The 54696-nt window shown below is 50.7% G+C and carries 67 protein-coding genes (2 of these 67 cut by a window edge); 60 read left to right on the forward strand and 7 right to left on the reverse strand.

Annotation, left to right across the window (positions count from 1 at the left end):
- The 33 genes from R7F07_RS19305 to R7F07_RS19470 form a co-directional block, all read left to right on the forward strand.
- Positions 1-133, forward strand: the final stretch of a protein-coding gene (locus tag R7F07_RS19305) for a hypothetical protein (RefSeq protein ID WP_000018872.1). It extends 407 nt beyond the left edge of the window; only the last 133 of its 540 coding nucleotides appear in the window; the start codon falls outside the window, past its left edge; its stop codon occupies positions 131-133.
- 90 nt (positions 134-223) lie between these two features.
- Positions 224-724, forward strand: coding sequence for a hypothetical protein (locus R7F07_RS19310; RefSeq protein ID WP_000793769.1), 501 nt, complete (start codon positions 224-226; stop codon positions 722-724).
- A gap of 73 nt (positions 725-797) precedes the next feature.
- Complete coding sequence (locus R7F07_RS19315) at positions 798-1682, forward strand: hypothetical protein (RefSeq protein ID WP_000477209.1); 885 nt, start codon at positions 798-800, stop codon at positions 1680-1682.
- 65 nt (positions 1683-1747) lie between these two features.
- Positions 1748-1972, forward strand: a complete 225-nt coding sequence (yfaE, locus tag R7F07_RS19320) for a class I ribonucleotide reductase maintenance protein YfaE (protein WP_001102700.1) — start codon at positions 1748-1750, stop codon at positions 1970-1972.
- A gap of 61 nt (positions 1973-2033) precedes the next feature.
- Positions 2034-2423, forward strand: a complete 390-nt coding sequence (locus R7F07_RS19325) for a hypothetical protein (RefSeq protein WP_000026577.1) — start codon at positions 2034-2036, stop codon at positions 2421-2423.
- Positions 2413-2865 (forward strand): hypothetical protein, encoded by a 453-nt coding sequence (locus R7F07_RS19330; protein ID WP_001176699.1) that lies wholly within the window; start codon positions 2413-2415, stop codon positions 2863-2865. The genes R7F07_RS19325 and R7F07_RS19330 overlap by 11 nt, the downstream gene beginning before the upstream one ends.
- A gap of 4 nt (positions 2866-2869) precedes the next feature.
- On the forward strand, positions 2870-3145 hold the full coding sequence (locus R7F07_RS19335) for a hypothetical protein (protein WP_000340223.1): 276 nt from the start codon (positions 2870-2872) through the stop codon (positions 3143-3145).
- A gap of 57 nt (positions 3146-3202) precedes the next feature.
- Positions 3203-3394: a hypothetical protein gene (locus R7F07_RS19340; protein ID WP_000651508.1), complete on the forward strand. Its 192-nt coding sequence runs from the start codon at positions 3203-3205 to the stop codon at positions 3392-3394.
- A 68-nt stretch (positions 3395-3462) separates the two neighbouring features.
- Positions 3463-3816: a hypothetical protein gene (locus tag R7F07_RS19345; RefSeq protein WP_000994741.1), complete on the forward strand. Its 354-nt coding sequence runs from the start codon at positions 3463-3465 to the stop codon at positions 3814-3816.
- A 191-nt stretch (positions 3817-4007) separates the two neighbouring features.
- Positions 4008-4352 carry a hypothetical protein gene (locus tag R7F07_RS19350; protein WP_000209093.1) on the forward strand — a complete coding sequence of 115 codons (345 nt, stop codon included), beginning with the start codon at positions 4008-4010 and terminating at the stop codon, positions 4350-4352.
- 77 nt (positions 4353-4429) lie between these two features.
- Positions 4430-4732: a hypothetical protein gene (locus tag R7F07_RS19355; protein ID WP_000410925.1), complete on the forward strand. Its 303-nt coding sequence runs from the start codon at positions 4430-4432 to the stop codon at positions 4730-4732.
- 77 nt (positions 4733-4809) lie between these two features.
- Positions 4810-6435 (forward strand): DNA cytosine methyltransferase, encoded by a 1626-nt coding sequence (locus R7F07_RS19360; RefSeq protein ID WP_000201432.1) that lies wholly within the window; start codon positions 4810-4812, stop codon positions 6433-6435.
- Between the two features lie 60 nt (positions 6436-6495).
- Positions 6496-6927 carry a hypothetical protein gene (locus R7F07_RS19365; RefSeq protein WP_000687894.1) on the forward strand — a complete coding sequence of 144 codons (432 nt, stop codon included), beginning with the start codon at positions 6496-6498 and terminating at the stop codon, positions 6925-6927.
- A 73-nt stretch (positions 6928-7000) separates the two neighbouring features.
- Entirely contained in the window at positions 7001-7555 is a 555-nt protein-coding gene (locus R7F07_RS19370; protein WP_001093868.1) for a hypothetical protein, read from the forward strand.
- Positions 7556-7786: 231 nt separating this feature from the next.
- Positions 7787-8173 carry a hypothetical protein gene (locus R7F07_RS19375; RefSeq protein ID WP_000042274.1) on the forward strand — a complete coding sequence of 129 codons (387 nt, stop codon included), beginning with the start codon at positions 7787-7789 and terminating at the stop codon, positions 8171-8173.
- Between the two features lie 87 nt (positions 8174-8260).
- Positions 8261-10714, forward strand: a complete 2454-nt coding sequence (locus R7F07_RS19380; RefSeq protein WP_001187970.1) for a phosphoadenosine phosphosulfate reductase — start codon at positions 8261-8263, stop codon at positions 10712-10714.
- 201 nt (positions 10715-10915) lie between these two features.
- Positions 10916-11119: a hypothetical protein gene (locus tag R7F07_RS19385; RefSeq protein WP_000050848.1), complete on the forward strand. Its 204-nt coding sequence runs from the start codon at positions 10916-10918 to the stop codon at positions 11117-11119.
- Positions 11120-11190: 71 nt separating this feature from the next.
- On the forward strand, positions 11191-11796 hold the full coding sequence (gene yfbR / locus R7F07_RS19390; protein ID WP_000071870.1) for a 5'-deoxynucleotidase: 606 nt from the start codon (positions 11191-11193) through the stop codon (positions 11794-11796).
- Positions 11789-12058, forward strand: a complete 270-nt coding sequence (locus tag R7F07_RS19395; RefSeq protein WP_000184110.1) for a hypothetical protein — start codon at positions 11789-11791, stop codon at positions 12056-12058. Before yfbR ends, R7F07_RS19395 begins: the two co-directional genes overlap by 8 nt.
- Entirely contained in the window at positions 12048-12290 is a 243-nt protein-coding gene (locus R7F07_RS19400) for a hypothetical protein (RefSeq protein WP_405532174.1), read from the forward strand. Before R7F07_RS19395 ends, R7F07_RS19400 begins: the two co-directional genes overlap by 11 nt.
- Before the next feature lie 73 nt (positions 12291-12363).
- Positions 12364-12921, forward strand: coding sequence for a pyruvate dehydrogenase (locus R7F07_RS19405; RefSeq protein ID WP_000064431.1), 558 nt, complete (start codon positions 12364-12366; stop codon positions 12919-12921).
- A 74-nt stretch (positions 12922-12995) separates the two neighbouring features.
- Positions 12996-13847, forward strand: a complete 852-nt coding sequence (locus R7F07_RS19410; protein WP_000595210.1) for a hypothetical protein — start codon at positions 12996-12998, stop codon at positions 13845-13847.
- Between the two features lie 204 nt (positions 13848-14051).
- Entirely contained in the window at positions 14052-14198 is a 147-nt protein-coding gene (locus R7F07_RS19415; RefSeq protein WP_001032042.1) for a hypothetical protein, read from the forward strand.
- A 106-nt stretch (positions 14199-14304) separates the two neighbouring features.
- Entirely contained in the window at positions 14305-14691 is a 387-nt protein-coding gene (locus R7F07_RS19420) for a hypothetical protein (RefSeq protein WP_001077335.1), read from the forward strand.
- 177 nt (positions 14692-14868) lie between these two features.
- Complete coding sequence (locus R7F07_RS19425; protein WP_000122923.1) at positions 14869-16596, forward strand: toprim domain-containing protein; 1728 nt, start codon at positions 14869-14871, stop codon at positions 16594-16596.
- The gene (locus tag R7F07_RS19430) at positions 16538-16861 is read left to right on the forward strand and encodes a hypothetical protein (RefSeq protein WP_015058952.1); all 324 of its coding nucleotides are present in this window, start codon (positions 16538-16540) and stop codon (positions 16859-16861) included. Before R7F07_RS19425 ends, R7F07_RS19430 begins: the two co-directional genes overlap by 59 nt.
- Before the next feature lie 72 nt (positions 16862-16933).
- Positions 16934-17173, forward strand: coding sequence for a permease (locus tag R7F07_RS19435; RefSeq protein ID WP_000714162.1), 240 nt, complete (start codon positions 16934-16936; stop codon positions 17171-17173).
- 246 nt (positions 17174-17419) lie between these two features.
- Positions 17420-17794: a hypothetical protein gene (locus R7F07_RS19445; protein ID WP_000868821.1), complete on the forward strand. Its 375-nt coding sequence runs from the start codon at positions 17420-17422 to the stop codon at positions 17792-17794.
- A gap of 113 nt (positions 17795-17907) precedes the next feature.
- Positions 17908-18633, forward strand: a complete 726-nt coding sequence (locus tag R7F07_RS19450; RefSeq protein ID WP_000988732.1) for a hypothetical protein — start codon at positions 17908-17910, stop codon at positions 18631-18633.
- A gap of 132 nt (positions 18634-18765) precedes the next feature.
- The gene (locus tag R7F07_RS19455) at positions 18766-23028 is read left to right on the forward strand and encodes an RHS repeat-associated core domain-containing protein (RefSeq protein WP_001257734.1); all 4263 of its coding nucleotides are present in this window, start codon (positions 18766-18768) and stop codon (positions 23026-23028) included.
- Complete coding sequence (locus R7F07_RS19460) at positions 23025-23297, forward strand: MafI family immunity protein (RefSeq protein ID WP_000787563.1); 273 nt, start codon at positions 23025-23027, stop codon at positions 23295-23297. The genes R7F07_RS19455 and R7F07_RS19460 overlap by 4 nt, the downstream gene beginning before the upstream one ends.
- 294 nt (positions 23298-23591) lie before the next feature.
- Positions 23592-23891: a hypothetical protein gene (locus R7F07_RS19465; RefSeq protein ID WP_011872911.1), complete on the forward strand. Its 300-nt coding sequence runs from the start codon at positions 23592-23594 to the stop codon at positions 23889-23891.
- Between the two features lie 196 nt (positions 23892-24087).
- Positions 24088-24510 (forward strand): hypothetical protein, encoded by a 423-nt coding sequence (locus R7F07_RS19470; protein ID WP_002210564.1) that lies wholly within the window; start codon positions 24088-24090, stop codon positions 24508-24510.
- A 15-nt stretch (positions 24511-24525) separates the two neighbouring features.
- On the opposite strand, the gene R7F07_RS19475 is transcribed toward R7F07_RS19470, so the two are convergent.
- Entirely contained in the window at positions 24526-25188 is a 663-nt protein-coding gene (locus tag R7F07_RS19475) for a hypothetical protein (protein WP_015063586.1), read from the reverse strand.
- A 201-nt stretch (positions 25189-25389) separates the two neighbouring features.
- On the opposite strand from R7F07_RS19475, the gene R7F07_RS19480 reads away from it, so the two are divergent.
- The 12 genes from R7F07_RS19480 to R7F07_RS19535 all read left to right on the forward strand — a co-directional run bounded on the left by R7F07_RS19480 (position 25390) and on the right by R7F07_RS19535 (position 39314).
- On the forward strand, positions 25390-25671 hold the full coding sequence (locus tag R7F07_RS19480; protein ID WP_000575657.1) for a hypothetical protein: 282 nt from the start codon (positions 25390-25392) through the stop codon (positions 25669-25671).
- A gap of 298 nt (positions 25672-25969) precedes the next feature.
- Positions 25970-26506: a hypothetical protein gene (locus tag R7F07_RS19485; RefSeq protein ID WP_000949433.1), complete on the forward strand. Its 537-nt coding sequence runs from the start codon at positions 25970-25972 to the stop codon at positions 26504-26506.
- 2 nt (positions 26507-26508) lie between these two features.
- Complete coding sequence (locus R7F07_RS19490) at positions 26509-27519, forward strand: tyrosine-type recombinase/integrase (protein WP_000543934.1); 1011 nt, start codon at positions 26509-26511, stop codon at positions 27517-27519.
- A 4-nt stretch (positions 27520-27523) separates the two neighbouring features.
- On the forward strand, positions 27524-28393 hold the full coding sequence (locus R7F07_RS19495; RefSeq protein ID WP_000997323.1) for a 3'-5' exonuclease: 870 nt from the start codon (positions 27524-27526) through the stop codon (positions 28391-28393).
- Positions 28390-28881 (forward strand): hypothetical protein, encoded by a 492-nt coding sequence (locus tag R7F07_RS19500; RefSeq protein WP_000139717.1) that lies wholly within the window; start codon positions 28390-28392, stop codon positions 28879-28881. Before R7F07_RS19495 ends, R7F07_RS19500 begins: the two co-directional genes overlap by 4 nt.
- Positions 28882-29207: 326 nt before the next feature.
- Complete coding sequence (locus tag R7F07_RS19505; protein ID WP_001097010.1) at positions 29208-30083, forward strand: DNA replication terminus site-binding protein; 876 nt, start codon at positions 29208-29210, stop codon at positions 30081-30083.
- A gap of 179 nt (positions 30084-30262) precedes the next feature.
- The gene (locus tag R7F07_RS19510; protein WP_000101568.1) at positions 30263-31303 is read left to right on the forward strand and encodes a DNA-binding protein; all 1041 of its coding nucleotides are present in this window, start codon (positions 30263-30265) and stop codon (positions 31301-31303) included.
- Positions 31303-31581, forward strand: a complete 279-nt coding sequence (locus R7F07_RS19515; RefSeq protein ID WP_000101263.1) for a hypothetical protein — start codon at positions 31303-31305, stop codon at positions 31579-31581. The genes R7F07_RS19510 and R7F07_RS19515 overlap by 1 nt, the downstream gene beginning before the upstream one ends.
- Before the next feature lie 8 nt (positions 31582-31589).
- Positions 31590-33101, forward strand: a complete 1512-nt coding sequence (locus R7F07_RS19520) for a UvrD-helicase domain-containing protein (RefSeq protein WP_000811656.1) — start codon at positions 31590-31592, stop codon at positions 33099-33101.
- 134 nt (positions 33102-33235) lie between these two features.
- The gene (gene traF / locus R7F07_RS19525) at positions 33236-34252 is read left to right on the forward strand and encodes a conjugal transfer protein TraF (protein WP_000749520.1); all 1017 of its coding nucleotides are present in this window, start codon (positions 33236-33238) and stop codon (positions 34250-34252) included.
- A gap of 1 nt (position 34253) precedes the next feature.
- Complete coding sequence (locus tag R7F07_RS19530) at positions 34254-35687, forward strand: conjugal transfer protein TraH (RefSeq protein ID WP_000256129.1); 1434 nt, start codon at positions 34254-34256, stop codon at positions 35685-35687.
- Between the two features lie 12 nt (positions 35688-35699).
- On the forward strand, positions 35700-39314 hold the full coding sequence (locus R7F07_RS19535) for a conjugal transfer protein TraG N-terminal domain-containing protein (protein WP_000534551.1): 3615 nt from the start codon (positions 35700-35702) through the stop codon (positions 39312-39314).
- A gap of 37 nt (positions 39315-39351) precedes the next feature.
- Here the strand turns inward: R7F07_RS19535 and R7F07_RS19540 are convergent, their stop codons facing one another.
- Positions 39352-39714, reverse strand: a complete 363-nt coding sequence (locus R7F07_RS19540) for a hypothetical protein (protein ID WP_000683483.1) — start codon at positions 39712-39714, stop codon at positions 39352-39354.
- Between the two features lie 715 nt (positions 39715-40429).
- Between R7F07_RS19540 and R7F07_RS19545 the strand changes: the two genes are divergently transcribed.
- Genes R7F07_RS19545 through R7F07_RS19560 form a run of 4 tightly spaced genes read left to right on the forward strand, consistent with a single transcriptional unit; the run spans position 40430 to position 42402 of the window.
- On the forward strand, positions 40430-40702 hold the full coding sequence (locus R7F07_RS19545; protein ID WP_000356489.1) for a helix-turn-helix domain-containing protein: 273 nt from the start codon (positions 40430-40432) through the stop codon (positions 40700-40702).
- Entirely contained in the window at positions 40702-41235 is a 534-nt protein-coding gene (locus R7F07_RS19550; protein ID WP_000790610.1) for a transglycosylase SLT domain-containing protein, read from the forward strand. Before R7F07_RS19545 ends, R7F07_RS19550 begins: the two co-directional genes overlap by 1 nt.
- A 10-nt stretch (positions 41236-41245) precedes the next feature.
- Entirely contained in the window at positions 41246-41854 is a 609-nt protein-coding gene (locus R7F07_RS19555) for a hypothetical protein (protein ID WP_000891157.1), read from the forward strand.
- Positions 41851-42402, forward strand: coding sequence for a FlhC family transcriptional regulator (locus R7F07_RS19560; RefSeq protein ID WP_001020646.1), 552 nt, complete (start codon positions 41851-41853; stop codon positions 42400-42402). The genes R7F07_RS19555 and R7F07_RS19560 overlap by 4 nt, the downstream gene beginning before the upstream one ends.
- Positions 42403-42461: 59 nt before the next feature.
- On the opposite strand, the gene R7F07_RS19565 is transcribed toward R7F07_RS19560, so the two are convergent.
- The 3 genes from R7F07_RS19565 to R7F07_RS19575 are packed head-to-tail and all read right to left on the reverse strand — an operon-like array spanning position 42462 to position 44176.
- Complete coding sequence (locus R7F07_RS19565; protein ID WP_000651490.1) at positions 42462-42881, reverse strand: H-NS family nucleoid-associated regulatory protein; 420 nt, start codon at positions 42879-42881, stop codon at positions 42462-42464.
- 1 nt (position 42882) lies between these two features.
- On the reverse strand, positions 42883-43176 hold the full coding sequence (locus R7F07_RS19570) for a hypothetical protein (RefSeq protein ID WP_000919078.1): 294 nt from the start codon (positions 43174-43176) through the stop codon (positions 42883-42885).
- 16 nt (positions 43177-43192) lie between these two features.
- On the reverse strand, positions 43193-44176 hold the full coding sequence (locus R7F07_RS19575; protein ID WP_000077458.1) for a ParM/StbA family protein: 984 nt from the start codon (positions 44174-44176) through the stop codon (positions 43193-43195).
- Positions 44177-44647: 471 nt separating this feature from the next.
- On the opposite strand from R7F07_RS19575, the gene mobI reads away from it, so the two are divergent.
- Genes mobI through R7F07_RS19590 form a run of 3 tightly spaced genes read left to right on the forward strand, consistent with a single transcriptional unit; the run spans position 44648 to position 46591 of the window.
- Entirely contained in the window at positions 44648-45214 is a 567-nt protein-coding gene (mobI, locus tag R7F07_RS19580; RefSeq protein WP_000375812.1) for a conjugative transfer protein MobI(A/C), read from the forward strand.
- Positions 45215-45218: 4 nt separating this feature from the next.
- Positions 45219-45506, forward strand: a complete 288-nt coding sequence (locus R7F07_RS19585; protein WP_000127321.1) for a hypothetical protein — start codon at positions 45219-45221, stop codon at positions 45504-45506.
- A 20-nt stretch (positions 45507-45526) separates the two neighbouring features.
- The gene (locus tag R7F07_RS19590; protein WP_000044787.1) at positions 45527-46591 is read left to right on the forward strand and encodes a RepB family plasmid replication initiator protein; all 1065 of its coding nucleotides are present in this window, start codon (positions 45527-45529) and stop codon (positions 46589-46591) included.
- Positions 46592-47627: 1036 nt separating this feature from the next.
- Here the strand turns inward: R7F07_RS19590 and R7F07_RS19595 are convergent.
- Positions 47628-48071 (reverse strand): hypothetical protein, encoded by a 444-nt coding sequence (locus R7F07_RS19595; RefSeq protein ID WP_040110419.1) that lies wholly within the window; start codon positions 48069-48071, stop codon positions 47628-47630.
- 17 nt (positions 48072-48088) lie between these two features.
- On the reverse strand, positions 48089-49204 hold the full coding sequence (locus tag R7F07_RS19600; protein ID WP_000946102.1) for a phosphoadenosine phosphosulfate reductase family protein: 1116 nt from the start codon (positions 49202-49204) through the stop codon (positions 48089-48091).
- Positions 49205-49472: 268 nt separating this feature from the next.
- On the opposite strand from R7F07_RS19600, the gene R7F07_RS19605 reads away from it, so the two are divergent.
- From R7F07_RS19605 to R7F07_RS19640, 8 genes are all read left to right on the forward strand, one after another.
- Positions 49473-50081, forward strand: coding sequence for a hypothetical protein (locus tag R7F07_RS19605; RefSeq protein ID WP_000849071.1), 609 nt, complete (start codon positions 49473-49475; stop codon positions 50079-50081).
- Positions 50082-50085: 4 nt separating this feature from the next.
- Positions 50086-50607 (forward strand): hypothetical protein, encoded by a 522-nt coding sequence (locus R7F07_RS19610; RefSeq protein ID WP_000393785.1) that lies wholly within the window; start codon positions 50086-50088, stop codon positions 50605-50607.
- A 2-nt stretch (positions 50608-50609) separates the two neighbouring features.
- A complete protein-coding gene (locus R7F07_RS19615; protein WP_000805800.1) occupies positions 50610-51131 on the forward strand; it encodes a hypothetical protein in 522 nt (173 codons plus the stop codon).
- Between the two features lie 96 nt (positions 51132-51227).
- A complete protein-coding gene (locus R7F07_RS19620; protein ID WP_000057877.1) occupies positions 51228-51701 on the forward strand; it encodes a hypothetical protein in 474 nt (157 codons plus the stop codon).
- Positions 51702-51711: 10 nt separating this feature from the next.
- A complete protein-coding gene (locus R7F07_RS19625; RefSeq protein ID WP_001370730.1) occupies positions 51712-52005 on the forward strand; it encodes a hypothetical protein in 294 nt (97 codons plus the stop codon).
- 4 nt (positions 52006-52009) lie between these two features.
- Positions 52010-52864, forward strand: coding sequence for a hypothetical protein (locus tag R7F07_RS19630; protein ID WP_000539392.1), 855 nt, complete (start codon positions 52010-52012; stop codon positions 52862-52864).
- A complete protein-coding gene (locus tag R7F07_RS19635) occupies positions 52864-53823 on the forward strand; it encodes a S49 family peptidase (protein WP_000829616.1) in 960 nt (319 codons plus the stop codon). Before R7F07_RS19630 ends, R7F07_RS19635 begins: the two co-directional genes overlap by 1 nt.
- A gap of 15 nt (positions 53824-53838) precedes the next feature.
- Positions 53839-54696: the 5' portion of a DsbA family protein gene (locus tag R7F07_RS19640; protein ID WP_000139698.1), read on the forward strand. 3 nt of this gene lie beyond the right edge of the window; 858 of the gene's 861 nt are visible here — the first part of the coding sequence; its start codon is at positions 53839-53841; its stop codon lies beyond the right edge, outside the window.

Genomic DNA, 54696 nt, shown 5'->3' on the forward strand with positions numbered 1-54696 from the left:
TATCTTCGAGTCTCCAAGCTCGGTGGAATCCGTTGGTGGTTGGAAAGAGTGGCAGAGCTATTTCAGCTCTACTGGGAATCGACTGATGGCCGATTTCGTTGGTAAAGCCATTCGATTCACCAACCCTCGATAAATCGCCGTTCAACCATTAACCCTAATTAACCCTATGGGGCTCCGATAGCCCTGAGGGGACGGGGCTCCGCAATCGCAATAAGGAGTCCCTATGAAAAACCTATCAGCTTTGGAAGCAGTTCTTGACTACGACAAACCTTCTCGACGTTTTCTTGATGAGCTCAACGAAAACCAGATGAAGGATTTGTCCGGGGAAATCTTCGCCAAGCTCTACTGGAGCAAGCGTAATCCCCAGTGGTACGAGAAAGACACCAATCGGCTGTTTGCACGACTTCGTTGGGTTCAGCGCATCATCAAGAAGCGCTTGAAAACCGGCAAGGTTAAACCTGAACTGACAGAAAATGGTTCAGTGATGGAGCGCTTCAACTTCCCTTATGGTGACACTCTCGATTTCTTCCATCGGTACTTGCGACATCCCAAATGGGAGGTTGTGTATCAAGAATCGGGGTGCAGTGCCTTTTGGAAAAATGAAGCAACGCTTGAGCTATGCACCTACTGCGAAGGTGATGTGGTCATGATGAAGGCTCCTGATGAAGCAACCTTCTTTCGTGATTGCAATCGCCTTAGCTGGTGGTATGCAGATAACGCTTGATCTTAATCCCTAACCAGGGGCGAACCGGCCCCTGATGGGAGCATGGTGCGCCCCATCTATGATGGAGGACGCCATGTTCAAATCATCAGTATGCTCCTACGAAAACAGGGGGCCTTACGGAAACAACAAGTACCGAGGCAACTGCTCGGGCTTTATCGTTAAAGACTTCATTGAGTCTTACATGAGAAAGCCGAACGGGCTGGTGGCAGACCCAAGTGTTGGGGGTGGCTCTAGCATCGACGTTGCCAATGAACTTGGTGTCCGTTTCAAAGGGACAGACTTGCATCAGGGGTTCAACCTGTTGCGGGATGACTTCCTTTCGTTCCTCGGAGAGCCTGCACACCTGATCTGGTGGCACCCTCCTTACTGGGACATGATCCAGTATTCAGGTAAGCAGTGGGGCGAGCCCAACAAATGGGATATGAGCCGCATGAATTTGCCTGAGTTCGTTGAAGCCCTTGAGCTGGCCGTTATGAATATTCATGACGCCTGTGAGCGAGGAGGGCATTACGGAATCCTCATGGGAAACCTGAGGCGCGATGGGGATTATTTCAACCTGTCCAGCCTTGTGGAACGTATCGCACCTGGGAAGCTGGTGGATGAGATCATCAAAACACAGCACAACTGTGTGAGTGACCGAACTCAGTATTCCGGGAAGCTGGTGCGTATCGCCCATGAAAAGCTGTTGGTGTTTCGTCGTAACGACGTTGCCTCATCGCTCTGTCTTCTTGCTGCCGTACACCGTCGAGCAACCAATATGGTTTCGACTACGTGGAAAGCTGCAATACGCCGAACCCTACAGGGGAAAACGTTGAAGCTGGAGCAGATTTACAAAGAGATTGAACCCTACGCAAAGCATCGAGAGAACAACCACTGGCAAGCAAAGGTCAGGCAAGTTCTTCAAGATGCCAGGTTCTTTATTCGCATCGAGGTAGGTGTCTATGCACTTGCTGAGTAGCCCAACCGGGGCGTGACATCCCGGAGGGGATTGGTCGCGCTCATCAACAACAAAGGAGCGTGACCATGAACGTACAACTTCAAGCCAGCAACAATGTGCTGTTGGCGCAAATCGAAAGCAAAGGCCTCACTGTTGAAACGCATTGTCGCAGTGGCTTTTGTGGCATGTGCCGGGTTCGTCTACTCGAAGGTCAAGTGGCCTATGACGAGACGCCCATCGCATTTGTCAAAGAAGGGGAAGTGTTGGTTTGCTGCGCTAAAGCAAAAACCGATGTGACCTTGGAAATTTAACCCATCCGGAGGAGCCTTTCCTGCGGGTGGGGCTCCTCTATCCATTACGAGGAGAAACACTATGTCTATCAATACCAAAGTTGAACAAATCGCATACGGTCATGCTACCGCTCTAGTGCTCAGTGAACTGGGCCAACAAGAGAATTGGTGCAAGGCTTATGAGTATTTGTCTGAGTGTGTCGAACGGGGAGACGAGCCTGAGGATCTGGTCGTTTGGCAACCGTTTGAGCACTGGGAATGGAAAGACATTCTGGAGCAAATCGAGAGCGAAGCCGAGTCTCTGCTTTCGACTATTAAGTCCGTTTTAGGCTTGGCCCACAAAGGCATCATTCAGTCAGCAATTGACTGCTCTCTGGATTCGGACATGACCCAGCTTGACCTGATTGGAATGGTCGAGCTCGGAAGTGAAATCGAAGATGGGGAGTGTGCTGGAGGTGGCTATGCAGCTTAACCGATACACGGCCAGGGAGTCTGACAAAAGTCGGATACTTCGGACCATCGGCTGGTGCAAGCGCAATCACCTTACACTTGCCGGTCTTCCATACGAGGACAATCTTGCAGGAAGTGACGGGATCAGCATAGAGATCATCACTCCTCCTGGTATGTCGCGGGAAATGTTGGAGCAAGCCGTCAGAGAGGGGTATTCAGAGCGAGATGTCGTAAGGCATCGCATTCTGGAGTGCCCTGTCGGTTGGTTCATGGAAGCTGATGGCAAGGCATTTGATCATGAAGTGTTCCACGATTACGTGGTGGCTCATGGTTATGGCGAACCTTCCAGCGAAGCCTATGAGCTGGCGGAGCGGTGGTTCTGGCAGGGCAACGATTATGCGTTGATAGCTGCGGAAATAGTTGCTCGTGATCTTTGTGTTCGTGATGACGAAGATGAGGACTGATCCTATGGATGCTGTAGCGCATATAGCAGCAGATAACCTTGTACCGGCATGTGGAGGTGCAGAGAAGCCGTTTACCGTTAGTGGTAGACAGTGGCTTTACTGCTATCACCCAGCCAGTGGGAGGCACTGCTACTTAGACCTCGATAATGACCGTCCAGTCTGGCATCGAGGATTTCATCCTGCTTTTCATCCTGAGCTTGAGTTCGCTGATGAAGCTGAGTTGCTTCGACCAGTTGAGCGAAAGCCTGACCATGAAGAGCTGGAGGATTTTTACTTTTAACCCACGGGGCCGCTCTTCCTGATGGGAGACGGTCCTCCATTCTCAAAGGAGAAGACCATGAAAGATCACAGTCAAACGATTGTGTTCCCTGGGAACAATGTTGAATCACTTGCTGAGGCTAACGCCATGTTGAGCGCTGTGTCGGAAGATGCACGTAAAGCCAGCAATACGGAAGACAAACGTGACCTTGAATCGCTTCAAGGCTGGCTGGAAGAGAACATCAATTCTCAACTGGCAGGCGTGAAGTAACTATGACTGTAACCCCACTGGGGGCTTCATGCCCCTGTGGGGGCATGGTGCCCGTAAAAGGAGTCACCATGAATGCAGTGAAGATGATCCAGAAGGAAAACCAGCTTGAGCTGCCGCTTTTCTTCCTGGATGAAGAGCCGAAGACCGCAGAAGTCATTCCATTTGAGCCAAAGCCTGAATGGACTGATGATGAGGTAAGGCAGTTACGTGATGGGCTTTTATGGCATAGCCTTAGAGTCCTTGCTGATGGTCGAGCTGGAAGTGAAATCAAGCAGGAAACGATGGCTTGGGTGATGTCCGATGAGGTACATCCATTCTCATTTGTGGTCTGCTGCGATGAAGCAGGTTACGATCCATCTGGAGTAAGGGAAGGCGTGAAGTCTATCCTAAACCGCTTAGCGCGGGTTAAAGCGGGGGGTTAACCCCCTGCTTTCCCAGTGGCATCGACTTTCACATGTGAAAGTTTGTGCCCCTCGGAAAGCAAGATTTTGCTCTCTGTCGAGAGTGAATAGTGAGGTAGCTGGCCTCCCCAAACAAACAGCATTCTACATAACCCTTGGGGGATCACTGCCCCTCGGGCTGGTGGTTCCCTGACAAACATGGAGCCACAACTATGACTACTCTTGCCAGCTTTGCGAATCCGATTTCTGTTATTCAACGCTCACCAACCAGTGGGGTGTTTGGCACAAATCAGTTCGTAGGAGACAAAGAGGGATTTGTACAAAAGGTGCTCGGAAAGTGGTACTGCAATCCAGGGAATACCATTCCCGTTGAGAGCATGTCCCACCTTGAGCAGGCGGAGAAACTGTATGACTTCTATGTCAAGTATCTCCAAGTGAAAGAAAAGATCTCTGTGAACCTTGGCCGGGTGCTGCATAAGCTGTACAGCACTGGTTCTATCAAGGAAGCAGAGATCGTGCTTGAAGCAATAAAGGCTCAGGCTGGCGTAACAGCTTGAGCAATCTACTAACCCTAAACCGGGTGCATCCGCCCGGTTCGGGACGTGGTGCGCCCCCAAACTATTTGGAGTGCATCATGGAAAAACATAACCTCAAATCCGGATTCAGCATCTATTTCGCTGACGTCCATTTCGAGAAACAAGTCTACGCATTCGGCTCAGGACTTGGCTTCACCTCTGTGATTTACGCCTACTCGCTGGGCCGAGATCCGGAAGAAGCTGAGAAGCTGGCGCTTGAAAAGTACGACTCTGACGAAACGAAGGTGAAGAAGGTGCATGTCAATCTGGCTCGCAGCCAGGACATCAACCGCTACACCTTCCCTGAACAAATGGCTGGCTTTGCTAATGCCATTCAGTCTCACGGCATCGCTGTGAACTGAGAACCACTTTAAACCCATCGGGGCCATTACTTCCCGATTGGGACGGTAGTGGCCTCTCAACCGAAAGGAGAGAGCTCATGGCTACTATCGTAAACACCAAGTTAGGAGAACATCGAGGCAAGAAGCGCGTCTGGCTGGAAGGCCAAAAGCTACTGCGTGAAGGTTACTATCCTGGCATGAAGTATGATCTGGAGCTGAAAGATTCCCAGGTTGTGCTTCGCGTCAAAGAGGAGGGTAAGTTCACCATCAGTAAGCGCGAGCGCAATGGCCGGGTGTCTCCAATCATCGATCTGACCGTGCAGGAGCTTGCTACCGTTTTTGACGGTGTAGAGATGCTCCGCGTGTTCATCCGTAACGGCGCAATTGTGATCTCTGCTCACCATCAACAAGAGCGAGTGATCGAGCGCGTCAACCGGCTTATCAGTAAGCTGGAGAATGGAGAATCGCTTTCGGTATGCAGCCTCTTTCATGGGGGTGGTGTGCTTGATAAAGCGATTCACGCCGGTTTTCACAAGGCGGGAATTGCCAGTGCCATATCTGTGGCCGTGGAGATGGAAGGGAAATATCTCGATTCGTCTTTGGCAAATAACCCGGAGCTTTGGAACGAAGATTCTATTGTTATCGAATCGCCAATCCAGGCTGTGAATCTCAGCAAACGCCCACCACAGGTGGATGTTTTGATGGGGGGCATACCGTGTACCGGCGCGTCAAAGTCAGGTCGCAGTAAGAACAAGTTGGAGTTTGCCGAATCGCATGAGGCGGCAGGTGCCATGTTCTTCAACTTCCTGCAATTCGTAGAAGCGCTAAACCCAGCCGTTGTGCTGATTGAGAACGTGCCTGAGTACCAGAACACCGCTTCGATGGAAGTGATTCGTTCGGTGCTCTCTTCGTTGGGTTACTCCCTACAAGAGCGCATTCTCGACGGCAATGAGTTTGGGGTTATTGAGCGCCGCAAGCGTCTTTGTGTTGTTGCGCTTTCCCACGGGATCGACGGGTTTGAACTTGAGAAGGTTCAGCCTGTTCGCACCAAGGAAAGTCGCATACAGGACATCCTGGAGCCAGTTCCGCTCGATTCTGAACGTTGGAAGTCATTTGACTATCTGGCTGAGAAGGAGTTGAGAGACAAAGCTGCTGGCAAGGGGTTCTCTCGCCAGCTTCTGACTGGCGACGATGAGTTTTGCGGCACCATAGGTAAGGACTATGCAAAATGCAGAAGTACCGAACCTTTCATTGTTCATCCAGAACAGCCGGAGTTGTCTCGCATCTTTACACCGACAGAACATTGTCGAGTGAAAGGGATACCAGAGGAACTCATCCAAGGTCTGTCGGACACTATTGCCCACCAGATTCTCGGGCAATCGGTAGTCTTTCCCGCGTTCGAGGCTTTAGCCCTCGCATTAGGGAACAGCCTGTGGAGCTGGGTTGGAATGATGCCAATCATGGTCGAAGTCGTGGATGAATCACAGCCGGTGATCGGTGGTGAAGACTTCCATTGGGCAACGGCATTGGTTGACGCAAAGGGCACTCTCAAGCTGTCACCGGCAGCGAAAAAACAGGGGATGCCCTTCAACATTATGGATGGTCAATTGGCTGTCTATTCACCTAACGGAACTAAAAAGAGCTGCGGCCATGAGCCTTGCGAATATCTCCCGGTAATGATGTCCGGAGACGCAATCATGGTCACTTCATCTTTGGTTCATTAGTAACTCACCGGGGCAATGCCGAAAGGCCTTTGCTCCGGCCTATCCGAAAGGAGAGTAATCATGAAAATCGAAACTGTTGTGCCTTTACCTCCCGAGGATTCAGGCCTTCAACACTGCATTGCCAGGTTCCATAACCGCAACATGGATTCCAAGCGAAAAGACAAGACCCGTTTTTTCAGGAGGGAGCCGGTTATGATCGTAAACCCAGAGACCAAAGCAAAGGTTCTCCGGTATGCGATGGGCAACCCTGGGAATTTATCCATCACAAAGCTGGCGGTCGCGCTGGATTACGATGCGGTAGATGCTCTGGGTGTTCGTTTTAAAGACACTGTAAATCTTGAGGTTCGCAGAGCCAGGCGCTGGGAAGTCTGGCAGTGGTTCTGGAACCATCCGGATCAAAGTGTCCAACTGTCAATCAAATTGGGCGTGGTTGGCGCTGTGTTGGGAGTCATGGGCTTCCTGACTGGCGTAGCTCCGTACCTCTTGGGATAAACCAATAAAGCCGTTAACGGGCAATGTAAGTCCGGAGACGGCTTGCATTGCTCTCTCGAAAGTGGAGAGTCAAATGAACACATTAGAACAACTTGTAAATCAGAGAGTGCTTGAGGAAGGTCTGAAAAAGGCGAAGCCATTGGCCGCGCAAATGGGGCTTGAATCTGTACCTGATGAGATGCTTGAAATGATCTGCCCAAACTTGAACTACTCTGGGCAGTTTACGCCAGCTCTGTACGCGAGATTTCAAAGCGTAAAGCGATTACTGAAAGAGTTGTCGGAACAAACCTCACCTAAGCACGGGCATATTGTGAAGTTTACCAACCAATATGGGAGCTACGATGAGTCAGCTTTGCTGTTCAAAGAAGGCGACGTCAGAAACCAGAACTTGGTTGCTTGTGTGGGCGGGAAGACGCTAAATCTCGGAGAGCTAGAGCTTCGAGATTATGGGCTCAATATGCACATCGGTTGCGGTGGACCATTTGAGCCGATCTCAGAAGCGCAGATTCAGTCCTTGTCTGAGTTTGACTTCTATGAGACGACCTACAGATTCTGGGGCCAGAATCCATGTGGAAACGGGATGATAGACATCACCGTCCCTATGAAACGTTGGTTCTTGACTGTGTAGCTTCAACCTGAGTGCGCCGAGAAATCGGCGTACCGGCCCCTTAAAAAGGGTAATCAGCGCAGGGGGAAACCCCGCGCTTTCCCAAGCATCTCGGTTTCCCAGGGTGCTTCGGAAAGTGCCTTAGGCGCTCAAGTGCGGTAGCTGGCTGCCAAAAACAAACAGCAAATTATCAACCCTGACGGGAGCACCTCCTGTTAGGGGGCTCCGTCATAAACTGAACGGAGATATAGCATGTCTAAAAACGTCAACGATGTTTTTTCAAACCGAACTTCTTTGGAATGTACTGTAAATGCAGCGCTGGATCGTCGTATCGGTCTGCGTGTCGGGTTCCCTCATTACAGAGAAGGAGCAAACGGTGTGGTTTGTGAGATCGAAGCAGAGTACCCATTGCTCAACACTCATTCGAGTGTTGCATGGCCCCTGCTCGATGAACTCAACAGTTACACCATCCAAAAAAACCAATCGCTCATTGATCACATTGATAATGCGGTCGCTGAACTGTTGAAACACAAGGCTCGTCTACAGCTTGATATTCAAAAGCTGCAAGACGGTGACATTGATCTGGTGAAACAGGCCAAGCAGCAATACGAAGACAACCAGATGTCGAGTAGCAGCTAGTTCAGGTCTGATAGCCAGGATTCAATTTTAACCCTACCGGGGTGCTTTCCCGGAAGGGATGGGCACCCTGCTAATCCAGGAGGCCCTATGCAACAAACATTAAACTTTGATCTATCAGAACAACCCATCCCAGTGCTTTTGCGTGGGGATAAGTGGGATTCTGTTTGGTCAGAACTGACTGATAACGAGGATTTGAACTTCGTTGATGCCAGTAGAGGAACCAGTCTGTCATCGTTGATCACGTCATCGGTTGAGTCCATTCACACGGCCTTAATTGATGGGTGGACCATGATGATCGGCTATTCCAGTGGTAAAGATTCTGAAACGGTCTTGCACCTGTTCCTGATGGCCCTGATCCGGGCTGTAAGGAGTGGGGCGACCATCAGCCAGCACCACTTCATCTTGCACACTGACACACTGATCGAAAGCCCAGAGGTAAGGTGGCTGGCGGATCAGAAACTGGCCGAGCTGGAGCGTTTCATTGCGAAGGAAAACCTTCCTCTGACCATCGTTCTAGCAAAGCCTGGGATCTCGCAGAGTTGGACGGGCCGAATCCTTACTGGGAGGGGGTTGCCTACGTTTTCCAACTCCACGGCCCGCCAGTGTAGCCAGGATTTAAAAATCACCTCTGCCAAAAGAGCGAAGGCAGCTTATATGCGAGAGCTTCCCAAAGAGGTTCGACAGAAAGTCTGCCTTTTGCTGGGCAGTCGTGATGCTGAAAGCACTATTCGTGCGGCCAACATTGCAAAACAGCGAGGAAGCTCAGATCGCGTCATTAAGACGAAAGATGGGGGTGAGCTGTATGTGGTGAAAAACTGGTTGGCGAGTGATGTCTGGGAGTTCTTACTATCCGCTGGCATGGGCTCAGCATATCCTCTGCCAAGTTACTTGGAGAGCAATGTCACTACGGCAGAGCTTTACAAGGCGGCAACAGGGGAGTGCGTGTGGTCGGCAACAGAGAAGAAGGCCAGTGACGCCTGTGGCGCTCGCTTCGGTTGCTGGGCTTGCCAGGCTGTTGGGTTGGATAAGTCAATGGAGACGTTGCTTGCCACGGACCCTGAAAGGCATGGCTATATGTCGGGGCTGAACCGCATCCAGCGCTACTTGGCAAAACGCCGGTACGCATGGGAAGACCGCCATCCCGTAGGTCGAACGATTTACGAGGGCGGATACATCAAAATACAGCCGGACGTTTACAGTCCTGTTTTCCTAGAACGATTGCTTCATGTCTGTTGCAGCATGGACTACATGGAGCAAAAGAGAGCTGATGAGCTGGCATACAAGCTGGCTACTGGTCAAGCAGAGGATAACGACTGGAACCGTCGAATGGCAGAGCCACAATTCCGGATCATATCGGAAGAGGCTTTAGTCCATATCGACTTCATGTGGGCCTTCCATCATTTCAATGATAAGCCTTTCCATGCCCTGGAGATTTACCACAGGGTTTGGTCGATGGGTGATCTGGACTTGCTGGAAGACGAGCCGCAGTGTGAAACCGTTCCTCAGTCACCAATTCCGAAGCCATTGTGGTTGAAGGTTGGTCGCTGGGGCGATGGTTCGCTTTCTGATGGCTTGGCCGATCCGTTAGCGGAAATGGCTTACTTTGACGGCGGGGATGACCCGTTGGCAGCGCAAGTGATCAATACCGCAGACGGAAAGAGAAGGGTGGTTTGCTTCGCAGAAGATGATGAAGTGAAAGTCGATCCCGACTCCGCTGCGTTCATCATCTGGAACGAATACCCGCGACTAAGGGAGTCTGTACTAAAGGGACATTATACGCCCGGTAGTGCAGCGCAGTTCTACCTTCGGTTCGGAGCAATCCAGCTTGCGAAAGGAAAAGGCGCTTTGTATCACCGTATGATGCAAAGAGGTCAAACCTACCACCAGATGGGCCTTACAGGGCTACAGACGATGGAAGGAATCCAACAGCGCAAGGATGTCAAAGTGCTTAGCGATGCTAAGTACAAAGATCTGGTGAAGCGAAAAATCAAGGGAAGACTGGCAACGGTACGCTGGTGGGTCAACTTGCACTTAACGTTCAAGTACCATCTGCACCACCGTACTCCGACGGGGTTGTTCATCGAGAAGCAACTTGACCAGGAAGCAATGGAAGAACAGAAACGGCATCAGGAGCGATGGTTTAACTACGTGACTGACGCGATGCTTTGTTACTCCAGCGCATTCTGTATGAGCGTCATGGAAGGGCGAGAGGGGAGCGGAAACGCCAACATTCGTCGTTACATGGCCGCGACCAGAAGGAAGGCTTATACGGCCCTCTGCGAGCTCTTGGACAATACTGACGCCCAGTGGGTGAATGATGTGGTCCAGAGTGCCGTAGGGCAGTATGAGGCGATACAGGCAGCCCTAACCGAAGGTTCCGCGCTTGCTATCTATCTCGACTGGATCAACCTACTGTCAAAACGCCATCCAGCCTCTTTGGAGCGACATGTCAGAACGATGATCAAGGCGGTTCAACGCTTACATCGCCGCGACGACACAGAGTTGCAAAGAGGACAGCAAGGCTTGTCCTTGGCCGCATAAAAAGCCCTCCTTCGGGAGGGCTTTTTCTTTTGCACCCCAAAAGGGCAATTACAGCGTTTTACCCTTTTAGGTGGCTGTCATACTCTTTGTTCATTGTCAGCGCTTGCTGGCTATAACGGTAGCTGGCCCAAAACAGCAATAACCTAACCCCTCGGGAGGAAACCCCTCCTGGGTTCTCTCCCACAAACAAAGGAGAGAAGCATGAGCCTAGACAAGTTAAGTCGGCTGGTGGACCAACAACGAAAGACCCAGGATGAAATCGACAATGAAATCATTCTGGCCGTCAAAGAGGTGTTGGCTACAAACTCAGTCGGTTTAGCCCGTGAGCTTGTTGGGGGTGTCCCGCAAGATCATCCATTCCATCCGTTTTTACTCGCTATAGCTAAGCAGCTTGACCCGAGATAACTAAGTAACCCAACCGGGTACACCAAGGCCCGGTCGGCTTTGGTGTACCTCCAACCAATTTTGGAGGCACTATGTCTAATTCAAATTTCGGCTTTCTAGCTCTGGCCTTGCGCCAACGCCTGATCAAACGCTGGTCACTGATGCACTCTGTTCAACCGGAGTCTGTGTTGGAACACAGCGCTGTTGTTACCCTGCTTTCCTACCTGGCTGGCAATATTGCCATTCAGCAAGGGAAGTCGGTGGATCTGGCAGTCATGCTTGCTCATGCTTCGTTGCATGATGCAGCCGAGGTTCTCTGTTCGGATGTTGTAACACCGGTCAAGAAAGCAAACGCTGTTTTGCAGCGTGAGTTTGAACGACTGGAAAAGGCCGCAGAGGACAAACTCATCCAGACTCTTCCCGAAGAACTCCAGGATGCAGTCGCCATAGCCTTCGCTCCCGGTGGCTATGAACAATCACTGGTTAAGGCCTGTGATACCTACTCCGCTTACATCAAGTGCAAACTTGAGGTGGCCGCAGGTAATGGCCTTGAGTTCCAGGATGCTCTCAGCAAAATGGAACGTGTTGTTGCTCAGGTGAAATCGGACTTCCCGGAAATCGACGCTCTGGACAAATGGTTTGGTAACGGACTCGGCCATTCAGTAGATAAACTGCTGGCAGGGGGTAACGATGACTAATCCAATCCCTGGCGACATCAAGATTAAGGACTTTGGCCGCGACCGGAAATTCCGTTCGGTTGATGAGCTTCAAAGCACTTTGTCAGAACAGTACAAAGGTCAGCATGTCAGCATCGTTTACCCTGCAAAGCCCAGCGGTTTACTCCGCACGGTTTTTGTCAGTGTCGATGATGCTGGTGGCGTGAATCGAACCTATGGGGACCAGTCTCCTGTCGATTTTTCTGCCATCAAAGATGACCTGTATGTACCAAGTGACCTGTAGGAGAGCACTAGCTATGGTGGTGATCATCGTAAACACAGGACACTATGAGTTTATCGGCCTTGGTGAGACCCACGGACAAGCCACAGAAGGGCTTTTGAAACGCTGGGACGAACACTGCGAACGTAATCCGGATGCTGAGTCTGGTTACATGCAGGAGCTGATAGAAGAAGGAAGCGCACAAGTTGTCGAGATGGAGCCCGGCTCCGCCGTAATTTACGGACTTGACGGCTAAGCCTTCTCAACTAACCCACTCGGGCGCATCATCCCGAGAGGGTGTGGTGCGTCCTAACCAAAAGGAATGCACTATGTCTAACTTTGAACAAGCTCTGGAGCGTACTGACGGTAAAACACTGATTCTCAGCAATGGGAGTAAGTGGGCAGGCCAAGACCCGGACAGCATTCAGACTTTACTGGATGTCCTGGGTGACAACGTTCTTGACCCGATGTTTGAGCAGTATCACTGTTATCGCCCATACCCGTTTGAACCAATGGTGAGGACGGGGCGAAATGGCGAAATGTTCCAGCCTTGGCTTGGGGCAGCCTGCTTCTTTGGGAACTTCCTGACCGTCTCTCATGTTTTCAACATCATCACGAAAGATGACGGTGTTGTTGAGGCCTTAACAGAGGCGATCCGGAAGAATATGGCGACTGAACAGTACCAGCAGAATGCCTATGAGCGTTATGCCGGTTGGTTCTACGCTGAAACCAGCGAAGGGTTAAGGCTAGTCTCTCCAAGTGAGGCTGCCGACATCCGAGCTGGCGCAGTTTCAAAGCTGCGTTACCCAAGAAACTTCGAGGTTATGAAAACTGCGGTTCTCAAAGGTCCTCGATTTGATACTGAATTAAACCGCAAGGCTTCTTAACCCAAACATTAACCCCACGGGGGACATCGGTCCCTGAGGGGATGGTGTCTCCCTCTGAAATTAAGGAGATACCAATGATTAAACAGCATTTTCAAAACGAACTGGTTAAGTGTGGATACCCGGATGATCTGACGATTGAGTACAGTCTCGGATACTGCCAGGGGGATGGCGTAGCCTTCTACGGGGATTTGAGCGTTGATGACGTCAAAGCTCTCATGAATCGCCTATTCAGCACTGAGCCCGGCCAAGTGGATGCTGTCAGCCGCGTGAAGAACCTGATGGCACAGAAAGACATTGAGAATATGCTTTCTGTCCTCCGCGAATATGGTTCCTGTGACCTGTCCATTACTCGGAATAGTCACGGGCATCACTACAGCCATTGGAACTGCATGAACATCGACGACAACGTGGACTTCACAGGGATCTTCCCTGATGATGATTCCATGATTGGCACCGGCATTGAAGGGATTAACCAGGATATGGTCGAGCGCTGGCAAGACCTCTGGGAACGCTTTGTGCTGGAGCTGGCGGATGATGTAAAAAGTCTTTCCAAGAAGCTCGAAGCGGACGGGTACTCGCTGATCGAGGCCTCTCCATGCGAAGATGAAGTGGTTTGGGAACGGGCCACTGAAAACTACCTGGTGCGTGTTACTGAACTCCCTGAGCGGGATTTCGATATGGGCCACTGGGATGACGAAGTAAGAGACCAAACAATTTGTTCTATCCTGGAAGGGAAAGAGCGAGTGCTTGGCCTACGTGTTGAGGTACTCTCTCGTGAAAACGAGATTGTCCTGGGTGAAGAGAGTCTGCACGGCTTGACCGTTGCCAGTGATGACAAGAGCTACGCTGGCTACAGACGAGAACTTCTCCGGGGCGCTATCCAGCAAACCAGGGACTTTTTCTCTCGCCACCTCAAAGCGGCATAACAAGGCAGGGGGAAACCCCTGCTTTACTTCCCAAGTCTTCTTACTCATGGTTAAGCCATCAGTAAGCAGATTTTGTCCTCCCTGAGGGCGAAAGCGTGCGATAGCTGGTCGCCAAAAACAAACAGCAAATTAACGTTAATTTATTAATCCCTGCGGGAGTCTATCTCCTGCTGGAGATACCTCCCGTTATTTCTGGAGGTATCCATGAACAAATTCCAAGACTTTAAGTTGGTTTATCGTCAAGGTGGTCGTCGCTTAGAGCGTGTCTTTAAGGACACTCTTTACGCGAATGTGAAGCGTGTCGCTGACTCGTTTCCTCCGACCGTTCTTTGGCGCATTCAGCCAGCGTAAAACTCGGAACCTTAAAGCTCGGCTTTGGCCGTGACCTTTCAATAACCCATGCGGGTACACTTCCCCGCACGGGGTAGGTGTACCCATTAACTTTGGAGTACACCTTATGAACCAAGTAGCTAAATTGGACCTCGCCCAAATCCGTCAACAAGCCATCAATGATGGTCTGCTGGTGGACCAATCTTCCATCGGTAAACAAGCTGGTTTCCTGACCAATGTGGCAGTGACCCCGGCAATTGTCGATGGAGTATTTGGTGCAGATGGTAAGCACTCGGTAGAAGACTTCCTTTTCATGTTTTTGCAGCTTTGTGTTGCTCAAACAAAGGTCGCTTTTACCGACAACAAGAATTGGGGAAAGATTCGTCTTTATTACCCCATGCCCACTGTAGATGGCTTTTTCAAACCCACTGAGGTTGTGATTAAGTCAGATCCTGTAACCGCAGATGTCACAATCATGATGGCCTCGGAAGATGGCACTCATTTGTGCTTGTGATATTCACAAAATTCGCCTCCGTTTCGGGGGCGACCTTTTTAAACCCCTCGCCGGGGAGTTCTCCCCGGCTGGGGAGCCTCCTTGGCACATTCTCCCGGTGTCGGGGTTTCCTTAAAACCCTGGCGACGGGGGTTTAAGGAAGCCTCGATGCTGGGGTTCACGCTAAGGAGAAAACCTATGTCTTACTACAAAGCTGACACCGTTCGTGAAGCTGCAAACGGAAACTGGCTATTCATCCTGGCGGCCCTAGCGCCCCATCTTGAACCAGCTCTCCGTAAACCTGGTCGTCATGTTTCTTGTCCTATCCACGGCGGGAAAGATGGCTTCCGACTGTTCAAGGATGCCCACCTGACTGGTGGCGGCGTATGCAATACATGCGGTGCCAATCATGATGGTTTTGAGCTGCTGATGTGGCTCAATAACTGGGACTTTAAACAGTGCCTGAGCGAGGTTGGTGATTATCTGGGCGTTGAGAAAGAGCAACCCCAGTATCAACAAGCCGCTGCACCGACACGAGCTCCTGTCCAGGCCAAAGCGCCTGTTCAGCAAGAGCCTATGAAGGTGAATAACAAGGTTCTCGATTCCAAGAATCGTAAAAAATCCATTGCCGGTACTCTGATTGCCCACGGTAAAGCTCCTTATGAGCATAACGAAGACAACGAGCTCAGCTACTTTGCCTTCATCCGTGACAAGAGCGGTTTGGAACGCACCATCTGGGGCGTGGATCTTGAAAGAGCCATTGGTGAAAGTGAAGCCAAGTATGGGGATGAGATCGTCATGACAAACCTCGGGCGCGAGCCTGTAACTGTCGTCGTTGAAGTTAAGGACGAGCAGGGGAATGTTGTGAGAGAACAACCTATGCAAACGCATCGCAACACCTGGCTGGTGGAACGTCGCGGCGCTACGGTAACGCAGTTCCGCGCTCGCTCGAACGGTGGTGTTGAGCCGGTGAGTCACCATGTTGAGTCGGCCCCTGTGGTCAACCGCACGGTAGAAGCTCCGGCACCGCAAGTACAACATGCGGCCACACAACCGGAAGAGCAAAGCAGCGAAAACAAGCCGAAAGTTGTTCCGATGTTTCGTGAACAACCTAAGCCTTGGCTGCTTGAGCTCCAAGAAGAAATGGAGAAGAGAATGGAGCGCGAACGCGCTTACAGTGCTCGTCTCCGTGAGAAAATCGAGAAGGTATGGAACGAGTGTTTGCCGTTCTCCAGTCATGTGACTGAGCCAATGCGTCTGTACTTCAAAAACCGCGAGCTTCTGTTCAAGGTTGATGAAGTAGAAAAAACAGACTGTCTGCGGTTCAATCCGGCTATGGCCTACTACGACGAAGATGGCAATGAAGTTGGGAAATTCCCGGCTATCGTCTGCGCTATCCGAGATGTGGAAGGCAACCTGGTAACGCTCCACCGCACCTATCTCACCCAAAACGGTAAAAAAGCCAAGGTCGGCAACGCCAAGAAGATGATGCCCATTCCTGACGGTTTGGATGTCAATGGCGCGGCCATCCGCCTCGGTGAACCGACTGAGGGTATCCTGGGTGTTGCAGAAGGGCTGGAAACAGCCCTGTCAGCTTATCGAGTCACTCAAATCCCGGTTTGGTCAACGGTCAATGCGACCCTGATGGAGTCCTTCGAGGTTCCAGAAGGTGTTCACACCGTACTGATCTGGGCTGACAAAGATAAGTCTGTGACTGGTGAGAAGTCAGCGAACGTGCTGAAAGCCAAGCTGGAGAAGCGCGGCATTCGTGTGTACGTCCTGCTGCCTAAACTCCCGATCCCGCCCAGAGCGAAAGGGATTGACTGGAACGATGTCCTGATGAGTCAGGGAAGCCTCGGTTTCCCGAATGCTCGCTACCTGCGCGATTTCATTGCGAGAAGGAGAGCTGAGTATGGCCGTCATTGATGTCTCGAAGGTTGATACAACGCCTGGTAACGACGCGGTGTGCCCCTTTTCTCCCCCTGAGGGGTGGGAGGGGGACTCTGCGGCCTACGTTGAGCTTATGCGGTCTCGGTATCGTCATCTGATGCACGGCCAGAGAATGATGGTGACAGCCTCCTTCGCAAGAAGGGAGCCTATCCAAGTTACTGGCCCGTTTGCTGATGAAGCGACGAAGATCATTAACTCAATGAAGATGAACAAGGCGAAGCCAACAGCTTTGTCTGCCTAAAACTTTAACCCTGAGGGGGTGTTCATGCCCTCTCGGGCATGATTCGCCTCCTCTTCAACTATGGAGGTAATCATGAAAAAGTTTTTGCGTATTAAGACGTGGTTTGTGCGTCTTTTCTCTCCTGACAAGAAGACTCTGGGAGCTATCGGTGAAGACCTGCGTAAGGTCGCCGTAACAGCCATCGGTGTCGGTATTGTAGGATTGGCTGTATCTGGGGACACTATAACCGTCAAAGAAGCCGGTTTGGTGTTGGTCATTGGGGTTATCCTGTGGATCTATGGTATAATCTTAACCAAGGTCAGCAATTCCTAAGGGGGTCAAATGGACGCTTTCACATTAGGCATGTTGGGGTTGCTCATTTTTTTCACTGTCGTCACTGGCGGCAGTCTGTATCTCTACCATGAGAAACAGAAGGAAAAAAAGCATCACAACGCCTAAAGAGTAACTGCGATAATGAACGTAAAGGCCAGCAATAGCTGGCCTTTTTTTATACTTGCAGTTTGAAGTGTTACATGTCACGATGAAGTTGGTGTGACATGTAACGGTAAAGGTGTTTTTTTGAAAGTATCCAATGAAGATGCTCAGGCTACGGCGATCTATCTCCTCAGAGCTGCTTCGCGCCCAGCTTTCTGGCGTGACGTCCCATTCGATAAGAAACTTGAAGCCGTGGACAGCCTGAACAGCATGGGGCGATCACCATCAGAACTCACTGAATGGATTAATAAATATCTGACAGCAGAGCAAATCAATAAACTCGGGACATCAATTAGGCAACGTCGCAGAAGGGGATATGGTGTTGGTAAAAGCATAACTATAAGCGATAAAGCCCACAGGATTTTGAAGCGGTTGGCAGAAGTCGATGGTTGCAATTTGTCAGAAGTGATAGAGAAACGCCTAGCCCGAGCTTATAAAAATACTTGGGACCACAAATAGAGTGGCACTAGGGGTTGCATTTTTAAAACCCGTGGTAGCATCTAAATGAACCCTAACGAATAGGGGTGCTGGCGGCGATGCCGACCATTATCCCGATAATGGAGAAATAGACCATGATGACACTGACTACTGTCTCGAAGAAAACTTCTAATAATTCAGCCCTTGTATTCTGGCGCGTTGGTACAAAACGGAAAGGCATCCTTGATGTTCGTATTGATTTTGACAACGAGGAGGCAGATCTTTTGGCTGAGCTCGTAGCCATTCGCTATCTGGCGCTGGACAAACAGGTTTTTTGCAGAGAGCCAGGTGCTGGTGCTGGTTACAAGCTGGTGGTATCCAAAGGTGCGATTAAAAAGCTGGCGCTGGGCAAATCCACCAAGGAGTTTGCATTCAAGTTTGCGGCTTGCCTCACTGGACGTTTAAAGGGCGCTACTATTGAAGTTTCGCAGAGCATGGAGTTTATGGATGAGCCGGGTGAGGGCAACGTTGAGCTCCTCGATGTGGACAAGCAAGCCTATACTCAAACCCATGACGAAATCTCTACACCGGCCATTGGTCCCGTCCTTGTTACTCAACATGCCATCGATCAGTATCAGGCCCGGATAACCTCTGGAGACCCTAAAAAACCGTGGGCCTCACTCGTTGGTCGCCTCCAGCATCCAGAGTTACAGGTTCAACCCTTTGACGAGAAAGTGGCTCGCCATAAAGCCAGAAAGTATGGCCGCGTAGATAACGTGGAAGTCTGGGGCCATAGAGATTCCAAGTTCAAGTACCTGATGGTGATCAACGACGACAACCAAAAACGTGTTCTTGTCACAGTGTTTGAGCGAAATGAGTAACCTGCTTCTCATTTGTTCTGAATACACAACCTCTCCAAATCACGTATTCATACCCTAAAAGGGCAAAAACGCAGTCGTTGATAACGACTCTCCCACCTGAAAATAGCTCCAGCATAAAAACTGGAGCTGTAAATGAGATCGAGACCTTCCCTTTTACTGATGCGAAACCTGCGGTCATTGGCCGTTGTGGTGCTCGCAACTTTGCCATGCGTTGCTTTTGCACAATGGCGGGTTGTAGCCGTGAGCACCGAAGTAGACAAAATGCGCTTCAACACCATCATAGACGCGCATTCCTTCATGAAGAATTATCGCTCTGGTGAGGAGCAAGGGAAGGGAACGCCAGTTGGGGATGCGCTTTATCCGGTTGCCAGTTATGGTGATGGCCGTTATGTCTCCAGGATCTGTTTTAAGTATCTAGGTGCTACTGGCGATTATGACCCCACTACCTGCACTGGCGACCCAGCTACGGTCTACTGGCGCTCAACCTATGTTCTGCCGGGTGAGATGGATAAAACACCGTTCCTGGACAGGGATCTCGGCTTACCAACAACGACCATGTGTGTAGGGAACCCTATCCATCTTGGCACCGGCAACAAGTTCCAGGCTGAACTGGATTATCAAAGCGGAGGCTCCGACCCTTTCACATTCACCAGATACTACAATAGCCACCTTCCTGATGAAGAGCTCGGCGGCTGGCGGCATACCTACTCGCGGAGCGTCGAGGTCAACGCCTCGAAGTACGGTGAGAACATGGTTGTCCTGCACCGGCCAGAAGGGCAACAACTCGCGTTCTACAACTCGTCCTCTGTCTGGGTGCCAACATGGAAAACCGATGATACCTTGACGAAGGATGCTACCGGCTGGCGTTACACTCAATCTGACGGGGTAGTCGAGGCCTATGATGAAACCGGACGACTGACCGGCATCGAGAAGCCCAACGGCAATCACATCACCCTGAGCTATCTGAACGGAGAGCTATCCTCGATCACTGACGGCTTTGGCCGCAACATCCAGTTCCAGCATCAAGATGGCCGCATGGTCAGTGTCACCGATCCTGCTGGTGGCAGTATTCAGTACCAGTACAACAGCGCTGGCAAGCTGGCGGAAGTGATCTACCAGGACAATACGAGCCGCAGCTATCTCTACGATGACCCGAATGCACCGGGTTTGCTCTCTGGGCTGGTGGACGAGAACGGCAACCGTTTCGCCACATGGGGATATGATGCTCAGGGGATGGCAGTTCTAAGTGAACACGCCGGGGGCGCAGAGAAGACTCAGGTAAGCTACAACGCTGACGGAAGCGTCTCTGTCACCAACGCCCTCGGCCACGTTCAGCGATATACCTACAGCCGTCACAACGGGATGCTCAAGCCTGATGTTGTTGAGGGTGCGCCGTGTACCGGCTTTGTGGGAGGCAAGGAAACCTACGTCTACGACAGCAAAGGCCTCGTCTCCAGCATTACAGATCGTGCTGGACAGAAGCGCACGTTCACCCATAACGACCGGGGATTGGAAACCACCCAGATAGACCAGGATGGGGGCAAGGTTACGACCGACTGGCTTCCTTCCAAGTCGCTCCCTGCAAAAATCACGGAACCAACCAGGATCACTGAGCTTACCTACGACACTCATCTCCGGGTGATAAGCCGCAAGGTCACAGATCGCAGCTCGGGCGCTTCCCGGACATGGACCTACACCTATGCCCCTGTTGGTACAGGAAAGCCGAGCCTGTTGGCCTCGGTTGATGGTCCGCGCACCGACGTCAGCGATGTTACGACATTTGACTACGATGACCAGGGCAACCTGATCCGGACAACAAACGCGCTGGGGCAGGTGATGCAGTTTGGTGACTACGACGCGAACGGTCGCGCCGGGACCATTCAGGGCGTCAACGGTGTAACCCAAACCCTCACCTATGACGCCAGAGGAAGACTTGTCAGCTCCACTGGACCAGAAGGAACCACGGCCTACAACTATGATGCTGTGGGCCTCCTGAGCTCGCTGACTAAGCCAAATGGTGCAACCGTCAGCTATGAGTACGACGCTGCACATCGGCTGGTGGCGGAAACAGATGCACAGGGCAACCGGCGCGAGCTTGAGCTCAATGACCTCGGGAACCCAGTAGAAGAGCGACTGCTCGATGCGCTGGGCCAGACCCGTTGGATAGAGCGCCGGATCTTCAACGAAATCGGCTGGCTCTCCAGTGTCTCCGACGCCTATAGCAATCAGTCATCGTTTTCCTACGATGTGGTGGCAAACCTGATACAGGAGACCAGTCCCTCTGGTAACACACACTCCTACAAGTACGACGGCTTCCATCACCGGACACAAACGACCGATCCACTCGGGAAGGTCACGCAGGTGCTCTACAAGGATACCGGCGATGTTTACCGTGTCTCCGACCCTCGTTCGCGCCTGACCTACTACAGCTACAACGGCTTTGGCGAAGTGACTCAGGTCCGGAGCCCGGACACCGGCACCACCGACATTACCTATGACGAAGCCGGTAACGTGGCAACGCGCAAGACGGCCAAGGGACAAACCACAAGCTACAGCTACGACGCGCTGAACCGGATCATCGAGGCATCCAGCGGTGTCGCTGGCGAATCGCCAATTCTGTACGGGTACGACGAAGCAACCTCACCATACGGCATGGGCCGCTTGACCTCAGTCGATGATGGCAACGGTGTCCGGAGATATGGCTATACACCCGAAGGATGGTTGGCTTACGAGACCTGGGAAACCCACGGGCAGAGCCTTACTACCCAGTACCAATACGATGGTGCAGGCCTCATCACGAAGATCACGTATCCCAGTGGTCGTGAGGTTTCCTACACCCGTGATTTAGCCGGTGACGTCATCGAGGTGGCAACGACACAAGCAGGCACCACAACAAGCCTGGCAAGCCAGATCGAGCGAGCGCCCTTTGGCCCCGTCACCAGTATGGTCAGATGGAACGGCATTTCAGAAAGTCGCTCTTTGGATCTCAATTACCGAGTCACCGGCATCGACGCTACTAGAGTGCATTCGCTGGTCTATCGGTACACGCCAGACTCGTTGATTTCAGCCATAGACGACAATCTCAGCTCATCAGTCAATCAGTCACTCGGTTATGACGCGGTTGGCCGCATCACCTCTGCTGAGGGGCTCTATGGCGTTTTGGGCTATGGCTATGACGCCACCGGCAACAGGACCTCGATCACGACCGATGGCCTGAGCCAAAGCTACACCATCAACTACATGAACAACTGGCTGGTGAAGACTGGGCAAACCTCCAGAAGCTATGACGCCAATGGCAACCTGACGAAGCAGGGGGCGGATACCTTCACCTATGACAGCCAGAACCGGCTGGTGGCCGCAACGGTCGCTGGAGTGACAGCAGCTTACACCTACAACCATCTGGATCAGCGTGTAACTAAGACCCTAAACGGCCAGACCCGCCTACTGATTTACGGCTTGGCAGGAAACCTCATCGAGGAGCTGGACGCAGCCACTGGAGACGTGCTGGCGGAGTATATCTGGCTCGATGGCACCCCCTTGAGCTTTGCTCAGTCAGGACAGACCTATCAAGTCCACGTCGATCATCTGGGCACCCCGAAGGCGCTAACCGACGCCAGCGGCCAAGTGGTTTGGAAGGCGAGCTACAGCCCGTTCGGTAAGGCCAGCATCACCACTCAGGGGCCGACCTTCAATTTGCGGTTCCCAGGACAGTATTACGACGCGGAGACCGGGCTCCACTACAACTGGCGGCGTTACTACGACCCGAATACCGGGCGTTACATCACCAGTGACCCGATTGGGCTGGCTGGTGGGATTAACACCTATGCCTATGCGCTGAGCAACCCGATAGGCAATGCAGATCCAACAGGGGAGTTTGTGCCGCTTCTTCTGGGGGCTTATGTTGCCATAGACTTTGCCTTGAGCGCTTGGGACGCCTATGACACCTTCAAGACCATCACCAGTGATTGTGCGACCTCAAGAGAAAAGTGGATTTCCGGGGGGCTTTTTGCTGCTGGGATTATCCTGCCTGGCAACTATAAGGCGCTAGGGAATGTTGCGGAACGCGCTTTTAAAAATACGGCTGATGATTTTGTAGACCTAGCCAGTTCCCAGAGACGTAAGCATATTCTTGATGGTGACGCCACTGGTGGAGGGCATCGAGCAGGAACAGGCAAGCCTGGAAAAAGTGAGTTTCCTCAAAGTTGGTCTGATGAAAAAATTATGCACGTCATTTCCGATATAGCTACCGATCCAAATGTTTCTCGAAAGGCTGGGCGCGGTGGTAGGACTATTGCAGAGGCAGTTAAAGAAGGTATTAATGTTCGTGTAATACAAGAATCTAATGGTGATATTGTTTCAGGTTTTCCAACAAACGTACCAAGGAATCCAAAATGAAAAATGAATATAGAGAAATTGAATCCACGCTAGATCTTTTGCTTATGGTGCTGTCTGATTCGTTTTCTGAATCTGAAAGTATAGAAGTGCAAGAATTTATTGATGTGGGTGAGTATGGAATCGCACTAGAAACTATCATTGACATTATTAATGAAGAGTCAAAGAACATAACAAATGAAGCTGAGTTTCTGATTGAAAAAGCAGGGAGGATAATGAATATGGATACTACATCCATTGTAGATAAGATTTCAAAACATATAGATAAATAATAAGATGAAAAAAACCGGTTTAAAATATAGAGCAGTATATCTGCTTGGATTTCCGTTAGCTGGAGCCTTTATAGGAATTGCAGTGTTCGCTTTATTAAATTATGTGAATGGGCCTCTAAGCAAATTCGCCTTATATCTGTCCGTTGGTGTTTGGGGGGGGTATGGAGTGTTCTCAGGAATCTATGGATACTTAAATCTAAGGAAAATATTAAAGTTAAAGAGAGCTAATGAGGAATCCAGGGATTAAATACGGCTCACATGGTTCTGCTATTGGCGCAGCATTGGGGACGGCTTATGGAAATCAATAACTGGTTTGATTTTATTATATACACAATTTATTTCTTTGGGGTTGTGATAGTTATCCTTCCTACTGGGGTTATCTTTCTTTGGTTGACATTGAAAAATCTAGTCAAAATGAGAGCCCCGAGATACGAAAAAAAGCACTACAAGTATTTCTCTGCAAGAAATAGATTTGAAGTGTGTGTTGCAGGTGTTTTTTCTGTGGCTTTTTCTGTTTGGTATCTGTTTTTTGCCAAAGGGGGAAATCTGTTTCTTTATCCGTCAGAGGTAATGAGATTTTTTTCAGGCGGATGATAGTGTGGATCAGGCTCTGGCGTTGGCCCAGCCGCCGCCAGCGGCCAAGTGTTTGGAAGGCGAGCCATCATAGAGTCAGTAGAGAGAGATACTTTTGGAAATCAATAGTATTATGATTGGTACAAATGAGTTGTAGCTCCATATTTTAAAGGGGGATTTCAGAGAAATGAAGAATAAGAAGGTAATAACTTTGATAATGGCCGCAGCCGCATCATGCTCGTCAGTCTATGCCGCGACATTACCGACCAGTGAGGTAGACGCATACATACTTGCGATGAACACCATGTCACCTATCACTGCAAAGTACACCATCCAGTACAAGCAAGCGGTTGAGCAGAAATGCAATACAGCCCTGAGCGTTGAGCAGCTCAACTCAAAGGCATTCACCAATGTTGTCCAGGCAATGGTGAGTAGTGAGACCGTCGATAGAATGGGGCTTGATGCTGCTGGTGGATCACTCCAGGATACCCTGTCTGTGATCGGCAAGAACGTCACATGCAGTGACCTGAACGCGCCATTTAAAGCACTCTTGGATGATAAGGACTTCACCAGAAAGCATCAGCACCTATCGAAGGTGCTGCATACTTGGAATGAAGTTGTTTCTCAAAGCAAACCCTGAGTAACAAAAAGGAGCCTAACTGGCTCCTTTTTTAATGGGGATGATGTTACGTTCGTGGACGTTATTTTCACTCGGGATATGTAACGTTGAAAAAGGCGTACCGACAAGAGAGTGGTCACATAGCTCTCCATAATAGATGAGCGACAAAATCTCTTGCTCGTTGATTTTTCCCACCTTAAAAAGGTAATTGATTATTGCTGTATCCAGTAGGTCGTGACACCCATTAAGCAGATCCACGATATTGGCCGCAGCTTCATTTTCCTCTCCGTCATCTCGACCGGCTAATACTGATTCAACCCAAGCCTCAAGGCTCGGATGTCCCTCAGCGAGCTCTATTTGACGGCACTCGTTCTCGATCAACCCTGTGATTGCTTCGTTGAGCGTTCCGCCATAAGTCGGCATGTTGAGAACAACTCCAAATCCGGGGATTTCTTTTTGGATTGGCTTCGCATCCTTGGGAGCTGATTTCAGCCACAGGAAAAACCAGATCCCAGAGCTTATGTCTTCCGGCTTGACCTGGTTGGCCGCAAGGAATTTGGAAACCTCGTTACAGATGATGCCATCTGGCGCTGCCATCTCGTAAATACCCGCCATCAGATCTTCAAGGCTCTTATACATATTATCTCTCGCACCTGTACATGATGTTTTCACTATCGTTGTTAAGCGTTTTTTCAGCAAGTATGTTCCAGCGAGACATCTTATACCATTCCATCCAAATCTGTAAAATTACCGTATTACCGTAATTATGATAATTACGGTAAATAAATTTGAGTTCCTCTTGCTGTTGTTCTACTTATTAAAATGTATCTTTGAAAAAGTAGAGTTTTTGGAATAGGATAGGTGGTGCTGAATGCCCACTTTTTACAAGGAGCGCGACCAGTGATTTTTGATGTAAGAGCGACCTTTGAAGTGGCACTCCAGACGGACACCCACCTGGTACTTATCGATCTGGATCAGGGAGCATCAGTTACGAACGATGCTGATGCAGTGATCGCCTGGTTGGCCGCAAACCTCGAAGGTGGAATTGGAAAACGTAAGGTGTACTACCGGGACACCGATGGACGCTTTGATGAGCTCAAGGTTAATGCCGGTGCTTTTGCCGGATTTGCACCTTGTAGCGAAGGCCAGCAGACCACCTTGGCTGGGATGCTCGGCCAGTAACTTTGTGTGGAGAACTCGATGTTAAACAAAAACAAATTTGAGAAAGTTTTAAAGAGAATCCTCGATAAGAACTTTGAGCGCTGCTCTATTTGCAGGAAACCATTCCCTGGACCGTGCCATACTTTTGCTGGTTTGGATTCGGACAATAAAGTTCAGAACGTAGGTTCTTGCTGTCGGACCAGTATTGTGGACTTGCGGCATGGAGGTGTGTATACGACCGCTCCTGTAGATACTCAAGAGGGGCAAAGTCAGGCGCGTGAGCTACTCGCAACACATCCTTGTAAGGGGATGATGGGACATGCTTAGCAAAAAAGTCTTTTTCATTAGTCAAGCGGAGGCCGAAAGACTGGAGCCGGTTCCCGGTGCGGCCATGATCTCCATAACTGACCCAGACAAGTCCCCTGCCGCTCTCGGACAGTGGGGGCAGTTGTACCGCGATAGCTTCTATGACGGCGGCTATTCTGAGAACACCATCCACACGATGAAGGCAGCGTTCCGGATGAATTACGCCTCTTACATTGACTCATCCCAGGCTGAAAAGCTGTCCACCTTCCTGGATGGATTGGTTGGTAGCGGTATCGATCAGATCTTCGTTCATTGCTATTACGGAGAATCCAGAAGTGGCGCGGTAGCGCTGTACCTCCAGAACAAACATGGATTCACTCCGAATAAGCCGATCACCAAGCCCAACCGAACAGTTTACGAATTGCTGTGCAATCCAACCAAGTTTGAACCACTGATGCAAAGCTACGAAACGCAACATATGGAGGAGGAACTACCTCTTCACCTCAAAATATGGGATTTTCTTCTCGTTGCGGTCGGGCTTAGGAGGTAACTTTGCACGACACAAACAATGACAAGGAAGAGCTAGTTTCACATGCGAAAGTAAATGTTCCGGCAGAACAAAGCATTCGCGGTGAACTGTTGCCGTCATCGAGCTCGCTCCGGAACATCCAGGACAACCCCGCCGTCGCCTATCTGGTGAGCCTCGGGTCAAAGCGAAGCAGGCAGACCATGAGCTCATTCCTCAACATTGTCGCCAAGATGATCGGGTTTCAGAACCTTCGTGACTGTGCATGGAGCTCAATGAGGCGGCACCACATATTGGCGGTGCTGGAAATGCTGGGGGATGCAGGGAAGGCTCCGGCAACGATCAACACCTACCTGTCAGCGCTCAAAGGGGTGGCTCTTGAAGCCTGGACGATGAAGCAAATTGATACGGATAGCTTCCAGCACATTAAGCAAGTCCGTTCAGTACGTGGATCTCGACTTCCTAAAGGGCGGGCACTTGAACGCCATGAGATTCGCAGCCTCTTTTTCACATGTGAAAGTGATTCAAGCGCCAAAGGGCTTCGGGATGCGGCCATTCTCGGGGTGCTCCTCGGGTGTGGCTTGCGCCGCTCGGAAATCGTTGCGCTGGACATGGGAAGCATGATCTACAAGGACCGCGCTCTCAAGGTTCTTGGCAAGGGCAACAAAGAGAGAATGGCGTATGTGCCTGGTGGCGCATGGAAAAGACTGGATAAGTGGGTTGAAGAGGTTCGAGGAACGCATGAAGGGCCTTTATTCCCGAGGATCAGGCGGTTTGATGATGTGACTGGAGAGCGGATGTCGGATCAGGCCATCTACCACATCTTGGAGACCAGAAGAGTTGAAGCCGGTCTGGAGATGTTTGCGCCCCATGACCTGCGACGCACCTTTGCCTCCTCGATGCTGGATAACGGTGAGGATATTGTGACCGTGAAGGACGCAATGGGCCACTCAAGCATTGCAACTACCCAGAAATATGACAGACGCGGCGATGAGCGTTTGAAGAGAGCGAGCCAACGCCTCGATATAGCGGATTAACAGCATGAATGATGAAGAACTCGAACTTGCCAGAGCCGAAGCCATGAAAGCCGATAGGTGCTTTTCAAAAGGACGGCTCAGGGACGAATTTCGGATGAAGCCTAAGCCAGGAGTAGAGCCAGTTTCGTTCTACAAAAACGGGTATGGTGGCCAATTTGGAGTGTACCGGATAGCAGATTGCCAACCAATGCGGAGAAGGGGTTGTTCACCGGCATCACAAAAGCAAATAAGGGCGCAATCCATCCTTTCGGTCAAGGCAAGAATGCGTAGCAACCTGGCAAAGGCCTCTGTCATGGCACAAAGGTGGGTCGCTCTGGAACCTCTGGTTCTCGATACCGAGACGACCGGACTTGGTGAAAGAGACCAGGTGATCGAGCTGGCTGTTACTGACATCAGAGGCGCGGTTCTCCTCTGCACCAGATTACGGCCAACCGTGGAAATAGACCCTCAGGCAATGGGTGTTCATGGCATCACCGAGACTGAGCTGTCGAATGAGCCTACGTGGACTCAAGTTGCGCCAGCTCTCGCCCGGCTTTTGTCGGGCCGTCATCTGGTGATATTTAACTCCAGTTTCGACAGTAGGATGTTGAGGCAAACAGCCAGTGCATTTGGAGACCAACTCTCTTGGTGGCAAGAGCAGAACTGTCTGTGCGCGATGAAGCTGGCGGCTGATGCCTTTGGCTCAACCAACCGGCACGGCACAATCTCACTTGCGGATGCCACCTGCGAGGCAGGTGTGAGCTGGAAAGGTCGAGCCCATTCAGCAGCGACCGACGCTATTGCCACCGCCGACTTGGTGACAGAGATAGCCAAAGTCCAACGTGACCTCGTGGTCCAGCTCCAGGAGCTTCAAAGCAAAGGTAATTTGGAATGACAGAACAATCCTACGGCGAAAGTCTCAAATTTTTCTCAGACTGGCAGAAGGACCCCGCGAAACGCACCGGCCTGAATGTGCAACACACGCTAACCAGAGGTGAATATCCTACGGTCAGCATCGAGATTGCGCCGATCAGGGCATCGGGGTCCAGCCCAGACTGGAAAAGCAAGATCACGGTGCAGCTCACTCGCGGCGAACTGACGGCGTTTTGCAGCGTTCTCTTTGGTTTGCGTAGCAAGGCTGAGGGTTCCTATCACGGCGACGCGAAGAATAAGAGCTTTGCGGTTTACAACAACGGCAAGGCCGGTGTTGCGATCATCCTTAGTGAGCGAGGAAACCAGCTCCAGAATTTCATCAATGATGACGACCGAATGGAGCTCGCAGTCTTCGCAGTTCGCCAGCTTTCCAACGCATGGAAAGTTACCCCTTCTGATGCCATCGCGCTGCTACGCCAATCAGCGTGGATGGACCGAAATTTGTCCTAATCGAGCAAATCTAGGCACTCTAAAAGTCGTCCTATAACCACAAAGTTAGACCATCATGCAAAGTGGGGTATAGAGGGTGCCAGCCCCACCCCAGCAGTCCCCCTCAGCCACATTTCTGGCTTGCCCCGCGCTTTTCTTCTTTCTCTCTTTTTCTCTCTTTTTCTCTCTCTTTCTCAATCTAATCTCACACACGAAGGTCAAACAGGGCACCCGCCGACGCGAAGCGGAGGCGTATTCTTGCCCCTCCCCCTCGTTGCATGATGGTCTAAATCTGTCTACTATGTAACCAATGAACTGTTAGAACAAACCCACACATAGGCGGCAGCATGGCTAAAAACTTCATATCAGAACAATTCTCGGCCATGTGCCGCGACTTAACGAACCTGTCCTCTCTTATCAAACGACTACCGCCACGGTACGCAAAAGTTGCGGCCATCCCTCCTACCGGAAAAGGAATGGAGAACGAGCCCGTCAACAAGATTGTCGTAACTGAACAAACTGGGCGCGAAGCTCTTGAGCTGGCAGCGCACAGCTACAGAGATCTTCACATCAACCCAGACTATTCGCAGAAGTCTGCCAGGCGCACCGTGGGGGTACTCTGGTTCTCCCCTTCCAGGATTGGTGTAGCTGACGAAATTGCGGCGACGGTTGAACGCATCAACGCGGCCAAAGCTGGTATCGAGGAGTTCATTATCTCGACGTACCCCACCAGGCAAGAGAGGTTTGAAGCACTTCGAGCGGACTGCCCTGGTGTCATGACTCTCCACCTTTACAGACAAATTCGGTGCTATACCAATGGCGACATCGACTCTATCCGCTTCACCTGGCAACGGAAGGACTCCTTGAAGAAGCCCGTAAAAGAGGAGCTTTTGCAACGCATCAGAGAGGAGCTGGAGCGATCTGGGCCAGACTATCAACTTCCCCTGGAGCAGCTTATCCAGAAGATCGCCAGCACCCCGGAGCCTTATCTCCGGGAGCGAAGGGAAGTAAAGGTTCAACCGGTGGCAAACGTCATGGCCGCAGGGGTACTCAAAACCGTTACCGCGCCAATGCCCCTGATCGTGCTCCAGGATAAGGATGTTCAGCTCAAATTGCTTCGTAACTTTGACGCCTCAGAACAACGCAAAACTCGATCTGATAAAGCGGCATCGGAAATCCTTGGCACCTTCGGTGGAGTCACTATCGAATCCTTCCCTGGATGAATCAGCGTGACCGCGTAACAAGGCTTTTCCGCAGCCGGAAGGGCTTTGTCCCACACAAACAATTCCAATCGACAGCAGCATGATATATAATTATGATAATTACCGTATTATCGTAATTATCGTAATTATCGTAATTATCGTAATTATCGTAAACATTACAAATTAAAAGGAACGTTCTCATGGCAAGAAAATTGGTTGAGTTTGACGATGTAGCGGCTGCGGCCCAAAAGCTCAAGGACGCCGGTAAACGCCCAACGGTCATCGCTATCAGAGACATCATTGGCAAGGGGAGCTTTACCACCATTTCAACGTATCTCAAACAGTGGTCAGAGGAACACTCCCTCGATGAAGAGCTGGTAGAGGTAGTCCTTCCAGAATCGGTTATGAGCGATGCTGAGCTCTTCCTACAGAAGATCTATACGGTAGCCAAAGCAAGCGCCGATGAACAGCTTGAGCGCGAGCGTGAACTGCTACGACAGAAAGAAATTGAGTACCAGGAAGATATGCAGCAAGCCGTGGACATGGCAAATGATGCCACCGAACGGGCTGAGCTACTGGAGGAACAACTTGAAGCTCTCACCAACAAAAAATCAGAGCTCGATGCGGCCCTTGGTAAGGCAGAAAACTCGCTATCCCTCAAGTCTGCGGAGCTAGAACGCTCACTGGCTGACATTGATAAGCTGGAAAAGCGGATCGTTGAGTTGGAGGGCAAGCTGGAGGCGAAAGCCGCAGATCTGACCCGAGCACAGGATCACCTGGAGCAAGCTAAAAGCGAAAATCGCTCTTTGAGCCAAAAATTGGCAACTACAGAGGGTGAGTTGGAGGAGCAAAAAGGCAAGAGTATAGAGCAGACAGAAAAGCTCCGGGCCGCTCAGGAACAAAAAACATCGTTGAAAGAGCAGCTCGAAAATGTACAGGCCAAACTGGCCCAATCACAGGACTCCCTTGCCACAGCCAAAGCTCATGGCGAATCCGCTGAACGAGAGTGCCAGCGCCTATCTGGAGAGGTAGAAAAGCTGGACGCCAAATTATCCAGCGCCGAAGCAGAAGCTCGCGCTCTTGTTCAAGACAAAGGCATGATGGCTGGTCAGTTGCAGGAAAAAGACCAGCAGGCCAAGAGCCTCGAACAAAGACTCAATGATGCACTGACCAAAATTTCTGGGTTGGAGCAAGAGCTCGCTAAAGCTGGTAAGGGAGGGAAAAAGAAAGAGGAAAACTGATGGCGCGAAAGGCTAAATATTCAGAAGAGTGGCGACACAGAGCTGCGGCTCTTCAAACCAAGATTGAGGAGGCTATGACACTAGCCACCTCATCTATTGGCGACTATCGCTGGTTACACCGTCTCCATAGTTGGGTTACGGAGGTGGCTCAAGGTAAAGCCCCAGACTGGTGGACAGATCTGGATTGTGAAGTATCCCTCCCCCGAGAAGAAAAGCGGATCAGTACGTTCCTCTCGACACAAAAGAAGCGCATCACTCTCCAGATGTGTTTGTCGTAGGGGGCCTCATGAAACAACTTCCTCCTGACACACCAGAACAATCACTGATCACTCAGTACAAAGGGCCTCGCCTTGTCGTTAAGGCCTACGCTGGAACGGGTAAAACCACGACACTGGTGAAGTACGCCCACAACAACCTCGATTCACGTATCCTCTACTTGGCATACAACAGGGCTATCCGCGACGAGGCAAGAGAAAAGTTTCCTGCAAACGTAGACTGCAAAACGTCCCACCAGCTTGCCTACGCCACTATAGGAAGGGGCTACCAGCACAAACTCTCCGGCAACCTAAGGCTCACCGATATTGCCCAAGCGGTGAATACCAAGAACTGGACGTTTGCCAAAGATATTCTCGATACGCTCAACGCCTTTATGTGTAGTGCAGACATGCGGATTCTTTATACGCATTTTGCTCGCGCCGATACGGGTAAAGTGCTTACGTCCAAACAGGAGAGATACCAAATCCAGGTGGTCGAAGGTGCTGAGCTCATATGGAAACGGATGACAAACGTTCAAGATCCGTTCCCGACCGTACACGATTGCTACCTCAAACAGTATCAGCTCGGGATGCCGAATCTGTCTCGCCGGTACACCACCATTCTTTTTGATGAAGCACAAGACGCTAACCCCGTAACAAGTAGCATCGTCCTACAGCAGAACTGCAAGGTAATCCTGGTTGGAGATCGCCACCAGCAGATCTATAGGTTCAGAGGCGCAAACAACGCCCTTGATAGCAAAGAGCTCATGAACGCCGACCAACTCTATCTCACTCATAGCTTCCGCTTTGGCCCCAACGTTTCGCTGGTGGCAAACGCCCTTCTTGAACTCAAAGGTGAAACACGACCTGTTGTTGGCCGGGGACCAGCAGATCAGGTACTCATGTTTTTACCAGGTGACGTGGGCCACCGCGCAATACTTCACCGAACCGTCATGGGGGTTATAGAGACGGCGCTCTCTGCGACCGAATCCGGAGCGCAGGTATTCTGGGTCGGTGGAATCGACGCTTACCAGATCAATGAGCTCCAGGATTTGTACTGGTTTTCGATGGCAGAGCCAGACCGGGTAAAGAATAAGAAACTGCTTGATGAGTATGAAGACTACTTCGAGTATCAAGAAGTAGCGAAGGCGACCAAAGACCCTGAGATGATGAGGGCTGTCAAGATCATCAACAGCTACGATGAAATCCCTGAACGACTCACCACTCTACGACGCAATACAGTCAAAGAAGAGTTTGGGGCTGACATTACGGTCTCAACAGCTCATCGGTGCAAAGGGTTGGAGTGGGACTTTGTTCAGCTCTATGACGACTTTCCGGATGTCCTGGACCCAGAGCTCGACCCAATGGCCCGTGACGATGAAATAAACCTGCTCTACGTTGCATCCACCAGAGCGATGCGAATCCTTGCGTTGAACAGCGCTGTCGAGATGGTTATCCGCTACATCACCCAAAAACGCATGGTCGAGAAGCAGATGAAGATGGCCGCAGAAGCGACAGAAGTTGAAGAGGACACGACCAAATAGTTTGGTCAATTCTTTCACATGTGAAAGTTGACAAATAAAACGCTCTAAGCGCCCTAAATGGGCGCTTACACCTGCCTAATTTCACGCCTCCCACCTCTACCATATCGAGCATGGGAAAATACGTGCGTGAGACTATGAAAAAATCACCTTTGAATTTACTGCTCCTTGCAGCGCTCACGCTGGGGGCATCACACCAGGCTTGGGCTCAAGATGGCACAAGACCTGGTTTTTATGAGCGAAAGGAAGAGGGTTGGTTCTGGTACAAGGAAGAGCCCAAAGAACCAGAGAAAAAACCCGAAAAGCCCAAACCAAAGCCTGTGGCAGAAGCGAAGCCTACACAGCCTAAGCCTGCTGCTCCGCTTCCGAGCGGCCCAGAAATGTTCTCAGCGGAATGGTTCCGGGAAAACTTACCCAAGTACAAAGACCTTGCTTGGAACAATCCTACCGTTGAAAACGTCAGGACGTTTCTCTACTTGCAACGATTTGCGATAGATCGCTCTGAACAATTTTCCGATGCTACAGAGCTGGCGGTCGTAGGTGATCCTTTCTTGGATGAAATTACTCGACGTCCTGCTGCCACGTTTGCCTCACAACAAGTTGATCGTGACGCTGGTAACGCCAAAAACATGCTACTCAAAAGCGTAGCCGAACGCGTAGGGATATTCTTCTTCTACAAGTCCGACGATGACTACAGTGACTTGCAAGCACCGCTCATCAAGATGTTGGAACAAGGAGAAGGATTCTCGATCATTCCTGTATCTATGGACGGCAAACCACTCCCCAGTGGGCTTTTCCCCCATTACAAAACCGATGAAGGCCATGCCAAACAACTTGGTATCGTAACTTTCCCTGCTGTTTACCTCGCATCTCCAGACGGTCAGTTCGCTCCTATAGGACAAGGGCCAATGTCTCTTCCTGAGCTGAATCACAGGATTTTGGTCGCAGCAAAACGCAATGGTTGGGTCACAGACGAAGAGTTTAACCGTACACGTCCGGTACTCAACCTGGAAAACAACATAGCCGAACGCTTGGCCTCACCAGAGCTGGGCTCTGACCTCAAACAGCTATCTCAAGCGAGCGGTGATAAAGACAACTTTGTGCCACCGGAACAACTCATGAAGTACATCCGGGACAAATTACAGGAGAACTAAGATGGTCACGCACAAGACATTAAAAAGGAGCCTGCTTGCCCTGAGTGTGGCGGCCAGTCTCGTCATGGCACCGACAGGGGCGATAGCCGCTAACGGCCTCCAATCACAGATGGACAAACTCTTCAATGAAATGAGCAACACAACACCACCTGGGGTTTATGAAAGCCAACGACGTGGCGTTTTAGCTGGTGGCCGGTTCACTGCAAAGACACGAATCTTCGACGAGAACCTGGTGAGCTTTGCCCCTCCATCATGGAAAGCTGGTTGCGGTGGTGTAGATCTGTTCGGCGGTTCGCTTTCCTTCATTAACGCGGATCAAATTGTCCAACTCCTTCGGGCTGTAGCAGCCAACGCCAAGGGCTATGCCTTCCAGCTTGCGCTCGATAACGTTTTCCCGGACGGAGCGAAGTGGATAGAGAACTTCCAGAAGAAAGTGCAAGCGCTCAACCAACATCTGGGCAACTCCTGCCAGCTCGCTCAAGGTTTCGTGAACGACCTAACCAGCGGCATGGACCTTAAACACAAAACTGATGCTTCTATAACCGCGACAACTTCCGGCCTGTATGAAGACTTCTTCGGGTCCAAGCAGGAAACCAGCGGCAAGAGTCCTCTGGAAGAACTGAAAGCCAACAAACCTGACGAATACAACAAGATGATTGGCAACATCGTCTGGAAGCAACTCAAGAGCAACAACGCCAACACCTGGTTCCAGTACGGGGATAACACCCTTCTTGAAGCGATCATGTCTTTAACCGGCACAGTCATCATTGGTGATCTGGTAAACGACCCGAACTCAACCGGCACTGGTGCGAAAACAACCCCTCTGACGACCCTACCAGGTAACAAGATCACCTTGTCAGACCTGATTTCAGGCGGTTCTGTTGAGATCTATTCCTGTGATTCTGATACGACCAACTGCCTGAGTGCTGGCTCCAGCAATAAAACTGTCGTGCTCAAAGGTATCAAGAACCAGATCACCGATATGCTGTTAGGAACAAGCTCTACACCTGGTGTGATCTACAAATACGCAACGAACTCTGGAACCTTAACCGACCCAGAAAAGGCCTTTGTTTCTAACCTCCCCGGAGGGATTGGCACCATTGTTCGTAACTTGTCTGTCCTTTCACAGGACGGCGCTAACCTGTTCGCAACAGAGTCATCAGGAGCGATAGCCCTGACCATGATGTATAGCTTCTCGGAAGAGTTCTTCCGCGCAGCTCGCATTGCGATGGCTAACAGCAAATCACCCTACAAGAAAGAGGCACTAGAGCTTCTCGCGCAATCGCAACAGCAAATCCGTGCTGAATACACAATCCTGTCCTCTCAATACGGCGATCTGGCAAGCCAAATTGAGAAATACAACAACCTACTGGACAACATCCGCAAGCAAAAATACATGCTGGCAACTTTGTCCAATCCTCCTAGCACGAACTAAGGAGCTATTGGAATGGGATCTTTTTCAATCCACTCTATCGGTGACTCTGCTTTTCTGGAGCAAATCCTGATTGCAGTATCAATGATCACCGGCACCGGGGATTTCGAGAAGATGGTCAGTATTGGCCTGCTTCTTGGGGTCTTGATGATCTGTATTCAGTCCGTCTTTCAGGGCGCAAAGCAAATCAACCTCCAGCAAGTGCTGGTAGGTTGGATTCTATATGCCTGTTTCTTCGGCCCAACCACAACTGTGACTATCGAGGACGCTTATACAGGGCAGGTTCGAGTCGTCGCCAATGTCCCTATTGGGGTAGGCTTTGCTGGAGGTGTCATATCCAACGTGGGATACACCATCACCAATTTGTTTGAAACTGGATATGGGGTAATCGTACCCAATGTCACGGAAAGCCACTTTTCCGAAACACTGAAACTGTTGAATGACGTCAGACGGCGAGCCTATGACACAGGAGTTTTTACTGCGCTTAACTCAGCAAATGGAGGCGGCTATGTTGACGTGAGGCGTTCCTGGAACAATTACATTCGGGAATGCACGTTAACCAAAGTCGATCTCAACCTAATGTCCCTTGATGAGTTGATGAACCGTTCAACTGACTCAGCTTTGCGATTCAACTCACAGCTCTACGGAACTAGGTTGTATTTGTCTACAGCAAACCCTGACGGCGCTGACTACACATGTACTGACGGATGGGTGGCTATTAGCACTGCAACCGCCAACCTAAGCAGCCCGGTTGTTGTTGATGCTCTTAACAGCCTACTGGGTATTGACACGTCAACTGGAGACAACGCTCTAACGAAGCTGACCGATTCGCTTCAAGCGATGGGTGCCACAACTACGTCATCAATCGACTATCTGAAAGCCGCCGTTCTGGAGCCCCTCTATTATGAAGCCGCAGCAGGACGTTATCAGGACCTCCAGGATTATGGCTCTGCATTGATGGTCAACCAGGCTATTCAGCAACGGAACACACAGTGGGCCGCAGAGCAGTCGATGTTCATGACCGTCGTCCGACCAATGCTGACGTTCTTTGAAGGCTTTATTTATGCTATAACCCCGATCATTGCTTTTATTATCGTGATGGGCAGCTTCGGCCTCCAGTTAGCCGGGAAATATGTACAAACCATCCTCTGGATTCAGCTATGGATGCCAGTCCTCTCAATTATAAACCTGTTTGTTCATACCGCCGCGTCAAATGAGATGTCTAGCCTCAGTGCTGGTGGTCTCAACTCCATGTACGCTCTTTCCTCAACTGGAGATGTTCTGCAACACTGGATTGCAACCGGCGGCATGTTGGCTGCGGCCACTCCGGTGATTTCCCTGTTTATCGTCACAGGTAGCACCTACGCCTTCACCAGCTTGGCATCGAGAATAAGTGGTTCTGACCACGTTGACGAAAAGATGCAAACGCCAGATCTACTCAAGCAAGGTCCGGTTATGCAAAGTCAGCCAGCGTACAATCACAACCAGTTCAGTGGTGCGATTGCAAACGGCGCAGAAAGCATGATCAGTACCTTCTCGCTTGGCTCCACCTTGGCATCAGGCGTGAGCTCCGCACAGGCATTACAAAGTCAGAAATCGGAGGCTTTCCAAAGCACTCTTGGTCGAGGTTTTTCTGATGGAGTAAGTCAGGATCAAGCCTATTCAAGACTCTCCAATGTCGGGCGCAACGTTTCGTCGCAAAACACAGCTCAAAGCCAATTGATCAACCAGCAAGCCAAGAACTTCATGGATAAGTTCCAGGTGGATGATAGCCACTCTGATGCTGTCAAAGGTGCTTTTGCCATGCAGGCTATGGGCACACTCGATGTTGACGAAGCTGCGTCCATGCTTATGCCTATGGTTGGCAAGGCCAGGGCAGCAATGAAGGCCGCTGCTGGTGTGAAATCAAACAGTACAGCCCTAGTTCCTGCTGGTGGTAATGGCGAATCAGGCGGCGGCAGTGATGTCCTGGACATCAAAGCGCAAGCGAAGGGAGCAACAGAGTCATCAACTCAAGACTCTTCAAGCTGGTCAGCGAGTGATGTGTCCCAGTTCATGAAGGGTGTGAGCTATTCGCAAACCGATAGCCAGGCGTTGACAAATCAATTAGCGCAGGGTTTCAGCCGTTCTGGAAGCGAGTCATTCAAGCAAACCTGGGGCGATAGCTTATCCCAGAACCTATCCAAGTCCGCTTCTGAACTGGTGTCTGCATCGGACACCTTCACAACAATGAGTCAGCTCCAAAACCAAATGGGCTCCATGACTAATACCGACTTTAAAACTCTCGGTGGTGCAGTAGCACAAACCCCTGCGGCCATGAACCAACTGAATGACTATTTCCGAAATGCCGCGCCGCAATCGGTTAAAGACGAGGCGGCTTCACTACAGCAAAGATACCAAGCCTACGGAATGTCTCCTCAAGTGGCCCAGGCAGCAGCGCGAATGACAGCAATGACCAACTCCAAAAATTACGAACAGGGTAAGGAGCTTGGCGGGTATCAAGCCGCACTACAGGCGATCAATACCGCGTCCGGTCGCAACGGAGCATTTAGTGGTGATGCTTACGGAAATAACGGCATTGAAGGCCCGAATGTTCAAGGCCTACCAGGTCAGGTTCAAGGGGCTGTAGGCAGTGGACCTAACATCCCAACCGGATTCCGGGAGAATGTGGCTGGGATGGCTGGAACTAATCCGGCATCAGAAGCTGGGCAGTTACCAACGAATAGCCCCCTTGTTCAAAATGAACATGCAGCCGGTACGTCAGCTCTTCATAACCAAGCACAGCAAACAGAGCGAAATGTATCTGCTCCTGAACTGAAAAAAGCCCAAGATAACCTTATGAACTCGCTTCCGGAAATGTCTTGGAGCGCTTCGGCGTGGGGAGCGTGGGACAACTCCAGTGATTGGATGGGCCGCAGAGCTGAACAAGCAGGTGGAGCTCTCATTGCTGGTGGTCAAGCTGGCGCTGATGCGTTCTCAAGAGCGATGGATCAAATGAGAACGATGACACCTGAACAACGCGACCAATTCATCGCGGCCACTCAACGCGGCGACCAGGCCGTGCAAGAGGAGTTTGGCTGGGCCGGTGATGCGATGGTCGGTATGGCTAAACTTGGCCGCAACGTCATGGGAGCTGCTGCAAGCGGCTATGATGCAGCGAAGGAGTGGTTAACTGGTAAATCTGATCTATCGGAAGCCGCTAAAGGGATGAGCATTGAGGAACGCGGCGCGTTCTATGCAGCAGCGCTATCCTCTGCCGCAGAAGCTGGTGGTGGAGCCGCGCAGCAGTTTATGAACCAGTACGGTGATGAGTTCAAAGAAACGATGCAGTCTATCGCTCAAAGCCGTTATGGGCTGACTGAATCCCAAGCCGCTGTTTATGCCGAATCGTTTGACACAAACGAAGGTCGCATGAACCAGGCTGTTCAGAATCTGAAAATGGAGTATGCAGAACGTAACCCGGATGGCTCACCGATGATGCAAGGAGGTCAGCCTGTTCTTTCTCAGCAAAACGAAGAGTTTACGGACAAGCTGGTAAACGTATTGCAGAACTCGACGGAAGCTGGAGACCGTTCAGGTAGCTATTTGACTGCCGTCAGGGGGTACAACATAGCAAATCAAAGGTTCTAAAAGACCAACCAAATAATAAGGGGGCCAGCAGGCCCCCTTATTCGTCTCCAGCTCCAATATGGAAGCGCTGGTCAAAATCATAGGAATCTTGAAACCCACCAGTTTGTTTTTTTCTGCGCCGGGTAGGTGGTGCCTCTTTATATGCTGACCGCGCAACGCGGATAAAGCACGTTAGTCCAAACAGAGCCCCGACAACCAAAGCAACTTGCCACTGGAAGTAAGCGATCCCTCCCCAAAAGATAACAGCAGCCCAAAGGCTTTTGTGAACCAGAAATAGGAAACGAGCACCCCAAACGCCGAAGGGAGCCAGCGCCACACCAAGTCCCCAAGGTGTGTCAGCCATCATGGCTATTCCCAGAAGCACCATTCCCAGCAGAAGAATATTGACCACATGTTTCATATCAACCCCCTTACTCTTTACCTCCAGTTTACCACGGCATCAAAAAATGCAACTGTGAAAGTTTGACTATTTTTTGCTAAACAACCATTCCATTGGCAACTTCTTCGATTAGAATTTGCCCTCAAACTTTCACATGTGAAAGTTTGCCCTTACGGAACAAGGCGTTTATTGACAAAGCATTACATAGTTGAACATGTCAAACAAATCGCATACACTATGGAATAGGCCATTGCTAACGCTTTGGTCCCCATCTGCAACACCGCAGAGTTCTCTTTCTCAAATATCTCTTTCTGTAAACACCATCATCCTTGTGTGGTCGGGATGCGCCTTTGCCTTCCCTGCCCTCCTCAGCTCCTGCTGTATTCGCAATTTCAGCCCTCGCTGTATCCCTAAAATCACTTATACCTAAACGCTATTTAATATCACAAAATACCGCACTCCCCGTGCGCTATTTCCGCCATTCTTTTGGCGCACTTTCCATTACTATCGCAAAAATATCCGTATCCCATTGATTACTAAAAGTATTGTAACTTTGTTCCGTCGGTACAAAGTTAAGTGTATGTTTTTAAAGGTTTTTTATTGTTGACAGCATCATTATTTGGGCTTGTAAAGGCGCAAAATGTGTCAGTTTGTGACAATAGAAGAACTCTAAAAGCGTTCATCGAATAACGCACTTTTTGTATGGCTAACAACGCAGTTTAAAGGGTGGCAAACAATGGATAAATGCCAATTGATAGACATCCCAAGCGACCCAGAGAAGAAACGTGAGTGGATCAAGTACAAACTCAAGATCCAGGGGCTTTCTCTGGCCGCATTGGGCAGAAAACACAAAACATCTCGGCAGGTGGTGTCTACGGCACTCTATAAGCCCAGTCCACGCTGGGAACATGAGATAGCTACAGCTTTGGGTGTGAAGCCGTCTGAGATTTGGCCGGAGCGGTACGACGAAGAACACGAAATACCCCTCAGACATAAGGAGGCAAGCTGATGAAGAACAAAGCCAAGGCGCTAGTTCTGTCTGCGGCTCTCCTTTCATCAACAGCGAATGCTATTGACCTGAGCGGAACCATCTTCGACAAAGCAGCGAAAGCATATAACCTCGACCCTCTTCTAGTGTATTCGGTCGCATTGGCCGAATCTGCATCAGGGAGAGGTAATGGCTCTATAAGTCCTTGGCCTTGGACGCTTCGCGTTCCTGGGCTTCCTTTCTATGCTAAGTCGGAAGATCAGGCAAAGGCTAAGCTCGCTGAGTTTCAGCAGCAGTACGGTCGTGCCATTGATGTCGGGTTTATGCAAGTGAGCATCCGGTGGAATGGTCATAGAGTTTCTTCTCCAGCAGATCTTCTCGACCCAGAGACCAACGTCATGGTTGGGGCAGAGGTGCTATCAGAAGCCATTCAGTCATCTCCAAATGACTTGGAGCTTGGCGTTGGCCGCTATCACGCCTGGGAAGACGAAATCCGAGCCAGAAACTATGGTAGCCGAGTCTTGGCTATCTATCGCAACCTTCGTGATTTGTGAGGGGGGCGGAATGTTGGAACTGGATATTATTGGTGCGTGGGATGCAAGAGCCGTCAACCTCGATCAAGAAGAAGCTGATAGAAACGTCTACGAGTTCGATCTGACATTGTGGAACCTGCTATCCACTCTGGCAAAAGAACGTCCAGATGATGCGGCCTCACAATTTTCTTTGGGCATGGACACCGTTCAAAAGCTGTCACTGGCAACACCTTCCCAATTGGAAGCTCTGGCCTCTGGCGTGTTGATCTCTTTCAAACTCGAAACAGCAGAGCAGAACATCATCACGCGACTCTCTGGCGACTACGACCCTGTAGTTTTTATCAACCATAGTGTTGATGAATTTGATGCTGCCTACTGGTTGCTATTTAACCGCGTCGCATCGAGAGACCCGGAGATGGCAAAGGAAGTTTTCGGGGTTTCGAGAGAGCTTGCGGAGCTGGTGGCTAAGGCAACAGACAGCCAGTTGCGCCACATGTCTGGAACAACGGTTACGCATTTTACGCTTCGTTTTGCTCCGAGCATCATTGAAGAAATTCTCGATGACAGCCGGGAAGAGTTAACACACCCGGTATTGAAAAAACTGCAACAGTCTCTACAGGGACGTGGGAGGTGGAGATGAACATTGGCAACTCTGGTACATTGGGTCGCTGGGTTACAGCTCGACACATGGCCCTTGCTGGGTACATCACAAAAATCATCATGATCGAGACTGGTCTGACCTACAAACAGGTCAGACGGCTTTACCAGGATCTGGAGAGGGACGGATATACTCTGGAACGAAAATCCAGAACTTTCCGGGGTGGTGCGACACTGATTCATAGTCACACATCCAAGATACAGGCCTCTCTTCTAATGCAGCTCTACTTCAACATTGGTGGAGAAGCCGTGTTGCGGTCTGTGAACATCAAAGCCTTGAACAAGGCATTTAGAATGTATCACGCAATCCGCAAAGAAGTGCCCGGAATGAAAGGTGCTCGGTGGGCTCCGTTTGATATTACTGATGCCTGGTGTCTTGCTTCGGAGCTGAGAAGTGGGGACGCAATGCTGGAGGTGTGCGACAACTGCAAGTGTACGTACTTCACCTCTGTTAATCAAAGAACCTGCGTTGAATGTCCGTTCTGCAAAGAACAAGGAAGGCATGGTGGTGGGGAGAAAGAGTGTGCTTGAGTAGACTATGACATTTCGGACCAGAAGATGAGCGCCCAAACTTTGCGGCGCTCATTTTTTTACTTCTTCTGTGGGATACGGTAGCGCTCCAGCTCGACAGCTCCCAACCCCTTGAAAGCATCCGGGCGACGTCCTTGCCCACTCCACGAAACTCCGTCTTTTGAATATTTAGCATTATCAGGTTCTGATCTGCTCGTGAACATTTCGTTGAGCAAGCCGATGTCCACACCGCAGGATTCCATGTCGCTCATTATTCGCTCAGCCTGAGCTCGCTTTTCTTTTTCTTCTTCTTCTCGCTTTTTGTACTCTTCCTCCAGTTCATTGAGAACGCCCTTCATTCTGTCAATGATCTCCCGAACTTCATCTAACGGGAGTCCTCGCAACAGGGTGCGAATGCGGCTTTTACGCTTTAACTCTGCGATTATTAACTCTCTACGTTCAGCCGCTGATAGCGTAGAGAACTCCTCGTGGTCTTTCATGTCATACGGAGCCCATCAGTTTTCCTTTAAGTGAATCACGTTGAGAGTTCAGTTTTGCGTCAGTCTGCACTGGCGAATTTTGATGCTGTGCAGGTTGACTCTCTGAACTCTGTTGCTCAAAAGACCCAATGTTGCCAGAAAATCGAAGAGAATAAAGACCCAATAGAGCAAGGGCGCGGAGCCGATCACTACGCGCCTTATGCTGCATCTGGGACAGTTCACGATAGAGCTCCGGAAAGGCTTGCTCCGATATGTTCAGATTAGATATTTTTCCATCCCATTTGCTACCAGCCACAACGACCTCCTATCTATCAGCCGCAGAACCAGAAGCCCCTGGCATTGGATGCCACGGATTCGTTGGGCAGTACGATCCTGCTCTTAGGGAAAAGCTCCTTGGCCGCATCTTGGTAAGCCTCGGCACCGCCGCCAGCCAGCAGAACTACGTCAGCATCCATCCCGTCCTCACGCATTGACTTCCGCATAGGGATCAAGGCGTTTTGAGCGACTTTGGTTGAGGCTTTCTTGAAGTAGTCTTTGATCGATACCTTTTCACCGTAGAGGAAGATTTCGGCCTTACCGGCACGAATAGCTTTCTCGATCTTTTCGATGCCAGGGGCACCGCCGTGGTCTTCCTGAATTAGCCGGTCCGTTTCCTGTAGCAACACCGACATCGCCTTGAGGCTGGTGCCAGATGAGTGATAGCGGACCTCTCCCTCTTCAAGAGCTACCCAGTCTACAGAAAAGAACCCAGGGTCAATTACAACGGTTTTTCCTCCCTGGATAATCTCCAGGAGGTCTTCATCTTTGGTTGAACTTACAACATCCATGTAAGCACCGGCAGGTTGAGGTACAACCACGACAGACTTAACCGCTACCGATCGTTTTGGCGTGATCTGGTGTTCACCCTCAAGCCGAGATTTCAACGCCTCTCTGCGCTCTACGTCCATGTACTGACTAACAGGCAGGCCAGTCACCAGCACATCGATCTCCTTCTGCTCGGACATCAGGAGTGCAGCGTAGAAAAGAGCCTTGTATGGATTGGTCGAAGGATAGTCGCCGTGAAGCTCACGCTCCCATCCTTGCAATCGGTCAGGCTCGACGCCTGCAACCCATTTCTCTCCATCAATCACAACCTGAATGCAGGTCCCTGCACCGCCAGTTAACTGTTGTGGCATCAGTTCCAATGGACCTGCCCCCACCGGCATGACGACTGTGCGAGCTTCCTCACCTTTATACCCCATTGCCATTTTCAGGTTGGAGTAACCAATATCCAAACCCAGAACAAATTGACTCATGAAATCCTCCAAAGATTGCTTTTAGATTGCTTTTCGATTGCTTGCCGCGTGTTGGATAGAGAATAAGGCTAAAAGCGGGGACAGATGGCCTGTGTAATTGCCCAAAAGGGGCATATAGGTTGCTTTTCGGTGGCTTTTTGATCGTTGAGTAAGGGAACCTATGGGAACGCTGCACGGATAGGCTCAGATAAACAGACCTTACCCTCGCATCGAGAACCGCTTGCCCTCCAGCATCGAGAGACGGTGGTAAAGAGGCATTTGGAATCTTTGATGCCATATCCAATATATCTGGAATCTTTAAATATAGATTCATATGTAAAGAGGCTGTGAAAGAATAAGAGCATCAAGATTCCAGATAGATAGAGGGAAATTTGACAAATTCCAAAGATGGGTTAGCCTAGTGACAGAACTAGATTCCAGTATTGGAATAATCAGCTTTAAATTCCAGATAGATAGTTATGTGGATAGGAATTGGATAGGAATTGGGAGGGTATTGAGGTGAGTCTACCAACAGAGCGATGGCTAGATCTGCTAGATCCGAAGCTCGAAGAAGAACGATCCGAGATAACAGAGGATCTGCTAGAGGCAGAGGGACGAGAGTTTGTTGCAGAGGTACGGAGCAAACTGGATCACGCCTTAGCGGTTCTTGCTGTCGAGGCGCAGCAGGAAGCGGACATGTACTGGAACGCGCACAAATCAGCGCGTGAAGAAGCGTCAGAGGACGAACAAGGGCGTGTCGGTACACGGGTTCGCATTCTAGGCGTATCACTCGTTGCAGAGTGGTATCGCAACAGATTTGTCGAACAAGTTCCCGGACAAAAGAAAAGGGTTCTATCGACACATATCAAGAAGGGTCGCGGTCATGCCTACAGCATGTCGCACTTCAAGAAAGAGCCTGTCTGGGCACAAGAGTTGATCCAGCAAGTTGAAACCAGGTATGCCGTGTTAAGACAACGCGCCACTGCCTTAGCAAAAATTCGCCGGGCGCTAAACGAGTACGAGCGCCAGCTAAACAAGACACATAGCGACGAGGTGTGACAACATGACAGCATCTGTAGCGGCCACTGAATTGGCGAAACTGGGGAAATGTGAAGCGATGATCAAGAAAGTCGCCAGCCATCCTCGCCCTGCCCTGTCAAAGCGCCCACAATCGCCACAGGGGACAGATAGCACCCTTCGGGGTGAGTTCGCTCATTTCCGATATGAAGCGGCAGCCCTGCGTTTTATGAGCGGCACTGCGGGGGCTAAGCGTCGCATCTACCAGCTAGTGTTTTCAGCGACGGTAGCAGCGGGAGCATTGACAATGCTGGCGGCATGGACCACCAGCTAGAAAGTATCGACGGAACAATCATGAGCAAGAGAACCAAAGACAAAGACCTGGAGAAACTCGACGTAATCAAAGACTCACCGCAAATGAGCCTGTTTGAGATCATTGAATCTCCGGCCAAGAAAGACGACTACTCCAACACCATCGAGATCTACGATGCGCTGCCGAAGTACATTTGGGACCAAAAGCGTGAGCATGAAGATTTATCCAACGCTGTAGTGACACGACAATGCACCATCAGAGGCCAGCATTTCACGGTGAAGGTGAAGCCAGCCATCATCGAGAAGGATGACGGAAGAACCGTGCTGATCTACGCGGGACAGCGAGAGGAAATCCTTGAGGATGCTCTACGCAAGCTCGCAGTGAACGGGAAAGGCCATATCATCGAGGGCAAGGCTGGAGTCATGTTCACTCTGTACGAACTCCAGAAAGAGCTCTCGAAGATGGGTCACGGGTACAACCTGAACGAAATCAAGGAAGCAATCCAGGTTTGTCGTGGCGCAACACTCGAATGTATCAGTGATGACGGTGAAGCCTTCATCAGCTCCAGCTTCTTCCCGATGGTGGGACTGACCACCAGAGGTGAGTTTCGCAAGAAAGGCGGGAACGCCAGGTGCTATGTGCAGTTCAACCCGCTGGTAAACGAATCGATCATGAATCTGTCGTTTCGTCAGTACAACTACAAAATCGGAATGCAAATCCGCTCCCCTCTTGCACGGTACATCTACAAGCGAATGAGCCACTACTGGACTCAAGCATCACCAGATTCGCCGTACACGCCATCGCTTATCAGCTTCCTGACCCAGAGCCCTCGTGAATTGAGCCCACGGATGCCGGAGAACGTCAGAGCCATGAAGCTCGCTCTGGAGGCCCTCATCAAACAAGAGGTCATAAGCGACTACGACGCGAACCAGATCAAGGATGGCCGCAGAGTCATCGACGTGCGGTACGTCATAAGGCCTCATGAGAACTTCGTGAAGCAGGTGATGGCGTCCAACAAGCGTAAGCAGCAGACAGAGCTACGGGCCATCAAGCACGGCATGATCGACCACGACATCATTGATGAACCCCAACGTAAGGGGAGATAGCCACCAGAATCTCCCACCCCCCAGGGAAAAGAAAGATAGGCGCGTCAGCGCCTTTTTTTATGCCAGAAGAAAGCGCACAAGGTACGCCCACCAGGCAGGACCGGAAACGGAATGCCTCCGCATATGGGGGAGCTGCACGGATAGAGCGAACGTGACCCCAGATGCAGCGTGGGCTGGGGCTCTATATATGGGATCGCTGCACGGTAGTCGCAAGCTGAGTCTCAGTATCGTGCAAGCGTAAGCCACGACGAAGGATAAGTGCCATGCTGCTCCAGTGGTTCCCGTAGAGTGGTTCCCGTAAGGTATTGATAGTTAAAGGGTGAGGATGTGGGGGACCTGCACGTTATGAGATTTGATATGTGGGTACGTTGCACGAAAGCAGGTCCTGAACCTCTCGATATATGGGAACTCTGCACGATTGACGAAGCAGAACAAAGATTGACAGATCAGGACAAACCTAAAAAAGCAGTCAAAATGACTCTAATAGTCCATAAAGTGATCACGCGCACACAAAAAGAGGCCAAAAGTTATCCACATTTCCTGTGCATAAACGGGGTTTTGGTATATGGGAACGCTGCACGATCATATGTGGGTACGCTGCACGGTGCAAAAAACGACCAAAATTGACATGTGGGTACGTTGCACGTTCAGAAAATTGTATATGGGGCGACTGCACGTATGACCTTAGACATGTGGGAATACTGCACGAACACCAGATCTGATATGTGGGAACGCTGCACGAAAGCTCTGTTTTGTAAGGATTTTGTGGAAAAAAGAGGGGTTCCGTGTGGATAACAGTGGATAAGATCCAAGGGTATGTGGGGACGTTGCACGGCAACCTATGGGAACGCTGCACGGCAACCTATGGGTTTGTTGCACGGAATAAATATGAAAACACCAGTAATATCAATGTGTTGAGTGGTGATTTAGAACGCCTAACCTGTCTTTAACCGTTTTTAATCCTTTATACAAAGATCTAAAGATCTTTATATTTATCCTTTTGATCACTGAACAAAAAATAATCAACACTGTTTTTTTAGAAAAAAGTCTCGTATGCAAGGCCGAACAGGACGAGTATCACCAACAAGATAAGCATCGACAGCACAAAGTAACCAGACTCGTACATCACAGCTTTGATCACAGAAACGACGCTGATCGATCTTCCAGAGATCCTCCCGATGATCCACTGAAACGCAACGAACGAACCAAGCCCACAGATCAGAACCACCGCTACGGAGACAAGTGCATGTTCCCTCAGGACAGACTCACTCAGGAAACCATACTGCATCCCCATCAATACAAGCCTGCCAATGCCAAAACCCAGGCCCAATGCAACAGCTCCACGAACCAGCACGACCTTCAACGACTGGAGCCATGTCAGCTCAAGATCCATCCCCTTACGGGAAGACCGACGCACCAGCACCGTAGATATGCCCAACCCCAAAAACACCAAAAACACCAAAAAAACAAAATCCAACATTGCCACCTCTGCACAAATCAATCAGAACCACAGGCCTCTCGGCCAAATGCGCCACCAGGGAGAACCCACTTCTGCCCCTCCGGCACAAAAATCGGGAGCGTGTAATCTTCTCTGGATACCTGCTCCAATGCCTCAACATCACTAATCTGTATCGGCGCAACAGCAGAACCTAAATCTATTACGTCGATTTTTTTTCTTGATACCGTCACACCAAAGGTTTGTTCATACTGAGCAATTTTCCCAGCTCGTTCAGGCCAGTAGTGACGGATCGTGGACCAGATACGCTGTGAGTTGTAGATGCAGGTCATACACGACGACCGGCTCCAGCCAAGGCGATAAGGGACTGGGGCCAGGATGCGGTGACGCTCGATTACTTCCCATACCTCCTCCTCAGTCCAATGAAGAACGGGCCTCCAGGCATCAACTAACCGTGCAGTCTTCCCATATCTTCTGTCACAGGCATGAGCCTCAAGCTGGTTGTACTTGGATCTGTTTGCACTTTCCTCCCGGCGCTCACCAGTGATGAAAAGGATCTTCTTCCCCTTGAAGCGCTCCTGGTTATTAAGAGCTCTGCGGCCAACATCGATCTTCAAGGCTGATGAGCACCACCTTGTTTGGAGTGATGGCGATTGCTGAGGGAAACGAAGGCGCGTACCAGGCTTAGAGCGCTTATGGTCTCTAGGCAGCACCAGAAGCCCCTCAGGCGTCTCTACACGATGGGGGTGGCTATAGGCATTGTCTTTGAGCATTTCGCCCTCAAAGCCGCCCTCAAGCCACGAGAAGTACATTGGGATACCCAGTTCTTCCCCGAGCTGACGACAGTAATCACGCATGAAGGCCCAATCCATCAACGAACTGCCTTCCTGACCATCAACATCATGGTGCCAGAACTCCACCTTTGACTTATCAACACCCATGTCCACCAGCCGCAAGTACGCAGCAATCGAGTCTTTGCCTCCAGACAGGCAAACAATGATGTGATCGTACAAACTCAGGTCCACATCCGGAGCGGAGAAGTACGTTGTTCTATCGTCACAACGCTGACTGGAAGATATGCCGGTAAGAACCGACTCCAGTGATGGCAACACCACCTGGTCATCGAACAAATCTCCTTGGTTTTCTCGTCTCAACATAAGTCGCTCTTTTTTCTTTACTGGGTTGTTTTTATGATTTACAGTATTATAAAATGATACTGTGAAAAGTAAAGTTTTCAGAACGACTAATCACTCAGGAGAACTTGATAAGCACCAGAAAGCAATCTAAAGGTGGTTTTTCGGTGAGGTTAGTTCAGGGGCAACCTGCCGCTGCTGATTGGAAATCATCAAGAAGTGGCTTTTTGGTGGGGTTACGGTTTGAAGGGGTGAGTATGTGGGAACGTTGCACGGTTAAAGGGGGCCGCACATGAAAACGATAAAGCGGTTCATCGTATGGGTGAATTACGGTCTTGAGGGTTGGAGCATTTTCGGATCGAGCGATGACTGGGATGAAGCGGTATCCATCCGTTCGGAAGCGATAGACGAATGCAATATTGACGAGGAAGACATCATCTTGGCAGAAAACAAAAACGAGCTGGTGGTAAAACCTGCGGCCAAGCAAATGACGGAGTGGCACCGGGAACTGGAAGCCGTCCTTATGACCTTGGATGACTGCCAGATGGAATGTGACGGTATGACATGGGCAGTAAGCCACCTACTCAATGAAGCGGGTGTACCTCATGACTGCATGTATGGCTTTGTGCGAAACGAACAGACCAAGGACATCGTGACACCGCATTTCTGGGTTGTCCTGGATGATGGGTGGCTGGTGGATCTGAGGCTACGCATGTGGCTGGGCGATCACGACAACATTCCTCACGGGGTATTCCATCCCGATAACGAGCCAGGACTTTTCTACAAGGGAGACCCGGTTCAAAACCATAAAGGGATGAGACTGGGCAAAGCCGTCCTGGACATCATGACCGACGGAAAACTTTCACATGTGAAAGTTCCTGAACGACAAGACGGAGAGTAATAGCGTGGAATTTGATTACGACAAGTCAGTATCAAACGCACATCTTGAGGCCGCAGGCTGGGGTATGGATGCCTTTAACCACTCCAACCCATTTGAGAGTCATGTCATCTATGTGCGTGACTACCGCAACGATCACATCCGCCTGTTCACCATCAAGCAGGCTGACTTCGACACGATAAAGCTGCCGCTTCACCTTACCTCCGACATGCTGGCTTCGGTGATCGCTGAGTTCGTATCGAAGGCAGCAAAAGGGAAGTTGAATACGAAGGAGTCCGACACGCTGGCTCCTGCCTTGGTTGGCTATGCCAAATCAACAGAAACCTACCGGAGCTGGCGGAGAGTTTCTGGAGCAACAGAGCGATTGCATATGGTCATCAATATCTATGCGGGTTCTGAATTGCTGAGACCTTTCATCGCTCGGGCTCCTGAGACCGTCCTGACGACCCAAGAGCTACTGGTCTTCTCATCACAGGTTAAGAGCATGGATGTATCCAATCATCCAGAGTGGTTTAGGGGCCGGAGGTAGTCATGAAGCCAGTTCTCTGGATATTCGTCCTGATCATCGCCCCTTTCGTCATTGCGAAAGTGGACCAATGGCGCAAACGCGGCATTGGAGACACCTGGGCGTGGTGGAAATCAGAGAACATGCCTTATGAGCTGCGCTCGGCCACTCTGTTTTTGTCCGAACAGGACATATCAACCACACAGCCGGTGCCCATGCACGGCAGGGTTGATCAGGTGTACCAAACCAAGAATGGGGTTCTCATTCCCTTGGACACCAAGCTGCGCCAGGTAAACCACATCTATGAGTCGGACATTATCCAGCTCTCGGTTTACCGGGTAATTCTGTCACACAAGTACAAGGCACCCGTTGCCAAGTACGGCTATGTCCGAACCGTTGTTGAGACAGCGGACGGGGATAGAGTCCGTTACATCAAGACAAACCTTCTCAGCGAAAAAGAAGTGGTCAAGCTGTGGCACCGCTATCAATCCATCCGTTCTGGTCAGGTAAAAACCTCCTGTTCCTGTGGCGGAAAGTTTCACATGTGAAAGTTCTGGATTGAATCAGGGTTGCCCGAATTGGGCAGCTAGGCGGGGTTGCATTTTTGAAAAGTCCTGTACGCTGGTTGGTATAGGAGGTGAATAGTGGCCCAGCTTAAACATAACCGCTTCGTCATGTTGGGGTCCTTGGTAGCGACGGTCGTAGCTGCCGCCAATGGCTTGAGTTTTCTCACCCTTATGGCTGGTGGAATGACCCTTCTCCAGTTCATGGCTTGGAAGCAACAAGATGCTGTCCGGAGCCGGTTTAAAGCTGCGAAGGATGCGTTTGAAGCGTTGAACGTCATTGCGTTCGACAAGCACTGGGTAGGTTCAACCGCGACGGTCGCCAAAGTGTCGAACATGATCACTCCGCCCGAACGACTGGATAAGCCCTGGGCGGTGCAAGTTCTGGCCGTGACCAAAGGTGGGACGTGGTTCGCGGTGGATCTGCAAGTGACCGGCACTGACAAGGTTCAGATGCTTAGCCTCCACCAGCTTAGTGAAAAGGCGGCAAAGACCATGCTGGCCTTCGACCTCGAAGTGTATGAGAAATTTTTCGGAAAACCTGATGTTGCATGAGGACAATGTGATGGAAAAAGTCAAAAGCGTAGATGCCGTGGAGTTCACGGCAGCAGATAAGAAGGCGATGACCCATGCGGCATACGCCCAGTGTTTCTTCATTCTGGCCCAAGTGATGGCATTCCCTTCCCTGGGGGTGGCTGGCGCTATGGTTGCTGCTCTGTGCGGCATGATGCCGTGGTTGACCAAGTTCGCCAAAGAGGCTCCATCGAAAGCCTTTGGCATGGTGATGGCTTCACTCTGCCTTGCTCCTGTGTACGGGAAACTCTGTGAGCTGGTGGTCCACGCGATTCAGGGAGCTTGAGCTTATGGGGGTAGTACGAGTTCCCTACCTCTTGGCTGAGCTGAAAGAACGCGGATGTGCTGATGAATCTGCTCTGGCGCAGGTTATGCAGCCTGGATGCCGAATTGGAGAGGAAGACCTGCGGAAGTTGGCCGCAAATTTAGGGCTTGAAGTGTCCGAGCTGGCACCAGCGCCAGAGAACGCGGCCAACACCCGGTTCAAAGCAAAGCTGAGAGGAGGTTTGGCCTCCTTTCTTTTTGAGTACGACGGCTGTTTCCGACATGCAGAAGGCTCCAGCCATGCAGAAATGTTGGGTATCGAGCAAGAAGACGACATAGGTCTTCCGAGTCGAGCTGCTGACGCCATGCTCCTGGAGAAGACGCTTTACCAGGTAATCGCTCGGGCTAAGTACATGCTCGGCAAAATCGACAGCAAGTTTGTCAGGTCAGAACAAGCAATCGAGTTCCGTGAGCAACTTGCTCCTGGGATCTTCAAACCAGGTTACAGAGGTTTCCGATTCAAGGAGGCTGCCGCTGGTGATTTGCCTACTGTCATGATTGACGGTCGGAAGTTCAACTGCGTTGCCAGCATAGCCAGAGCACATGGACTTGATCCGGTAACGGTGCGTAGGCGCATTGCGGACACCGGGAAGGCCGCAGACAAACTCTCCAATGATGAGTGGAAGCTCATCCTCGCCAAGAAAAAAGGTAAAGGGAAACCCTTCACCTATCTGGACAGGACCTACAGCAACATTGCTCAGTTCTGTCGTGAGCATCAGCTCAACACCAACCTTGTTTACCAGAAAGTCAAAGACCGGGCTGATAGCGCTGATGAAGAGTTCTGGGGACTGATAATCGAAACATGCAAAAGGAAAAACTAATGGCAGAAAACAAAGAGATCCCCTGGGAGAAAGAACTCATTGAGAAGTACATGTTCACCCTGCATAAAGAGCAGGTGAAAGACCGGCGCTGGCGGACCATGTTGCGTGTGCTTCGCGCATCTGGTTTCGTGCTTCTCATGATCGGCTTCATCATTTTGGCATCTAATCCGGGTGGGATGCCGTGGCAAAGCGCCAAGGCAGGAGCCCCTCACACCGCGTATATCAACATCCGTGGTGAAATTGCTGCTGGCACTCTGGCCGATGCTGATCACCTTATCCCGTCCATCCAAGCTGCATTCGACAACCCGAACTCACAAGCTATCGTGCTTCGCATAAACAGCCCTGGCGGTAGCCCGGTTCAAGCAGGACGGATTTATGACGAAGTGAAGGCGCAGCGAGCCCTTCATCCGGAGAAAAAGGTCTACGCCATCATTGATGACATCGGTGCCTCTGGCGGTTACTACATCGCCTCTGCTGCGGATGAAATCTATGCTGACCGCGCCAGCCTTGTCGGTTCTATCGGCGTCATCAGCTCGGGGTTTGGATTCACCGGCTTGATGGACAAGCTCGGCATCGAGCGCCGGGCTATCACTTCCGGAGAGCACAAAGCGCTTCTCGACCCATTCTCCCCTCTTACCTCTGACATGAAGAAATTCTGGGAGGGCGTTCTATCGAAAACCCACCAGCAGTTCATCGAACGAGTGAAGGCTGGGCGGGGTGATCGACTGAAAGACGACCCAGAGGTGTTTTCTGGATTGCTCTGGAACGGGGAGCAGGCCAAAGACATTGGGCTGATTGATGGCCTGGGTAGTTTGAACTCCGTGGCGCGAGACGTCATCCACCAGAGCAACTTGGTGGACTACACACCAACCGAAGACATCATCCGGCGACTGACCCAACGAGCGAAGCTCGAAGCCAGTTCCTTCGTGCAAGAACTCAGCGCTGTGAAAGTTTACTGATAGGAGCAGTTTGATATGACAGAACAAAGTACCAAATCACTACGTCTCGGGGTTGTTGCCGCCATTCTTTTGGGGCTCGTAGGAACCGGGTTCGGGATCTACCAGTTCGTGAAAGAGAAGGATCTGGCGCAAGAGATCGCCAACGTGAAGTCTACGGTCAACCAGGTGAAGGATGCCGAAGGCGTCACCTTCAAAAGCAAGGCAGAGTTTGAAGCTGCTGTGGCCGAAAGCATCAACAAGTTTGTCGCGCAGAAACAACAAGCCGACATCGATCAGAAGTATGCCCAGTTCGAGGCAGCACCTGAGAAGGTCGAAGAAGGCAAACACATCTACGGGGACCTTGGTGCTCGGTTCACGCTGGTGGAGTTCTCCGATATGGAGTGCCCATTCTGCAAGCGATTCCACGACACACCCAAACAAATTGTGGATGCCAGCAAAGGCAATGTGAATTGGCAGTGGAAGCACATGCCTCTCGATTTCCATAACCCGGCAGCTCACAAGGAAGCTCTGGCCGCTGAATGTATTGCTGAGCAGAAGGGCAACCGTGGCTTCTGGGTCTTCGTTAACGACATTTTCCACCATACCCAGGGGAATGGTGGCGGTGTTGCTGACCTGGCCTCTGTTGTCACTGGTGTTGGTGCTGATCTGGATGCGTTCCGGGAGTGCCTCGGCTCAGGAAAGTACGAAGACAAGGTTGAAGCTGACATCCAGAAAGCCAAGAGCTATGGCGTCAACGGGACACCAGCCACTTTTGTAGTGGACAACCATACCGGCAAGAGCCAGCTTCTCGGCGGCGCTCAACCGGCGCAAGCCATCATGGCCGTGATGCGAAAAATGATGATTGAGTCGCAACAAGACGACTCCGCGAACCAA

It is taken from the genome of Vibrio sp. YT-16 (assembly GCF_033337405.1).
GTDB classification, from domain to species: Bacteria; Pseudomonadota; Gammaproteobacteria; order Enterobacterales; family Vibrionaceae; genus Vibrio; species Vibrio alginolyticus.

Excerpts from the sequence above, each read along its gene's own strand:
- R7F07_RS19515 (WP_000101263.1), top strand. The coding sequence starts at position 31,303 with ATGGCGCGAAAGGCTAAATATTCAGAAGAGTGGCGACACAGAGCTGCG.
- R7F07_RS19540 (WP_000683483.1), bottom strand. The coding sequence starts at position 39,714 with ATGAAACATGTGGTCAATATTCTTCTGCTGGGAATGGTGCTTCTGGGA.
- R7F07_RS19415 (WP_001032042.1), top strand. The coding sequence starts at position 14,052 with ATGAACAAATTCCAAGACTTTAAGTTGGTTTATCGTCAAGGTGGTCGT.
- R7F07_RS19510 (WP_000101568.1), top strand. The coding sequence starts at position 30,263 with ATGGCAAGAAAATTGGTTGAGTTTGACGATGTAGCGGCTGCGGCCCAA.
- R7F07_RS19365 (WP_000687894.1), top strand. The coding sequence starts at position 6,496 with ATGAAAATCGAAACTGTTGTGCCTTTACCTCCCGAGGATTCAGGCCTT.
- R7F07_RS19465 (WP_011872911.1), top strand. The coding sequence starts at position 23,592 with ATGGAAATCAATAACTGGTTTGATTTTATTATATACACAATTTATTTC.
- R7F07_RS19450 (WP_000988732.1), top strand. The coding sequence starts at position 17,908 with ATGATGACACTGACTACTGTCTCGAAGAAAACTTCTAATAATTCAGCC.
- R7F07_RS19625 (WP_001370730.1), top strand. The coding sequence starts at position 51,712 with ATGGAAAAAGTCAAAAGCGTAGATGCCGTGGAGTTCACGGCAGCAGAT.
- R7F07_RS19405 (WP_000064431.1), top strand. The coding sequence starts at position 12,364 with ATGTCTAACTTTGAACAAGCTCTGGAGCGTACTGACGGTAAAACACTG.
- R7F07_RS19425 (WP_000122923.1), top strand. The coding sequence starts at position 14,869 with ATGTCTTACTACAAAGCTGACACCGTTCGTGAAGCTGCAAACGGAAAC.
- R7F07_RS19495 (WP_000997323.1), top strand. The coding sequence starts at position 27,524 with ATGAATGATGAAGAACTCGAACTTGCCAGAGCCGAAGCCATGAAAGCC.
- R7F07_RS19545 (WP_000356489.1), top strand. The coding sequence starts at position 40,430 with ATGGATAAATGCCAATTGATAGACATCCCAAGCGACCCAGAGAAGAAA.
- R7F07_RS19370 (WP_001093868.1), top strand. The coding sequence starts at position 7,001 with ATGAACACATTAGAACAACTTGTAAATCAGAGAGTGCTTGAGGAAGGT.
- R7F07_RS19455 (WP_001257734.1), top strand. The coding sequence starts at position 18,766 with ATGAGATCGAGACCTTCCCTTTTACTGATGCGAAACCTGCGGTCATTG.
- R7F07_RS19340 (WP_000651508.1), top strand. The coding sequence starts at position 3,203 with ATGAAAGATCACAGTCAAACGATTGTGTTCCCTGGGAACAATGTTGAA.
- R7F07_RS19590 (WP_000044787.1), top strand. The coding sequence starts at position 45,527 with ATGAGCAAGAGAACCAAAGACAAAGACCTGGAGAAACTCGACGTAATC.
- R7F07_RS19380 (WP_001187970.1), top strand. The coding sequence starts at position 8,261 with ATGCAACAAACATTAAACTTTGATCTATCAGAACAACCCATCCCAGTG.
- R7F07_RS19530 (WP_000256129.1), top strand. The coding sequence starts at position 34,254 with ATGGTCACGCACAAGACATTAAAAAGGAGCCTGCTTGCCCTGAGTGTG.
- R7F07_RS19605 (WP_000849071.1), top strand. The coding sequence starts at position 49,473 with ATGAAAACGATAAAGCGGTTCATCGTATGGGTGAATTACGGTCTTGAG.
- R7F07_RS19420 (WP_001077335.1), top strand. The coding sequence starts at position 14,305 with ATGAACCAAGTAGCTAAATTGGACCTCGCCCAAATCCGTCAACAAGCC.
- yfbR (WP_000071870.1), top strand. The coding sequence starts at position 11,191 with ATGTCTAATTCAAATTTCGGCTTTCTAGCTCTGGCCTTGCGCCAACGC.
- R7F07_RS19560 (WP_001020646.1), top strand. The coding sequence starts at position 41,851 with ATGAACATTGGCAACTCTGGTACATTGGGTCGCTGGGTTACAGCTCGA.
- R7F07_RS19500 (WP_000139717.1), top strand. The coding sequence starts at position 28,390 with ATGACAGAACAATCCTACGGCGAAAGTCTCAAATTTTTCTCAGACTGG.
- R7F07_RS19555 (WP_000891157.1), top strand. The coding sequence starts at position 41,246 with ATGTTGGAACTGGATATTATTGGTGCGTGGGATGCAAGAGCCGTCAAC.
- R7F07_RS19330 (WP_001176699.1), top strand. The coding sequence starts at position 2,413 with ATGCAGCTTAACCGATACACGGCCAGGGAGTCTGACAAAAGTCGGATA.
- R7F07_RS19505 (WP_001097010.1), top strand. The coding sequence starts at position 29,208 with ATGGCTAAAAACTTCATATCAGAACAATTCTCGGCCATGTGCCGCGAC.
- R7F07_RS19335 (WP_000340223.1), top strand. The coding sequence starts at position 2,870 with ATGGATGCTGTAGCGCATATAGCAGCAGATAACCTTGTACCGGCATGT.
- R7F07_RS19520 (WP_000811656.1), top strand. The coding sequence starts at position 31,590 with ATGAAACAACTTCCTCCTGACACACCAGAACAATCACTGATCACTCAG.
- R7F07_RS19360 (WP_000201432.1), top strand. The coding sequence starts at position 4,810 with ATGGCTACTATCGTAAACACCAAGTTAGGAGAACATCGAGGCAAGAAG.
- R7F07_RS19435 (WP_000714162.1), top strand. The coding sequence starts at position 16,934 with ATGAAAAAGTTTTTGCGTATTAAGACGTGGTTTGTGCGTCTTTTCTCT.
- R7F07_RS19460 (WP_000787563.1), top strand. The coding sequence starts at position 23,025 with ATGAAAAATGAATATAGAGAAATTGAATCCACGCTAGATCTTTTGCTT.
- R7F07_RS19575 (WP_000077458.1), bottom strand. The coding sequence starts at position 44,176 with ATGAGTCAATTTGTTCTGGGTTTGGATATTGGTTACTCCAACCTGAAA.
- R7F07_RS19485 (WP_000949433.1), top strand. The coding sequence starts at position 25,970 with ATGCTTAGCAAAAAAGTCTTTTTCATTAGTCAAGCGGAGGCCGAAAGA.
- yfaE (WP_001102700.1), top strand. The coding sequence starts at position 1,748 with ATGAACGTACAACTTCAAGCCAGCAACAATGTGCTGTTGGCGCAAATC.
- R7F07_RS19535 (WP_000534551.1), top strand. The coding sequence starts at position 35,700 with ATGGGATCTTTTTCAATCCACTCTATCGGTGACTCTGCTTTTCTGGAG.
- R7F07_RS19550 (WP_000790610.1), top strand. The coding sequence starts at position 40,702 with ATGAAGAACAAAGCCAAGGCGCTAGTTCTGTCTGCGGCTCTCCTTTCA.
- R7F07_RS19395 (WP_000184110.1), top strand. The coding sequence starts at position 11,789 with ATGACTAATCCAATCCCTGGCGACATCAAGATTAAGGACTTTGGCCGC.
- R7F07_RS19630 (WP_000539392.1), top strand. The coding sequence starts at position 52,010 with ATGGGGGTAGTACGAGTTCCCTACCTCTTGGCTGAGCTGAAAGAACGC.
- R7F07_RS19355 (WP_000410925.1), top strand. The coding sequence starts at position 4,430 with ATGGAAAAACATAACCTCAAATCCGGATTCAGCATCTATTTCGCTGAC.
- R7F07_RS19350 (WP_000209093.1), top strand. The coding sequence starts at position 4,008 with ATGACTACTCTTGCCAGCTTTGCGAATCCGATTTCTGTTATTCAACGC.
- R7F07_RS19595 (WP_040110419.1), bottom strand. The coding sequence starts at position 48,071 with ATGTTGGATTTTGTTTTTTTGGTGTTTTTGGTGTTTTTGGGGTTGGGC.
- R7F07_RS19615 (WP_000805800.1), top strand. The coding sequence starts at position 50,610 with ATGAAGCCAGTTCTCTGGATATTCGTCCTGATCATCGCCCCTTTCGTC.
- R7F07_RS19325 (WP_000026577.1), top strand. The coding sequence starts at position 2,034 with ATGTCTATCAATACCAAAGTTGAACAAATCGCATACGGTCATGCTACC.
- R7F07_RS19315 (WP_000477209.1), top strand. The coding sequence starts at position 798 with ATGTTCAAATCATCAGTATGCTCCTACGAAAACAGGGGGCCTTACGGA.
- R7F07_RS19375 (WP_000042274.1), top strand. The coding sequence starts at position 7,787 with ATGTCTAAAAACGTCAACGATGTTTTTTCAAACCGAACTTCTTTGGAA.
- R7F07_RS19565 (WP_000651490.1), bottom strand. The coding sequence starts at position 42,881 with ATGAAAGACCACGAGGAGTTCTCTACGCTATCAGCGGCTGAACGTAGA.
- R7F07_RS19600 (WP_000946102.1), bottom strand. The coding sequence starts at position 49,204 with ATGTTGAGACGAGAAAACCAAGGAGATTTGTTCGATGACCAGGTGGTG.
- traF (WP_000749520.1), top strand. The coding sequence starts at position 33,236 with ATGAAAAAATCACCTTTGAATTTACTGCTCCTTGCAGCGCTCACGCTG.
- R7F07_RS19635 (WP_000829616.1), top strand. The coding sequence starts at position 52,864 with ATGGCAGAAAACAAAGAGATCCCCTGGGAGAAAGAACTCATTGAGAAG.
- R7F07_RS19470 (WP_002210564.1), top strand. The coding sequence starts at position 24,088 with ATGGCCGCAGCCGCATCATGCTCGTCAGTCTATGCCGCGACATTACCG.
- R7F07_RS19345 (WP_000994741.1), top strand. The coding sequence starts at position 3,463 with ATGAATGCAGTGAAGATGATCCAGAAGGAAAACCAGCTTGAGCTGCCG.
- R7F07_RS19310 (WP_000793769.1), top strand. The coding sequence starts at position 224 with ATGAAAAACCTATCAGCTTTGGAAGCAGTTCTTGACTACGACAAACCT.
- R7F07_RS19430 (WP_015058952.1), top strand. The coding sequence starts at position 16,538 with ATGCTCGCTACCTGCGCGATTTCATTGCGAGAAGGAGAGCTGAGTATG.
- R7F07_RS19585 (WP_000127321.1), top strand. The coding sequence starts at position 45,219 with ATGACAGCATCTGTAGCGGCCACTGAATTGGCGAAACTGGGGAAATGT.
- R7F07_RS19410 (WP_000595210.1), top strand. The coding sequence starts at position 12,996 with ATGATTAAACAGCATTTTCAAAACGAACTGGTTAAGTGTGGATACCCG.
- R7F07_RS19385 (WP_000050848.1), top strand. The coding sequence starts at position 10,916 with ATGAGCCTAGACAAGTTAAGTCGGCTGGTGGACCAACAACGAAAGACC.